Origin of the sequence: Enterobacter cloacae complex sp. S1, assembly GCF_014930525.1 — a bacterium.
Lineage (GTDB): Bacteria > Pseudomonadota > Gammaproteobacteria > Enterobacterales > Enterobacteriaceae > Enterobacter > Enterobacter hormaechei_C.
The window spans coordinates 160,333-217,274 of record NZ_JADBRE010000005.1 but is presented as its reverse complement, the minus strand read 5'-3'; the positions used below and the strand labels follow the sequence as shown (position 1 = coordinate 217,274).

57 protein-coding genes (1 of these 57 running past the window's edge) are annotated in these 56,942 nt (G+C 54.9%); 26 read left to right on the top strand and 31 right to left on the bottom strand.

The genetic code is table 11. The annotated features are described in order from the left end of the window. The 8 genes from rffA to trxA all read right to left on the bottom strand — a co-directional run. Positions 1–767, bottom strand: the 5' portion of a protein-coding gene (rffA, locus tag IM290_RS06215) for a dTDP-4-amino-4,6-dideoxygalactose transaminase (RefSeq protein ID WP_015570019.1). Its footprint begins 364 nt before the window's first position; the window shows 767 of its 1,131 coding nt (coding positions 1–767); it begins with the start codon at positions 765–767; the stop codon falls past the left edge of the window. Positions 768–771: 4 nt separating this feature from the next. Next, positions 772–1,449: a dTDP-4-amino-4,6-dideoxy-D-galactose acyltransferase gene (rffC, locus tag IM290_RS06210; protein WP_193041785.1), complete on the bottom strand. Its 678-nt coding sequence runs from the start codon at positions 1,447–1,449 to the stop codon at positions 772–774. After that, positions 1,446–2,708 (bottom strand): UDP-N-acetyl-D-mannosamine dehydrogenase, encoded by a 1,263-nt coding sequence (wecC, locus tag IM290_RS06205; RefSeq protein ID WP_193041784.1) that lies wholly within the window; start codon positions 2,706–2,708, stop codon positions 1,446–1,448. Before wecC ends, rffC begins: the two co-directional genes overlap by 4 nt. Continuing rightward, complete coding sequence (wecB, locus tag IM290_RS06200; RefSeq protein ID WP_193041783.1) at positions 2,705–3,835, bottom strand: non-hydrolyzing UDP-N-acetylglucosamine 2-epimerase; 1,131 nt, start codon at positions 3,833–3,835, stop codon at positions 2,705–2,707. The genes wecC and wecB overlap by 4 nt, the downstream gene beginning before the upstream one ends. A gap of 56 nt (positions 3,836–3,891) precedes the next feature. Beyond that, a complete protein-coding gene (gene wzzE, locus IM290_RS06195; RefSeq protein WP_017693953.1) occupies positions 3,892–4,938 on the bottom strand; it encodes an ECA polysaccharide chain length modulation protein in 1,047 nt (348 codons plus the stop codon). A 13-nt stretch (positions 4,939–4,951) separates the two neighbouring features. Beyond that, the gene (wecA, locus tag IM290_RS06190) at positions 4,952–6,055 is read right to left on the bottom strand and encodes a UDP-N-acetylglucosamine--undecaprenyl-phosphate N-acetylglucosaminephosphotransferase (protein ID WP_001050933.1); all 1,104 of its coding nucleotides are present in this window, start codon (positions 6,053–6,055) and stop codon (positions 4,952–4,954) included. 242 nt (positions 6,056–6,297) lie between these two features. Then, on the bottom strand, positions 6,298–7,557 hold the full coding sequence (rho, locus tag IM290_RS06185; RefSeq protein ID WP_001054528.1) for a transcription termination factor Rho: 1,260 nt from the start codon (positions 7,555–7,557) through the stop codon (positions 6,298–6,300). Between the two features lie 341 nt (positions 7,558–7,898). Next, on the bottom strand, positions 7,899–8,228 hold the full coding sequence (gene trxA, locus IM290_RS06180; protein WP_006812392.1) for a thioredoxin TrxA: 330 nt from the start codon (positions 8,226–8,228) through the stop codon (positions 7,899–7,901). A 144-nt stretch (positions 8,229–8,372) separates the two neighbouring features. Between trxA and rhlB the strand changes: the two genes are divergently transcribed. Continuing rightward, entirely contained in the window at positions 8,373–9,641 is a 1,269-nt protein-coding gene (rhlB, locus tag IM290_RS06175) for an ATP-dependent RNA helicase RhlB (RefSeq protein ID WP_006812393.1), read from the top strand. A gap of 5 nt (positions 9,642–9,646) precedes the next feature. Next, entirely contained in the window at positions 9,647–11,131 is a 1,485-nt protein-coding gene (gene gppA, locus IM290_RS06170; RefSeq protein ID WP_017383602.1) for a guanosine-5'-triphosphate,3'-diphosphate diphosphatase, read from the top strand. Between the two features lie 51 nt (positions 11,132–11,182). Here gppA and rep read toward each other — a convergent pair whose 3' ends face one another. Beyond that, positions 11,183–13,207: a DNA helicase Rep gene (gene rep / locus IM290_RS06165; protein ID WP_015570023.1), complete on the bottom strand. Its 2,025-nt coding sequence runs from the start codon at positions 13,205–13,207 to the stop codon at positions 11,183–11,185. An 85-nt stretch (positions 13,208–13,292) separates the two neighbouring features. Between rep and ppiC the strand changes: the two genes are divergently transcribed. Next, positions 13,293–13,574, top strand: a complete 282-nt coding sequence (ppiC, locus tag IM290_RS06160) for a peptidylprolyl isomerase PpiC (RefSeq protein ID WP_006812396.1) — start codon at positions 13,293–13,295, stop codon at positions 13,572–13,574. A 54-nt stretch (positions 13,575–13,628) separates the two neighbouring features. On the opposite strand, the gene cysE is transcribed toward ppiC, so the two are convergent. The 5 genes from cysE to IM290_RS06135 all read right to left on the bottom strand — a co-directional run bounded on the left by cysE (position 13,629) and on the right by IM290_RS06135 (position 16,738). After that, on the bottom strand, positions 13,629–14,450 hold the full coding sequence (gene cysE / locus IM290_RS06155) for a serine O-acetyltransferase (protein WP_022646641.1): 822 nt from the start codon (positions 14,448–14,450) through the stop codon (positions 13,629–13,631). Between the two features lie 75 nt (positions 14,451–14,525). Next, positions 14,526–15,545, bottom strand: a complete 1,020-nt coding sequence (gpsA, locus tag IM290_RS06150) for an NAD(P)H-dependent glycerol-3-phosphate dehydrogenase (RefSeq protein ID WP_193041782.1) — start codon at positions 15,543–15,545, stop codon at positions 14,526–14,528. Continuing rightward, positions 15,545–16,012: a protein-export chaperone SecB gene (gene secB, locus IM290_RS06145; RefSeq protein ID WP_014168079.1), complete on the bottom strand. Its 468-nt coding sequence runs from the start codon at positions 16,010–16,012 to the stop codon at positions 15,545–15,547. Before secB ends, gpsA begins: the two co-directional genes overlap by 1 nt. A 31-nt stretch (positions 16,013–16,043) precedes the next feature. Then, positions 16,044–16,295, bottom strand: a complete 252-nt coding sequence (grxC, locus tag IM290_RS06140) for a glutaredoxin 3 (RefSeq protein ID WP_003860837.1) — start codon at positions 16,293–16,295, stop codon at positions 16,044–16,046. An 11-nt stretch (positions 16,296–16,306) separates the two neighbouring features. Beyond that, a complete protein-coding gene (locus IM290_RS06135; protein WP_032646787.1) occupies positions 16,307–16,738 on the bottom strand; it encodes a rhodanese-like domain-containing protein in 432 nt (143 codons plus the stop codon). Positions 16,739–16,986: 248 nt separating this feature from the next. Here IM290_RS06135 and gpmM point away from each other — a divergent pair, with 248 nt between their 5' ends. From gpmM to IM290_RS06120, 3 genes are read left to right on the top strand one after another with little or no spacing between them, the layout of a single operon-like run. Continuing rightward, positions 16,987–18,531 (top strand): 2,3-bisphosphoglycerate-independent phosphoglycerate mutase, encoded by a 1,545-nt coding sequence (gpmM, locus tag IM290_RS06130; RefSeq protein WP_032646785.1) that lies wholly within the window; start codon positions 16,987–16,989, stop codon positions 18,529–18,531. A gap of 33 nt (positions 18,532–18,564) precedes the next feature. After that, complete coding sequence (gene envC, locus IM290_RS06125; protein WP_026094345.1) at positions 18,565–19,824, top strand: murein hydrolase activator EnvC; 1,260 nt, start codon at positions 18,565–18,567, stop codon at positions 19,822–19,824. A gap of 3 nt (positions 19,825–19,827) precedes the next feature. Further along, positions 19,828–20,760, top strand: coding sequence for a divergent polysaccharide deacetylase family protein (locus tag IM290_RS06120; protein WP_017693955.1), 933 nt, complete (start codon positions 19,828–19,830; stop codon positions 20,758–20,760). Between the two features lie 11 nt (positions 20,761–20,771). Here IM290_RS06120 and IM290_RS06115 read toward each other — a convergent pair whose 3' ends face one another. Then, a complete protein-coding gene (locus IM290_RS06115) occupies positions 20,772–21,572 on the bottom strand; it encodes a glycosyltransferase family 2 protein (protein WP_023295721.1) in 801 nt (266 codons plus the stop codon). A gap of 206 nt (positions 21,573–21,778) precedes the next feature. Here IM290_RS06115 and IM290_RS06110 point away from each other — a divergent pair, with 206 nt between their 5' ends. Together IM290_RS06110 and IM290_RS06105 are read left to right on the top strand one after the other, a co-directional pair. Then, entirely contained in the window at positions 21,779–22,984 is a 1,206-nt protein-coding gene (locus tag IM290_RS06110; protein WP_060460064.1) for a glycosyltransferase, read from the top strand. A gap of 15 nt (positions 22,985–22,999) precedes the next feature. Continuing rightward, positions 23,000–23,914, top strand: coding sequence for a hypothetical protein (locus tag IM290_RS06105; protein WP_047057000.1), 915 nt, complete (start codon positions 23,000–23,002; stop codon positions 23,912–23,914). 28 nt (positions 23,915–23,942) lie between these two features. On the opposite strand, the gene tdh is transcribed toward IM290_RS06105, so the two are convergent. Beyond that, the gene (gene tdh / locus IM290_RS06100; protein WP_017383610.1) at positions 23,943–24,971 is read right to left on the bottom strand and encodes an L-threonine 3-dehydrogenase; all 1,029 of its coding nucleotides are present in this window, start codon (positions 24,969–24,971) and stop codon (positions 23,943–23,945) included. A gap of 9 nt (positions 24,972–24,980) precedes the next feature. Next, positions 24,981–26,177 (bottom strand): glycine C-acetyltransferase, encoded by a 1,197-nt coding sequence (gene kbl / locus IM290_RS06095; protein ID WP_148386207.1) that lies wholly within the window; start codon positions 26,175–26,177, stop codon positions 24,981–24,983. Positions 26,178–26,390: 213 nt separating this feature from the next. On the opposite strand from kbl, the gene rfaD reads away from it, so the two are divergent. Genes rfaD through IM290_RS06065 form a run of 6 tightly spaced genes read left to right on the top strand, consistent with a single transcriptional unit; the run spans position 26,391 to position 32,576 of the window. Next, on the top strand, positions 26,391–27,323 hold the full coding sequence (gene rfaD, locus IM290_RS06090; protein ID WP_003860858.1) for an ADP-glyceromanno-heptose 6-epimerase: 933 nt from the start codon (positions 26,391–26,393) through the stop codon (positions 27,321–27,323). Positions 27,324–27,325: 2 nt separating this feature from the next. Further along, a complete protein-coding gene (gene rfaF, locus IM290_RS06085) occupies positions 27,326–28,372 on the top strand; it encodes an ADP-heptose--LPS heptosyltransferase RfaF (RefSeq protein WP_193042189.1) in 1,047 nt (348 codons plus the stop codon). Positions 28,373–28,375: 3 nt separating this feature from the next. Continuing rightward, positions 28,376–29,359, top strand: coding sequence for a lipopolysaccharide heptosyltransferase RfaC (gene rfaC / locus IM290_RS06080; RefSeq protein WP_032668862.1), 984 nt, complete (start codon positions 28,376–28,378; stop codon positions 29,357–29,359). A gap of 3 nt (positions 29,360–29,362) precedes the next feature. Continuing rightward, the gene (locus IM290_RS06075; protein WP_193042190.1) at positions 29,363–30,472 is read left to right on the top strand and encodes a glycosyltransferase family 9 protein; all 1,110 of its coding nucleotides are present in this window, start codon (positions 29,363–29,365) and stop codon (positions 30,470–30,472) included. 5 nt (positions 30,473–30,477) lie between these two features. Beyond that, positions 30,478–31,377, top strand: a complete 900-nt coding sequence (locus tag IM290_RS06070; RefSeq protein WP_193042191.1) for a glycosyltransferase family 2 protein — start codon at positions 30,478–30,480, stop codon at positions 31,375–31,377. Further along, a complete protein-coding gene (locus IM290_RS06065) occupies positions 31,365–32,576 on the top strand; it encodes an O-antigen ligase (protein WP_015570034.1) in 1,212 nt (403 codons plus the stop codon). The genes IM290_RS06070 and IM290_RS06065 overlap by 13 nt, the downstream gene beginning before the upstream one ends. Positions 32,577–32,602: 26 nt before the next feature. On the opposite strand, the gene IM290_RS06060 is transcribed toward IM290_RS06065, so the two are convergent. Beyond that, positions 32,603–33,556 (bottom strand): polysaccharide deacetylase family protein, encoded by a 954-nt coding sequence (locus IM290_RS06060; RefSeq protein ID WP_023302886.1) that lies wholly within the window; start codon positions 33,554–33,556, stop codon positions 32,603–32,605. A gap of 150 nt (positions 33,557–33,706) precedes the next feature. Here IM290_RS06060 and rfaQ point away from each other — a divergent pair, with 150 nt between their 5' ends. From rfaQ to coaD, 7 genes are all read left to right on the top strand, one after another. Continuing rightward, entirely contained in the window at positions 33,707–34,777 is a 1,071-nt protein-coding gene (rfaQ, locus tag IM290_RS06055) for a putative lipopolysaccharide heptosyltransferase III (RefSeq protein WP_193042192.1), read from the top strand. Continuing rightward, the gene (locus IM290_RS06050) at positions 34,774–35,901 is read left to right on the top strand and encodes a glycosyltransferase family 4 protein (RefSeq protein WP_015570036.1); all 1,128 of its coding nucleotides are present in this window, start codon (positions 34,774–34,776) and stop codon (positions 35,899–35,901) included. The genes rfaQ and IM290_RS06050 overlap by 4 nt, the downstream gene beginning before the upstream one ends. Positions 35,902–35,903: 2 nt before the next feature. Beyond that, positions 35,904–37,004 carry a glycosyltransferase gene (locus IM290_RS06045; protein WP_193042193.1) on the top strand — a complete coding sequence of 367 codons (1,101 nt, stop codon included), beginning with the start codon at positions 35,904–35,906 and terminating at the stop codon, positions 37,002–37,004. Positions 37,005–37,015: 11 nt separating this feature from the next. Further along, positions 37,016–38,005, top strand: coding sequence for a glycosyltransferase (locus IM290_RS06040; protein WP_015570038.1), 990 nt, complete (start codon positions 37,016–37,018; stop codon positions 38,003–38,005). Between the two features lie 66 nt (positions 38,006–38,071). Then, on the top strand, positions 38,072–39,346 hold the full coding sequence (gene waaA, locus IM290_RS06035; RefSeq protein ID WP_003860874.1) for a lipid IV(A) 3-deoxy-D-manno-octulosonic acid transferase: 1,275 nt from the start codon (positions 38,072–38,074) through the stop codon (positions 39,344–39,346). Continuing rightward, positions 39,346–40,116: a glycosyltransferase family 2 protein gene (locus IM290_RS06030; RefSeq protein WP_193042194.1), complete on the top strand. Its 771-nt coding sequence runs from the start codon at positions 39,346–39,348 to the stop codon at positions 40,114–40,116. The genes waaA and IM290_RS06030 overlap by 1 nt, the downstream gene beginning before the upstream one ends. 3 nt (positions 40,117–40,119) lie before the next feature. After that, positions 40,120–40,599 carry a pantetheine-phosphate adenylyltransferase gene (coaD, locus tag IM290_RS06025; protein ID WP_015570040.1) on the top strand — a complete coding sequence of 160 codons (480 nt, stop codon included), beginning with the start codon at positions 40,120–40,122 and terminating at the stop codon, positions 40,597–40,599. A gap of 2 nt (positions 40,600–40,601) precedes the next feature. Here the strand turns inward: coaD and mutM are convergent, their stop codons facing one another. From mutM to radC, 4 genes are all read right to left on the bottom strand, one after another. After that, the gene (gene mutM / locus IM290_RS06020) at positions 40,602–41,411 is read right to left on the bottom strand and encodes a bifunctional DNA-formamidopyrimidine glycosylase/DNA-(apurinic or apyrimidinic site) lyase (RefSeq protein ID WP_003860879.1); all 810 of its coding nucleotides are present in this window, start codon (positions 41,409–41,411) and stop codon (positions 40,602–40,604) included. Between the two features lie 72 nt (positions 41,412–41,483). After that, positions 41,484–41,651 carry a 50S ribosomal protein L33 gene (gene rpmG, locus IM290_RS06015; protein WP_003024094.1) on the bottom strand — a complete coding sequence of 56 codons (168 nt, stop codon included), beginning with the start codon at positions 41,649–41,651 and terminating at the stop codon, positions 41,484–41,486. A gap of 22 nt (positions 41,652–41,673) precedes the next feature. Next, a complete protein-coding gene (rpmB, locus tag IM290_RS06010; RefSeq protein WP_002436699.1) occupies positions 41,674–41,910 on the bottom strand; it encodes a 50S ribosomal protein L28 in 237 nt (78 codons plus the stop codon). A gap of 217 nt (positions 41,911–42,127) precedes the next feature. Continuing rightward, positions 42,128–42,793 (bottom strand): DNA repair protein RadC, encoded by a 666-nt coding sequence (gene radC, locus IM290_RS06005; protein WP_006812419.1) that lies wholly within the window; start codon positions 42,791–42,793, stop codon positions 42,128–42,130. A gap of 173 nt (positions 42,794–42,966) precedes the next feature. Here radC and coaBC point away from each other — a divergent pair, with 173 nt between their 5' ends. From coaBC to slmA, 3 genes are all read left to right on the top strand, one after another. Next, positions 42,967–44,178, top strand: a complete 1,212-nt coding sequence (gene coaBC / locus IM290_RS06000) for a bifunctional phosphopantothenoylcysteine decarboxylase/phosphopantothenate--cysteine ligase CoaBC (RefSeq protein WP_168728665.1) — start codon at positions 42,967–42,969, stop codon at positions 44,176–44,178. Then, complete coding sequence (dut, locus tag IM290_RS05995) at positions 44,156–44,614, top strand: dUTP diphosphatase (RefSeq protein ID WP_045350353.1); 459 nt, start codon at positions 44,156–44,158, stop codon at positions 44,612–44,614. Before coaBC ends, dut begins: the two co-directional genes overlap by 23 nt. A 121-nt stretch (positions 44,615–44,735) precedes the next feature. Beyond that, entirely contained in the window at positions 44,736–45,332 is a 597-nt protein-coding gene (gene slmA / locus IM290_RS05990; protein ID WP_003860901.1) for a nucleoid occlusion factor SlmA, read from the top strand. An 82-nt stretch (positions 45,333–45,414) separates the two neighbouring features. Here slmA and pyrE read toward each other — a convergent pair whose 3' ends face one another. Together pyrE and rph are read right to left on the bottom strand one after the other, a co-directional pair. Beyond that, complete coding sequence (pyrE, locus tag IM290_RS05985) at positions 45,415–46,056, bottom strand: orotate phosphoribosyltransferase (protein ID WP_015570043.1); 642 nt, start codon at positions 46,054–46,056, stop codon at positions 45,415–45,417. Positions 46,057–46,122: 66 nt separating this feature from the next. Then, positions 46,123–46,839 (bottom strand): ribonuclease PH, encoded by a 717-nt coding sequence (gene rph, locus IM290_RS05980; RefSeq protein ID WP_015570044.1) that lies wholly within the window; start codon positions 46,837–46,839, stop codon positions 46,123–46,125. A 125-nt stretch (positions 46,840–46,964) separates the two neighbouring features. Between rph and IM290_RS05975 the strand changes: the two genes are divergently transcribed. Both IM290_RS05975 and IM290_RS05970 read left to right on the top strand, forming a co-directional pair. Continuing rightward, complete coding sequence (locus IM290_RS05975) at positions 46,965–47,828, top strand: YicC/YloC family endoribonuclease (protein ID WP_003860907.1); 864 nt, start codon at positions 46,965–46,967, stop codon at positions 47,826–47,828. 208 nt (positions 47,829–48,036) lie between these two features. Further along, positions 48,037–48,654, top strand: coding sequence for a trimeric intracellular cation channel family protein (locus IM290_RS05970; protein WP_193042195.1), 618 nt, complete (start codon positions 48,037–48,039; stop codon positions 48,652–48,654). Positions 48,655–48,680: 26 nt separating this feature from the next. On the opposite strand, the gene etk is transcribed toward IM290_RS05970, so the two are convergent. From etk to IM290_RS05935, 7 genes are all read right to left on the bottom strand, one after another. After that, positions 48,681–50,858 carry a tyrosine-protein kinase gene (gene etk, locus IM290_RS05965; RefSeq protein WP_045348435.1) on the bottom strand — a complete coding sequence of 726 codons (2,178 nt, stop codon included), beginning with the start codon at positions 50,856–50,858 and terminating at the stop codon, positions 48,681–48,683. A gap of 22 nt (positions 50,859–50,880) precedes the next feature. Further along, positions 50,881–51,324: a protein-tyrosine-phosphatase gene (locus tag IM290_RS05960; RefSeq protein ID WP_015570047.1), complete on the bottom strand. Its 444-nt coding sequence runs from the start codon at positions 51,322–51,324 to the stop codon at positions 50,881–50,883. Continuing rightward, positions 51,312–52,445: a polysaccharide export protein gene (locus IM290_RS05955; protein WP_032646765.1), complete on the bottom strand. Its 1,134-nt coding sequence runs from the start codon at positions 52,443–52,445 to the stop codon at positions 51,312–51,314. The genes IM290_RS05960 and IM290_RS05955 overlap by 13 nt, the downstream gene beginning before the upstream one ends. Positions 52,446–52,488: 43 nt before the next feature. Beyond that, complete coding sequence (locus tag IM290_RS05950) at positions 52,489–54,582, bottom strand: YjbH domain-containing protein (protein WP_193042196.1); 2,094 nt, start codon at positions 54,580–54,582, stop codon at positions 52,489–52,491. Continuing rightward, positions 54,582–55,319, bottom strand: coding sequence for a capsule biosynthesis GfcC family protein (locus tag IM290_RS05945; protein WP_226876027.1), 738 nt, complete (start codon positions 55,317–55,319; stop codon positions 54,582–54,584). Before IM290_RS05945 ends, IM290_RS05950 begins: the two co-directional genes overlap by 1 nt. Next, the gene (locus IM290_RS05940; protein ID WP_193042197.1) at positions 55,316–55,960 is read right to left on the bottom strand and encodes a YjbF family lipoprotein; all 645 of its coding nucleotides are present in this window, start codon (positions 55,958–55,960) and stop codon (positions 55,316–55,318) included. The genes IM290_RS05945 and IM290_RS05940 overlap by 4 nt, the downstream gene beginning before the upstream one ends. A 115-nt stretch (positions 55,961–56,075) precedes the next feature. Next, positions 56,076–56,372, bottom strand: coding sequence for a hypothetical protein (locus IM290_RS05935; protein WP_017383628.1), 297 nt, complete (start codon positions 56,370–56,372; stop codon positions 56,076–56,078). Between the last annotated feature and the right edge of the window lie 570 nt (positions 56,373–56,942).

Sequence of the window (56,942 nt, the reverse complement as noted above, 5' to 3'; positions counted from 1 at the left end):
TGCAGATTGATTCGCTCTGCCGCTTCCAGCTGCGCCCAGAGATACGCGGCCTGCAAATCCGCCATCAGGTAGCTTGAGCCGATATCGCGCCAGGTGTACTTATCCACCTGACCGCGGAAGAACTGGCTGCGGTTGGTCCCTTTTTCACGGATCACTTCCGCACGCTCCACCAGGGCACGATCGTTAATCAGCGTCGCGCCGCCTTCGCCGCCTGCGGTGTAGTTTTTGGTTTCGTGGAAGCTAAAGCAGCCAATATGACCAATGGTGCCCAGCGCGCGCCCTTTGTAGGTGGACATCACGCCCTGCGCGGCGTCTTCCACCACAAACAGGTTGTGCTTTTTAGCGATGGCCATGATGGTGTCCATCTCACAGGCCACGCCCGCGTAATGCACCGGCACAATCGCCCGCGTTTTATCGGTGACCGCCGCTTCAATCAGCGTTTCGTCGATGTTCATAGTATCCGGACGGATATCCACAAACACGATTTTCGCCCCGCGCAGGACAAACGCGTTCGCCGTGGAGACGAAGGTGTAGCTCGGCATGATCACTTCATCGCCGGGCTGGATATCCAGCAACAGCGCCGCCATCTCAAGCGATGCGGTACAGGACGGCGTCAGCAGTACCTTGGCACTGTGAAAACGTTGCTCCATCCACTGCTGGCAGCGGCGGGTAAAACCGCCATCGCCACAGAGCTTGCCGCTGCCCATAGCAGACTGCATGTAATCAAGTTCAGTGCCCACAACGGGAGGCGCGTTAAATGGAATCATCTTGTCACCTGTATAACCAGTAGGCGGTGGCGTCGATGCCGGCACCACTCGCAATATAACGTTTAAGCGCAGCGGTGTTGCCCATCTGGGTTGCGACCCGCAGCGTCGATACCTGTTGTTGCTCCGCCCAGTGCAGCGCCGCCTGCATGAGTTTCTCGCCCATGCCGCGCCCGGCTAACAAACCGATGCGCGCCTCGTGCTCGTTGAGCCTGCGAAGCGAAACAAAACCCTGAATCTGCCCCCCGGCAGTACGGAACACCAGACAGACGTGGTCAAACGTGCCTTTGACCGCATTCTCTATCCACTGGGCATAAAAGCGGCCGCTGTCATCGGGCGCATACCAGGGCGCCCGGAAACGGCTCTGAGCGAAGGCCAGCGCCGCCATCTTGCGCAGCGCGGGGATATCCTGCTCCGTTGCAATTTCCGCGCCCGGTGAGGCGTGGAGAGCCACGGTAACAGAGAGATCAACCTCACCCTCGACCAGCCGGAATCCGTGCTGCTGGAGGGCGTCCAGCAGATCGGCGCGGTCCGCCGGGATCTTAGCCTGTACGCGCTGCCAGGCGCTGAAGTCTGCTTCCTGCAACGCAGGGGCTTTGTCGTGCAGACGCACTATCGCTGAGGGACGCGCAAAGAATGCGCTTTCCCACTCAAGGGACTCCAGCACGCCGTTGAGGATACTCAACGCCACACGCCTTTGGTATCAACAACATACTGCTGACGTACGGCATCACCGGAAACCGCTTTGAACGCATTGTGATCCACCAGCAGCACCAGCACATCCGCCGTCGCCAGCGCGTCATCCAGGGCGGTAAGGGTGCAGTGACCGGCAAGTTTTGCCGGCAGCGCATGAATATTCGGCTCAACCACCAGCGTTTCACCGCTGTGCCAGGCAGCGATCATTTCGGCAATTTCCATCGCCGGGCTTTCGCGCAGATCGTCAATATTCGGTTTGAATGCCAGACCAAAGCAGGCAATTTTCAGCTCACTGGCGCGTTTGCCGCTGTCGGCCAGGCAATCCGCGACCGTGGCTTTGACCTGGTTGATAACCCAGTGCGGTTTGTGGTCGTTTACTTCGCGCGCGGTGCGAATCAGGCGTGCCTGTTCCGGGTTCTGCGCCACGATAAACCACGGATCGACCGCGATGCAGTGCCCACCCACGCCCGGCCCCGGCTGAAGGATGTTCACGCGGGGGTGACGGTTGGCAAGACGAATAAGTTCCCAGACGTTAATCCCCTGATCGGCGCAAATCAACGACAGTTCATTCGCAAACGCGATGTTAACGTCGCGGAAGCTATTTTCGGTCAGTTTGCACATCTCGGCGGTGCGGGAGTTGGTCACCACACATTCGCCTTCAAGGAAAATTTTATACAGCTCGCTGGCGCGCGCGGAGCAGACTGGCGTCATGCCGCCAATCACGCGGTCGTTTTTAATCAGTTCCACCATCACCTGGCCTGGCAGTACGCGCTCAGGACAGTAGGCGATATTGATATCGGCCTGGTCGCCCGCCTGCTGCGGGAAGCTGAGATCGGGACGCGCCTCGGCCAGCCACTGCGCCATCTGCTCGGTAGCCCCAACAGGTGAAGTGGACTCAAGAATAACCAGCGCCCCTTTCTTCAGCACAGGCGCAATGGATTTTGCCGCCGCCTCGACGTAAACCATGTCAGGCTCATGATCGCCTTTAAAGGGCGTTGGAACCGCAATCAGGTACGCATCGGCTTCTACCGGCGTGGTGCTGGCGCGCAGGAAGCCACCGTCCACCGCCATTTTCACCACACGATCGAGATCGGGCTCCACGATATGAATTTCGCCACGGTTGATGGTTTCCACCGCGTGCGCGTTGATATCTACGCCAACGACCTGCTTTTGACGAGAGGCAAAGGCCGCCGCAGTAGGCAGCCCGATATAGCCAAGACCAACAACAGAGATGGTAGAAAAACTCATAGCGTTACCCGATTGTGTTTAAGTGCGTGCAAAATACGACCACAAGCCTGCCCATCACCGTACGGATTGTGGGCCCGGCTCATCGCCTGATACTCTTCATCGTCATGCAGTAAGCGCGTGACCTCTTCGACAATACGACGCGGATCCGTTCCCACCAGACGCACGGTACCGGCAGTAACCGCTTCCGGGCGTTCGGTGGTTTCACGCATCACCAGTACCGGCTTACCGAGTGAAGGCGCCTCTTCCTGAATGCCGCCAGAATCGGTCAGGATCAGCCAGGCGTGGTTCATCAGCCAGACAAATGGCAAATAGTCCTGCGGCTCGATCAGGAGCACGTTTTCCACGTGGCCCAGGATACGGTTGACCGGTTCGCTGACGTTCGGGTTGAGGTGCACCGGATAGACAATCTGCACATCCTCGTTCTGCGCGGCGATTTCAGCCAGCGCGTGGCAAATTTGCTCAAAGCCACGGCCAAAGCTTTCGCGGCGGTGGCCCGTCACCAGAATCGTTTTCTTGCCGTTGTTCAGGAACGGATAGCGCGCAGCAAGTTCTGCCTGAAGCTCGCTGTTAGCCAGCACGCGGTCACGCACCCAAATCAGCGCATCAATGACCGTATTGCCGGTGACGAAGATCTTGTTGTCGCTGATATTTTCGCGCAGCAGGTTCTGACGTGAGTTCTCGGTTGGCGCAAAATGGTACATCGCCAGGTGACCGGTGAGCGTACGGTTGGCCTCTTCCGGCCACGGGGAATAGAGATTGCCGGTACGCAGACCCGCTTCAATATGACCAACGGGGATACGCTGATAGAACGCGGCCAGGCTGGTCGCCACGGTGGTGGTGGTGTCGCCGTGCACCAGCACCACATCCGGCTTGAACGACTCCAGAATAGGCTTTAATTCTTGCAGAATACGGCAGGTGATTTCCGTCAGTCCCTGTCCCGGTTTCATTATATTGAGATCGTAATCCGGGACGATAGAAAAGAGGGTTAAGACCTGATCGAGCATCTCACGGTGCTGGGCAGTCACGCACACTTTCGCTTCAATATCAGGATCTCTGGCTAGCGCATGAACCAGAGGCGCCATCTTGATGGCCTCCGGCCTGGTGCCAAATACGGTTAGTACTTTCACATCGATTCTCTTCGATTAGACGATGAAGGCCGCAGCCTTCATCGTAGACGGCGTTCTTAGTTTGTGCGGCGACGCAATAACGCTACGCCAGCGCCAGTCAGTGCGCCCACAATCCCCCACATGATCATCAGGAATGCGCGACGCGGACTATCGCGTTTTACAGGCTCTTCAGGCGTTCTTAAATAACGATAGGTCTGAAAACGCGGGTCCAGCGTTGGACCGACGTTGAGCGTATTGAGCATGGCGCGGTTTTGGTCGTAATCAAGGTCAAAGTCAGGGCCAACGGCCTGGATATTTTCCAGACGTGCCTGAAGCATTGGGCGACCAAGAAGGAACATTTCTGAATCCGGGAGTTCGTCAGCCGGAACATCCGTTTCGCTACGGGAAATATTGTGCTGTTCCGCAATCTTCAGCGCCTGCTCAATATTATGTACGCGACGGGCGAAGATAGCCTTAGCGACCTCTTCCTGACGTTTGACCTGCGCTTTCATCTGAATAGTACGCGCAGCCCAGGCGCCTTTCAGCTCGTCATTCAGATGACTGGCCGCGCGCTGGCTGGCAAAAGCAACGTACTGACGCAACAGGTTATTGGCGTCCGGCGCCGTTTCCGCAATCAGCTTCACGCTGTCGCTAACGTTACGGAGCACATCGCCAGGCATAAACTGAATGTTATTAATCAGGTCATCCAGCAGCGCGGCATCCGCTTTGCTGTTACCGACCATGCGCTGCTTGTAGTAGTCCGTCTGGGACCAGAAATCGCGACGTGTATCCCACGACGCCAGCTGCATCACAAACTCTTTGTAGGATTCATCCATCACCGAAGCCTGATCCGGGGTCGCCAGATTGGCCTTGATATCAAGATTACGCAGGAATTGCTGCTGGGAGTAGTAGCCTCCAAGCATATTCACCGTTGGTCGGTCTGTGATCGCCGTGGCGCTCCACTCTTGTTTTGCAAAGAAGGTGTAGGCAAGCGCTAACAGCGCGAACCCCAGGGCAATCCCCACAATCCACAGTTTGCCCTGCCATAACACGCGAAACAAACCACGAATATCCAGCTCGTTCTCAGTGCCCACTGATTTCGCTCCCGCCAACGGTTGAGTCATCATAGTCCCGGTTTTACTTAGTTAATGTTGTGTTTTTGCCACTGTTCCGACGCATCCTGCGTTTTAAACGTTTAATAAAACGCGCGACTTTCCATGCACGCTTGATGCAGTAACCGTACATGAAAAATGCTAGCAAGAATAATACCAACATTACCCATTCAGGAATGAAATGTGCGTATTCCGCGGCTACGCCAATCGCAGCCAGAATAGCAGCCGCAAGCGTAATCAACACAAATGCCTGACGAGACGTGAAGCCGGCGCGCATAATCAGGTGATGAATATGCTGCCGATCGGGAGAAAACGGGCTCATCCCTTTACGCAGACGGCGGTACATTATAGCGACCATGTCCATCAGCGGGATGGCGATAATCCAGAGAGCCGTTACCGGGCTGATAGGGTGCGTTTTACCCTGCGTGGTTTCCAGCAGGACCCAGATAACCGTAAAGCCAATCAGGGTACTGCCCGCATCGCCCATAAAGACTTTATAGCGACGCCCTAACACACCCAGATTCAGGCAGATGTAAGGCAGGATGGCGGCAATCATGGCAAAGCACCACATTGACAGGCTGTACTGGCCGTCAAACCATAAGATGATGCCGATAGCGCCAAACGAAACAGAGGACAGCCCACCAAGCAGACCGTCTATACCGTCAACCATGTTAAAGGCGTTGATAGCCGCCCACACGGCAAACAACGTCAGGAAGAAGCCAAATGGCCCAAGCACCAGCTCCCAGGGACCAAACACGTAGCCCAGGCTTCTTAGATAGAGGCCGCCTACCACCATCATAATGATGCCAATGGCCGCCTGTACCGTCGCGCGGAACTTCACGCTGATATCAAAACGATCATCAAGGGCGCCGACCAGTACCAGCACACCGGCACATGCCAGGTAGAGTGCGGCATGGGGGATATAGTAATCCGCGATCCCGAATGTGAAACAGATGCCTGCGTATACCGAAATGCCGCCCACCAGTGGAATAAGCCCCTGATGACGTTTACGGAAGTTCGGTTTGTCCACTAACCCAATTCTTTTTGCTACCTTGCGCGCAATGAACAAAAAACAGGTTGTGAATAAAAAAATACTGATCAGCTCAGTTACAGCAGTGAGTAGATTCACAATGGATTGCTCTCAACAAATGTTAGTCCCGGAAGTATAACCATGAAGCCTCTGCCTCAGAAGGATTAAAGATGGCTCATCACAACTCCCTTTGTATGTTTTTCAATCAATTATTTCTTTGACTGTGCAAACCTTCTTATTGTCGCACCGACAGGTCTAAATTGGGAGTGTGTGGTAATAGCGTATAGTCCATAAATAAAAAACGCCACGTAAAAACGTGGCGTTTACTGGGATTATTTGCGTTACGAGCGTTTCATCATGTCGAAGAAATCGTCGTTCGTTTTGGTCATCGCCAGTTTGTTAATGAGGAATTCCATTGCGTCGATTTCGCCCATTGGATGGATGATTTTGCGCAGGATCCACATTTTCTGAAGCTCTTCCTGAGTGGTAAGCAGCTCTTCTTTACGGGTACCGGAACGGTTGTAGTCGATCGCCGGGAAGACGCGTTTTTCTGCGATTTTACGAGAAAGGTGCAGTTCCATGTTGCCTGTACCTTTAAACTCTTCGTAGATAACTTCGTCCATTTTGGAGCCGGTATCGATCAGCGCCGTCGCGATAATGGTCAGGCTACCGCCCTCTTCCACGTTACGCGCCGCACCGAAGAAACGCTTCGGACGATGCAGGGCGTTAGCATCCACACCACCGGTCAGTACTTTACCGGAAGCCGGCACCACGGTGTTGTAGGCACGCGCCAGACGGGTAATGGAGTCGAGCAGGATGATCACGTCTTTCTTGTGCTCAACCAGGCGTTTCGCCTTCTCGATGACCATTTCCGCAACCTGAACGTGGCGAGAAGCAGGCTCGTCGAAGGTAGACGCAACCACTTCCCCTTTCACCAGACGCTGCATCTCGGTTACTTCTTCCGGACGTTCGTCAATCAGCAGCACCATCAGCACACAGTCTGGATGGTTGTAAGCAATGCTCTGCGCGATGTTTTGCAGCAGCATGGTTTTACCGGCTTTTGGCGGCGCCACAATCAGACCACGCTGGCCACGACCAATTGGCGATGCCAGATCCAGCACACGAGCGGTTAAGTCTTCAGTAGACCCGTTACCACGCTCCATGCGCAGACGAGAGTTAGCGTGCAGCGGCGTTAAGTTCTCGAACAGGATCTTATTGCGGGAGTTTTCCGGTTTGTCGTAGTTAACTTCGTTAACCTTCAACAGCGCAAAGTAGCGTTCACCCTCTTTTGGAGGACGAATCTTACCTGAAATGGTGTCACCAGTGCGGAGGTTGAAACGGCGGATTTGGCTAGGGGATACGTAGATGTCGTCAGGGCCGGCGAGGTAGGAGCTGTCTGCGGAGCGGAGGAAACCAAATCCGTCTTGCAGTATCTCCAGCACACCGTCGCCAAAGATATCTTCGCCACTCTTAGCGTGCTGCTTCAGGATGGCGAAAATGATGTCCTGCTTGCGCATACGAGCCTGGTTTTCCAGTCCCATATTTTCGCCGAGAGTGATCAGCTCAGAAACCGGCGTATTCTTTAATTCGGTAAGATTCATAATGGTGTGGGTTCTTAAACTCGGGGTGATTCTCGAACTTAATGTTGTGAATGGTATGGCAGGGTCATCCATGCCTGTTTAGCGGCCATCACCTCATGTCTGTTCGCTGTCTGGTCACAGGGAAAGAACGCAGAACTGAAACGACAAGACGGATTGAGTGACAAGCCCGGAATCTAGCAACTTCACGCACTGTTTAAGTTAACAACGGGAAGTATCGGGTAAAACAAGATTCAAACAACAAGATATGTTTAAAACGTAGTCATAGCTAACTTAGCACGACTAAAGCCGGGCGTCCAGAGCTCGCCGTTAATTAGGCGTTCTGGACGCTCAGCTGAGAAACCTTACGCCAGGTTAGCGTCCAGGAACTCTTTCAGTTGACCTTTGGACAGTGCGCCCACTTTGGTCGCCGCCACGTCACCGTTCTTGAACAGCAGCAGGGTCGGGATGCCACGGATACCGTATTTTGGCGCGGTGCCCGGGTTCTGGTCGATGTTCAGCTTGGCAACGGTCAGTTTGCCCTGATATTCGTCAGCGATTTCATCCAGAATCGGAGCGATCATTTTGCAAGGACCACACCATTCAGCCCAGAAATCAACGAGGATCAGCCCGTCAGCTTTAAGTACGTCCGTGTCAAAACTGTCGTCAGTCAGGTGAATAATTTTATCGCTCATATATAACTCCACAGGAATAAGCCTGGTACGTTGGTTTTGTCTCCACCAACGACGTGTTGATGTCGCATTAACCAACTAAAGGTTGACTTTATTTCACCGGATACGCTTTCGTAAAGCAATAGTAAGCTGATATTCTACCACACTATGAGCAAAACACATTTAACAGAACAGAAGTTTTCCGACTTCGCCCTGCACCCAAAGGTGATCGAAGCCCTTGAAACTAAAGGGTTTCATAACTGCACGCCCATTCAGGCTCTCGCCCTGCCGCTGACGCTGGCCGGTCGCGACGTTGCAGGGCAGGCGCAAACCGGTACTGGCAAAACGATGGCGTTTTTAACGTCAACGTTTCATTATTTACTTTCTCACCCGGCGATTGCAGACCGCAAAGTTAACCAGCCGCGCGCGCTAATTATGGCCCCGACGCGAGAACTGGCGGTACAGATCCACGCAGACGCTGAGCCCCTGGCGCAAGCCACCGGCCTGAAACTTGGCCTGGCCTATGGCGGCGACGGCTACGATAAACAGCTGAAAGTGCTGGAAAGCGGCGTCGATATCCTGATTGGGACCACCGGCCGTCTTATCGACTACGCCAAACAGAACCATATCAACCTCGGCGCAATCCAGGTCGTGGTGCTGGATGAAGCAGACCGCATGTACGATCTGGGCTTCATTAAAGACATCCGCTGGCTGTTCCGCCGTATGCCTGCGGCAAACCAGCGTCTGAACATGCTGTTCTCCGCTACCCTGTCATACCGCGTACGTGAACTCGCATTCGAGCAGATGAACAATGCGGAATATGTGGAAGTAGAACCGGAGCAGAAAACCGGGCACCGCATTAAAGAAGAGCTCTTCTATCCTTCTAATGAAGAGAAAATGCGCCTGCTGCAAACCCTGATCGAAGAAGAGTGGCCGGATCGCGCGATTATCTTCGCGAACACCAAACACCGCTGTGAAGATATCTGGGGTCACCTGGCGGCAGATGGGCACCGTGTGGGCCTGCTGACCGGCGACGTGGCGCAGAAAAAACGCCTGCGCATTCTCGACGAATTTACTCGTGGCGACCTTGATATTCTGGTCGCGACCGACGTGGCGGCCCGTGGCCTGCACATTCCAGCCGTGACGCACGTCTTTAACTATGACCTGCCAGATGACTGTGAAGACTATGTACACCGTATCGGACGTACCGGTCGTGCCGGCGCAAGCGGTCACTCCATCAGCCTTGCGTGTGAAGAGTATGCGCTGAATCTTCCGGCCATTGAGACCTACATCGGTCACTCTATTCCACAGAGCAAATACAATCCGGACGCGCTGTTGAGCGAACTGCCGCCACCTAAGCGCCTTACCCGTCCACGCTCCGGCAATGGTCCGCGTCGTTCCGGCGGTGCACCGCGTAATCGTCGTCGTTCAGGTTAAAAAATATGCTCAGCTCCACCTCGCTTTATGCGGCAATTGATCTCGGTTCGAATAGTTTTCATATGCTGGTTGTGCGCGAGGTGGCGGGAAGCATACAAACGCTGACGCGCATTAAGCGCAAGGTCCGCCTCGCGGCGGGCCTGAGCAGCGATAATCACCTCTCCCCGGAAGCCATGGAACGTGGCTGGCAGTGTCTGCGTCTGTTTGCAGAACGTTTGCAGGATATCCCGCTCAGTCAAATTCGCGTTGTTGCCACGGCGACCCTTCGTCTGGCGGTTAACGCTGGCGATTTCATTGCCAGAGCACAGGAAATTCTGGGCTGTCCGGTGCAGGTCATCAGCGGTGAAGAAGAAGCGCGTCTGATTTATCAGGGTGTGGCGCATACGACCGGCGGCGACGATCGTCGTCTGGTGGTCGATATCGGTGGCGCCAGTACCGAACTGGTCACGGGCACAGGCGCGCAGGCGACGTCGCTCTTCAGCCTGTCGATGGGCTGTGTGACCTGGCTGGAACGCTACTTTACCGATCGAAACCTTGCCAAAGAGAATTTTGACGAGGCGGAAAACGCGGCGCGTGCGGTCCTGCGCCCGGTTATGGACGAACTGCGCTATCACGGCTGGAAAGTGTGTGTCGGCGCGTCCGGAACCGTTCAGGCGTTGCAGGAAATCATGATGGCACAGGGAATGGACGAGCGGATCACGCTTGCCAAACTCCAGCAGCTTAAACAGCGCGCCATCCAGTGTGGTCGTCTGGAAGAGCTTGAAATAGAAGGGCTGACGCTCGAACGCGCGCTGGTTTTCCCCAGTGGGCTCGCCATTCTGATCGCCATTTTTACTGAACTGAATATCCAGTGTATGACCCTGGCAGGCGGTGCGCTGCGCGAAGGTCTGGTCTACGGAATGCTGCACCAGTCGGTCGATCAGGACATCCGTAGCCGTACGCTGCGTAACGTTCAGCGCCGCTTTATTGTTGATATCGACCAGGCACACAGAGTGAGTCAACTGGCGTCACTGTTTGCCGATCAGGTGAAAAAAAGCTGGGATATTGAACCGTTAAGCCGCGATCTGCTGCTAAGCGCCTGTGCGCTACATGAAATTGGTCTTAGCGTGGAGTACAAGCAGGCACCGCTGCACGCGGCCTGGCTGGTGCGTAATCTCGATTTACCGGGCTATACGCCCGCCCAGAAGAAGCTGCTGGCCACCCTGCTGCTAAATCAGACTAACGCCGTCGATCTCTCTTCCCTTCACCAGCAGAACGCTGTACCGCCGCGCGTGGCGGAGCATCTGTGTCGTCTGCTTCGCCTGGCGATCCTGTTTGCCAGCCGGCGTCGTGATGATTTGCTGCCAGCCATTACGCTGGCGGCAGACGATGAGAAACTGACGCTGACGCTACCGGAAAACTGGCTTGAGGATCATCCGCTTGGGGCGGAACTGATTGAGCAGGAGTACCAGTGGCAGAGCTATGTGCACTGGGCGCTTGATGTGAAGTGACCCTTTGAAGCGTGCCGGGTGGCGGCTTCGCCTTACCCGGCCTGCAAATAGTTATCCCTTCTCTTTGGCTTTTGCCAGCATCGCGCGAATGTTTGCCACGTTTGCCTGCCCTTTGTGCATACGCTCTTCAGCGGTAATGACTTTACGCTCCTGCTCCCAGATAAGATCGTCCTGAGGCAACTCCAGCAGAAAACGGCTCGGCTCCGGGCGCACCAGCTCACCATACTGACGGCGCTCTTTGCACAGCGTAAACGTCAGCTCTTTCTGCGCACGTGTGATCCCCACGTAGGCCAGACGGCGCTCTTCGTCGACGTTATCTTCATCAATGCTGCTCTGGTGCGGCAATAAGCCCTCTTCCATTCCCACCAGATAGACATAGGGGAACTCCAGCCCTTTCGAGGCATGTAACGTCATTAGCTGAACCTGATCGGCCTCTTCTTCGCTTTCGCCGCGCTCCATCATATCGCGCAGCGTGAAGCGGGTGACCACCTGCGTCAGGGTCATGGGCTCGTCAATCTCAGATCCTTCAAGCATTTCGGTCATCCAGCTGAAGAGCTGGTTAACGTTTTTCATCCGCATCTCGGCTGCTTTCGGGCTGGCAGAGGTTTCATACAACCAGGATTCGTAATCAATGCCGTGGATCAGATCGCGTACTGCCGCCACAGGCTCGCGCTCTGCCAGACGCTGTACCTCACCCAGCCAGTGGGTAAAGCGGGTTAAGGCGTCATAGCCGCGCCCGGTCAGGGTCTGGCTCAGCCCCATATCGAAGCTGGCGGTGAACAGGCTTTTGTTGCGGGTCATCGCCCATTCACCCAGTTTTTGCAGCGTCGCAGAGCCAATCTCGCGTTTCGGCGTGTTCACGATGCGCAGGAAAGCGCTGTCGTCATCCGGGTTGGTCAGCACGCGCAGATAGGCCAGCAGATCCTTGATTTCGGGACGCGAAAAGAACGACGTACCGCCGGAGATTTTGTAGGGGATGCGGTTCTGCATCAGCATCTTTTCAAAGACGCGCGACTGGTGGTTTCCGCGATAGAGGATCGCGTAATCCTTGTATTCAGTTTTGTTGACGAAGTGATGGGCAATCAGCTCGCCCGTTACGCGCTCCGCTTCGTGCTCCTCGTTGTTGGCGCTGAGCACTTTCAGCTCGGTGCCGTAACCCAGTTCGGAGAACAGGCGCTTCTCAAAGACGTGCGGGTTATTGGCAATCAGGATGTTCGCCGCCTTCAGGATACGCCCGGAAGAACGGTAGTTCTGCTCCAGTTTAATCACCTGCAACGCCGGGAAGTCTTTGCTCAGTAGCACCAGGTTTTGCGGACGCGCGCCACGCCATGAGTAAATCGACTGATCGTCATCGCCTACGACGGTAAAGCGCGCACGCTGCCCTACCAGCAGCTTCACCAGCTCGTACTGGCTGGTGTTGGTATCCTGGTATTCATCCACCAGCAGGTAACGAATTTTGTTCTGCCAGCGCTCGCGTACCTCTTCATTCCGCTGAAGCAGCAGCGTCGGCAGCAGGATCAGATCGTCGAAATCCAGGACGTTACAGGCTTTCATATGCGCGTCGTACAGTCCGTAGCAGTGGGCAAAGATGCGGTCGCGCTCGCCTTTGGCGCTTGCCGCTGCCTGGGCCGGCGTCATCAGATCGTTTTTCCAGTTCGAGATCGTCGAGATCAGCTGTTGCAACAGCACTTTGTCATCTTCGATCAGCCCTTCCGTCAGCTCTTTAAGCAGCGCCACCTGGTCGGTGTCATCGAAGAGAGAAAAGTTGGACTTCATGCCCAACGCCGCGTATTCGCGCTTGATAATATCCAGACCCAGCGTGTGGAAGGTGGAGATCATCAGCCCGCGCGCCTCTTTACGGCCCAGCGTCTGGCCGACGCGCTCTTTCATCTCACGCGCCGCTTTGTTGGTAAAGGTGACCGCCGCGATATGGCGCGCCTGGTATCCACAACCCCGAATTAAGTGGGCGATTTTGTTGGTGATCACGCGTGTTTTACCGGATCCCGCTCCCGCCAGCACCAGGCAGGGTCCGGTGACGAATTCGACAGCTTGTTGTTGTCCGGGGTTTAAACGCATAAATGATCACTCAATGAAAGTCGGGAGAGGAGGAAAAACGCGTGGTAGTATACCGACCGTAAACTAGTCGACTCAAGGCACGATCATGGCAAAAACAGCAGCAGCACTGCATATCCTTGTTAAAGAAGAGAAACTGGCACAGGATCTGCTCGAACAGATTAAAAACGGCGCCGACTTCGGCAAACTGGCGAAGAAACACTCGATTTGCCCGTCAGGCAAACGCGGTGGTGACTTAGGCGAGTTCCGCCAGGGCCAGATGGTCCCGGCGTTTGATAAAGTGGTCTTCTCCTGCCCGGTGCTGGAGCCAACCGGCCCACTGCATACGCAGTTCGGCTATCACATTATCAAAGTGTTATACCGCAACTAATCAAAAGCCCGGTGCATTGACTCACCGGGCTTTTTTATTTAGGTGTTCCGACGTTCAGATACCGTCGCCGTATTCGAAGGTGTGATGGATACCGTTGAAGTGCTGATCCATATCCATCGACGGCTTATCGCTGTCTGGCTTACCGACGATGCGCGCCGGGACGCCAGCGGCGGTGGTGTGCGGCGGTACAGGCTGGAGCACAACCGACCCCGCGCCAATCTTCGCGCCGCGTCCGACTTCAATATTGCCGAGGATTTTAGCACCCGCGCCGATCATCACCCCTTCACGAATTTTCGGATGGCGATCGCCGCTGGTTTTACCGGTACCGCCCAGCGTAACGGATTGCAGGATCGACACGTCATCTTCGATCACCGCCGTTTCACCAACAACAATGCCGGTGGCGTGATCGAGCATGATCCCGCGGCCAATTTTCGCCGCCGGGTGAATATCGACCTGGAAGGTCACGGACACCTGGTTTTGCAGGAAGATGGCCAGCGCGCGGCGTCCCTCATTCCATAACCAGTGGCCGATGCGGTACGCCTGTAAAGCATGGAAACCTTTGAGATACAGTAGCGGCGTGGAGTATTTATCCACCGCCGGGTCACGCGTGCGCACGGCCTGGATGTCGCAGGCGGCAGAAGCAATCATCTCCGGATCTGCGGCGTAGGCCTCTTCTACCACCTCACGAATGGCAATAGCAGGCATGATAGGGGAAGCCAGTTTATTGGCGAGCATATAGCTCAGGGCGCTGCCGAGATTTTCGTGCTTAAGTAGCGTCGCGTGATAGAAACTGGCCAGCATGGGCTCACAGTCGGCCAACGCTCGGGCTTCGGCTTTAATATTATTCCAGACGATATCCAGTTCTTCACACGGCATTGCTTGCTCCAGACGATAGTTAATGACCAGCCAGTTCTGCGCTGGCTGGGTCATTCAGGTGACGATACTTCCCGGCTAATTGCTGCTGCGCTCGTCCTTGCGCGCACGACCTAATAAGGTCAATGCTGCCTCGCGCGCATTTTTTCCGCAATACAATACCTGATAAATTTCCTCGGTTATTGGCATTTCGACACCGAAACGGTGCGCCAGTTCGCGAACTTCCTTGGTATTGCGATAGCCTTCAACCACCTGACCAATCTTCTCCTGCGCGCTTTTTACATCGCTGCCCTGTCCGAGCATCATGCCAAAGCGGCGGTTACGCGACTGGTTATCGGTGCAGGTCAGCACCAGGTCGCCCAGCCCTGCCATTCCCATAAAGGTGGCCGGATCGGCACCCAGCGCTTCGCCCAGGCGGGACATTTCGGTCAGGCCACGAGTGATCAGCGCAGTACGCGCATTCGCGCCGAAACCGATGCCGTCAGACATCCCGGCCCCGATGGCAATGACGTTCTTCACCGCGCCGCCCAGCTGCACGCCGATAAAATCGGGGTTGCTGTACACGCGGAAGCTTTTGCCGCAGTGCAGCAGTTGCTGAAGATCGTCGGAAAATGCCTGGTCGGTGGACGCCAGCGAAATCGCCGTCGGCAAGCCCGCAGCCAGCTCTTTGGCAAACGTCGGCCCGGAGATCACCGCCAGCGGGATCGCTGTTCCCAGCGCTTCGCGGGCAACGTCCTGCAACAGACGTCCGGTTTCCGCTTCCAGCCCCTTCGTCGCCCACACAATACGCGCATCCGCAGGCATCAGCGGCTTAATCTGACGCAGGACTTCGCCAAACACATGGCTTGGCACCACAATCAAAATATTGCGGCTGGCCGCCAGCGCGGTCGCGAGGTCGCTTTCCAGATACAGGGAGTCAGGGAACGGAACGTCCGGGAGAAACGCCACATTGCAGCGGTCGTGTTGCAACGTCGCGATATGTTTTGGATCGTGGCCCCACAGGACCACGTCGTGACCATTTCTTGCCAGGGTGATGGCAAGAGCGGTGCCGTAAGAGCCGGCACCGATCACAGTCATTGACGCATTAACAGTGCTCATCAGGCATCCTGATGTTGTTCGGTACCTTCGCCAGCCTGCTGCTGTAGATAGTTCATGAACAGCGCATCAAAGTTTACTGGCGCAAGGTTCAGTTGCGGGAATGTACCGCGAGAAACCAGGCTGGTGATGCATTCACGGGCATACGGGAACAGGATGTTCGGGCAGTATGCACCCAGGCAATGCGCCATCTGGTTGCCTTCGATGCCGCCGATGGAGAAGATACCGCCCTGCTGAACTTCGCACAGGAATGCGGTTTCTTCGCCCAGAGAGGCGGTCACGGTGACACGCAGTACGACTTCATACACATCATCCGCCAGTTGGGTGGATGCGGTATCCAGATCAAGTTTAACCTCTGGCTGCCAGTCTTTCTGGAAAACGTGCGGCGCATTTGGCGCTTCGAAAGAGACATCCTTGGTGTAGATGCGCTGGATCTGGAAAGTCATCTCGGTGTTGTTTTGTTCTGACATGGAAAAACCCTTTTTAATTGTCCTAAAGTCTCTAGCTCAGCAGCGGATCGAGTCCGCCACGAGCGTCGAGCGCATACAAGTCATCACAGCCGCCAATGTGCTGCGCATCAATAAAAATCTGTGGAACCGTTGTGCGACCACTGCGTTGGATCATCTCTTCGCGTTTAATCGCGTCACCATCGATCGGCAGTTCCTTGAACGTTACGCCTTTGCTGGACAGCAGCGCTTTCGCTCGGTGGCAGAACGGGCACGTTGCTTTGGTGTAGATCTCAATATTGGCCATCACTTAACTCCTTATTTACCGCGCACTAAAGGAAGATTCTCCCCGCTCCAGCCGGAGATGCCTTCTTTCAGCACCATTACGTTTTCAAAGCCTGCTTTATGCAGTGCGCTGGCAGATTCCTGCGCCTGCATGCCAGTGCCGTCAACAACAATAATCGGCTGGGCTTTATGCTTCTCCAGCTCACCAATGTTGTTCGCTTTAATTTCCGCGGGCAGCAGGTTGATAGCACCTGCGATGTGGCCCTTGCGGAAATCGTCGCGCTGACGCAGATCGACAACCACGGCGTCCTCTTTGTTGATCAGACGTGTCGCTTCACCGCGGGTGATCACCTTAATTTTAGACGTCAGTCCCTTAAATGTGGTGAACAGTACAGCGACCAGCAGGCCAATCCACGCGATGCTCAGAACCGGGTGGCGGCTAACGAATTGCATAATTTCTTGCATGGGGGGTAACAACTCCCGACTAAGTGATTAAAAAAACCAGGACAGGAGTATACCTGTGCGCTGTGGCAAATACAGCCAGCGACATAAAGCTAATCTATTTTCTGCGGCATGCCACGTAAAAAAAGCCTCAAAATGGCCTGAGAACTGCCTTGCCCCCGCGCTTTCTTTGATCTTCTGCGGCTATTTTATCGATTCAGCTGTAGTAAAATTACGCAAATTTTTTGTCTCTTGAGCATGAGGTTGTCGCAATGTCGGTTTCTAAAAAACCTATGGTACTGGTGATTCTGGATGGCTATGGCTACCGTGAAGATCAACAGGATAACGCCATTTTCAACGCCAAAACCCCGGTTATGGATGCGCTATGGGCAAAACGTCCCCACACCCTGATTGATGCGTCTGGCCTGGAAGTGGGTCTGCCGGATCGTCAGATGGGCAACTCTGAAGTGGGTCACGTTAACCTGGGTGCGGGCCGTATCGTTTATCAGGACCTGACGCGCCTGGACGTTGAAATCAAAGAACGTACATTCTTTGCCAACCCAACGCTCACCGGAGCGGTTGATAAAGCCGTTGCCGCAGGCAAGGCCGTTCACATTATGGGTCTGCTCTCTGCGGGCGGCGTTCACAGCCACGAAGACCACATCATGGCGATGGTAGAACTGGCCGCCGAGCGCGGTGCGGAAAAAATCTATCTGCACGCCTTCCTGGATGGTCGCGATACGCCGCCACGCAGCGCAAAAGGTTCTCTTGAAGCGTTTGAAGATAAATTTGCCGCACTGGGCAAAGGCCGCGTGGCGTCCATCGTTGGCCGTTACTATGCCATGGACCGTGACAACCGCTGGGACCGCGTTGAGCAAGCCTATGATCTGCTGACCCTGGCAAAAGGCGAGTTCCAGTTCCCGACCGCCGTTGAAGGCCTGGAAGCGGCTTACGCGCGTGATGAAAACGACGAATTTGTGAAGGCAACCGTGATCCGCGCTGAAGGCCAGGCCGATGCCGCCATGGAAGATGGCGATGCGCTGATCTTCATGAACTTCCGTGCTGACCGCGCGCGCGAAATCACCCGCGCCTTCGTCAACAGCGATTTCGACGGTTTCGCCCGTAAGAAAGTGGCGAAGATCGATTTCATCCAGTTGACCGAGTATGCAGCGGATATCAAAGCCCCATGCGCGTATCCACCCGCTTCCCTGGAAAATACTTTCGGCGAGTGGATGGCGAAAAACGATAAAACGCAGCTGCGCATCTCCGAAACTGAGAAGTATGCGCACGTGACCTTCTTCTTTAACGGCGGCGTAGAAGAGCCGTTTAAAGGCGAAGACCGCATCCTGATTAACTCGCCGAAAGTCGCCACTTACGATCTCCAGCCAGAAATGAGCTCTGCGGAGCTGACCGAAAAACTGGTGGCCGCGATCGAAAGCGGTAAATACGACACCATCATCTGTAACTATCCGAATGGCGACATGGTGGGCCACACCGGCGTGATGGAAGCAGCCGTTAAAGCGGTTGAAGCGCTGGACCACTGCGTTGAGCAGGTCGCGAAAGCGGTTGAATCCGTGGGCGGCCAGCTGCTGATCACCGCTGACCACGGTAACGCAGAACAGATGCGTGATCCGGCAACCGGTCAGGCGCATACCGCCCATACCAACCTGCCTGTTCCACTGATTTATGTAGGTGATAAATCAGTGAAAGCTGTGGAAGGCGGCAAGCTTTCCGACATCGCGCCAACCATGTTGTCGCTGATGGGTATGGAAATCCCTGAAGAGATGACTGGCAAGCCGCTGTTCATCGTGGAATAATCGCTCCCCATGAGGGGAAAGGCGATTTTTTCAATCACATGGGTCGTGAAGCCGCTTCGGTTATCAGTCAGACCTCTGCTTTGCGCCAGCGCACTCAGCGCTGGCGTATTGCTGTGCGCCGCATCCGCCCACGCGGATGACCGCGATCAGCTTAAATCCATTCAGGCCGATATCGCCGCCAAAGAGCGTGCGGTACGTCAGCAGCAACAGCAGCGCGCCACCCTGCTCGCCCAGCTTAAAAAGCAGGAAGAGGCCATTTCCGCCGCCGCGCGTAAGCTGCGTGAAACACAAAACACCCTTGCCCAGCTCAATAAGCAAATCGATGAAATGAACGCGTCGATTGCGAAACTGGAGCGTCAGCGCGATGCCCAGGAGCGGAACCTTGCTGCACAGCTTGATGCTGCTTTCCGTCAGGGTGAGCACACAGGCCTTCAGCTGATCCTCAGCGGTGAAGAGAGCCAGCGAGGTCAGCGTTTACAGGCCTATTTCGGCTATCTTAACCAGGCGCGTCAGGAGACCATTGCGCAGCTGAAACAGACGCGCGAAGAAGTCACCACGCAAAAAGCCGAGCTGGAAGAAAAGCAGAGCCAGCAGCAAACGCTGCTCTACGATCAGCAGGCGCAGCAGGAGAAGCTTGAGCAGGCACGCAATGAGCGTAAGAAGACGCTCGCCGGGCTGGAGTCCTCTATCCAGGCAGGACAAAGCCAGCTGAGCGAAATGCGCGCCAACGAATCCAGACTGCGTAACAGCATTGCCCGGGCAGAAGCCGCGGCCAAAGCGCGCGCCGAAAAAGAAGCGCGCGAAGCGCAGGCGGTGCGTAATAAGCAGCAGGAAGCCTCCCGGAAAGGCACCACCTACAAACCGACTGAAAATGAACGTTCCCTGATGTCGCGTACCGGCGGCCTCGGCTCCCCGCGTGGTCAGGCTTACTGGCCCGTTCGCGGTACGATCCTGCATCGCTATGGCGAACAGTTGCAGGGTGAGCTACGTTGGAAGGGGATCGTTATCGGTGCGTCTGAAGGTAGCGAAGTGAAAGCCATCGCCGATGGCCGCGTGATCCTGGCCGACTGGCTACAGGGTTATGGGCTCGTGGTGGTGGTTGAACACGGTAAAGGCGACATGAGTCTTTACGGCTACAATCAGAGCGCGCTGGTCAGCGTTGGCACCCAGGTGCGCGCGGGTCAACCCATTGCCCTTGTGGGCAGCAGTGGCGGTCAGGGCCGCCCGTCACTCTATTTCGAAATTCGTCGTCAGGGTCAGGCGGTCAATCCACAGCCGTGGTTGGGAAGATAGGTTTTGCTTCAATTTCGTCGAATTGTTGTTTCCGTAGTCAGCGCACTGGCGCTGGCTGCACCGGTTTATGCAGGCAAACTCGCGATTGTGATTGATGACTTCGGTTATCGACCACACTATGAAAATCAGGTGCTGGCGATGCCGCCAGCCATCTCTGTCGCCGTCCTGCCTAATGCGCCTCACGCGCATGAAATGGCGACCAAAGCGCACAATGGCGGCCATCAGGTCCTCATCCATCTGCCGATGGCCCCCCTCAGCAAGCAGCCGCTGGAAAAAGATACCCTGCGCCCGGACATGAGCAGCGACGAGATCGATCGCATCATCCGCGATGCGTACAATAAAGTGCCGTATGCCGTGGGTCTGAATAACCATATGGGCAGCGCGATGACCTCCAGCCTGTACGGTATGCTGAAAGTGATGCAGGCGCTGGAGCGTTACAATCTCTATTTCCTCGACAGCATGACCATCGGCAACAGCCAGGCGATGCGTGCCGCTCAGGGGACGGGTGTAAAAGTCATCAAGCGCAAAGTATTCCTGGACGACTCCCAGAACGAAGCGGATATCCGCGTGCAGTTCAACCGCGCGGTACAGCTGGCGCGCCGTAACGGTTCGGCGATTGCCATTGGGCATCCGCATCCGTCTACCGTTCGCGTTTTGCAGCAAATGTTGCCGGGCTTACCCGCCGATATTACGCTGGTGCGTCCGAGCGATCTGCTCAATGAACCTCAGGTGGATACTTCTCGTCCGGGTAGCGCGCAACCACCCGCAACGCAGCCGCGTAATCCATTCCGCGGCGTGAAGAACTGCACGCTGAAACAGCCGCCTGAACCGGTCTATGCAACCCGCTTCTTCTCGGTGATTGGCGAAAGCATCAGCAGCAGTACACTGGTTAAATACGTCCAGCAACAGTGGCAGGGTTGGGGAAAAAAAGCCTGATCGGCTAACGCCTATTCTGCCAGATAAGAGTCCGACTGCTCTTTTGCAACGGACTCTCTCTTTTCCCGATCCTGATACCAGGCTTTGAAATACTTCAAAAAACTGTACGCCGTGGCATAAAACCCTGTCACCACACCTACTTTGCCCTGACGCCACGCACCGCTAAACAGATACCATTTGAAAAATGCGCCAATAGCGCTGATCGCGCCGCGACCAAGAGAGGGACGTATCGTCTGATATTGAACCAGGCGAGTGGTATATCCGTTTAATTTATTAAAAAGTTCATGCAGCGAATAAAACGTATCATGTCTGACATAACCTGGAATACGTTCAGAACGGAGAAAACCTTCAACCTGATCGTCTACTGGCCGGTTATTAAATCGCGACTGCGTACGGTTAAAAAGACGCACCGGATAATCCGGTGATGAGACGGGATAAATCGTTCGGACATTTTCTCCCAAAACAAACCAGTGACGACATATCCGCCACGCCATATCCGGTTCGGGTTCATCGCCCATTTTTAATTTTAAAATAGCATCAACGGTTTCTTGATCGAGTATTTCGTCACTGTCCATGCACAGCACCCAGTCGTTGTGCGCATGGGATACGGCATGGTTCATCTGCTCGCCGTGCCAGCTATATTTTTTGAATATAGGCGACAATCCATAACTCTGGCAAATATATATCGTCGAGTCTGTACTTCCGGAATCCACTATAACGAATTCATCTGCTATTTTTAAAAGAGGAGGAATAACATCGTGCAACGTTCTTTCGGAGTTAAACGTTAATAAGCAGACCGTTATTTTAAACATATTTTCACTCTCTCAATAACAACATAAAATTTTTGCACTCATACTATCGAATTGAGAAGAGGCGATTAAAGTCTTAAATCGCACTTTTAAAATAAGCGCGTTTAAAATGTTTTCTTGTAAAAAGACAAAGAAATACAAAAAATCTATTTTATTTCAGTAAATTCTTTATAATGCGGTCAGATGAAGGGTAGCATACGGATTCAGACATGCCGCAAAAACGTAAAATCCTCCTCCTGGACACGGGCAAAGAATGGGGGGGAGGTACCAACAGTATGCTTGAGCTTCTGAAGCGAATCAACCGCGACAAATTCGACATTACCTGTTGTTTTTACAGTGATTATAGTCGTGCTGAAGGTCAAACGATTGGCCAGGTGCTCAATAGCATTGGGATCCCGCTACTCGTTATCCCTCAACGTAAGCAACCGGCATGGGCAAAACTACTGAAAGAAGCGGGACGTGGTCTGCTGTTTTTTTCGCGTTCAGCGCGCAAAGCATTTACGCGGCATATCGATACCCTGTGGCGCATTCGCCCCAACGTCAGCAAGATCGAGACCATTTTCAGGGAAGGTGGATTCGATACGCTGTATATGAACAACCAGCCAGGCTCTAACGAAGAAGGGTATCTGGCGGGCGCAAACCTGCATGCGCGGATAATCCAGCACTGCCGGATTGAACCGGTGCTGACCCCGCCGCTGGTGAAGTTGGTCAATACCCATGCCACAAAAATTATCGCCGTCTCGCACGGCGTTGAACGCGTGTTGCTTCAGCATGGCGTCCGGCCAGCGCTGTGTACCACGGTCAACAATGCTATCGACATCCACCAGCCTTTGCCCGACCGACGCGCGATGCGCCAGCGCCTGAACATTGATGACGACACGTTTGTGTTCGGCAGCATTGGCTCGCTAATCCCTCGCAAAGCCAACCACCATACGCTGGAGGCGCTGGCACAGTTCAGCCAGAGGCACCCGCAGGCAAAATGGAAGATGGTGCTGGTCGGTGAAGGGGCGGAGCGCGGCGCACTGGCGGCACAGGCTGACGCGCTGGGTATTGCTGAGCACGTCATTTTTACCGGTTTCCAGAACACGCCTTTTGACTATCTCGCCACCTTTGACGCATTTATTCTGGCCTCGAAGAGCGAAGGCCTGCCGCGCGTCGTGCTGGAGGCGATGCTGCTGAATATTCCCGTGATTGGTTCAAAGGTGACCGGCACGGCAGAATTGATCGATCATGAGTCGACCGGCCTGCTGTTTCCCTGGAGCGACGTGTCGCAACTTGCTCAACATCTGGATAATATCTGGCAGGATCCTGCTCTGCGCGCCCGGCTCGCCGCTGCCGCACACCAGAATGTCTGCAACATGTATGCCATTGAAAGCTATGTTAACGGTGTCGAGGCCGTTCTTGGCGCGCAATAACCAAACGAGAAGAACATGTTTAAATTCCTGAATGCTCGCTACCGCCACATTACCGGGCGTCATAACATTCCTTACGCTTCCCTTCCGGTCACGCGCGATCTCGTTGCGGTTGATTCCATTGTGATCCCGTGTACGGGCGCGGATTTCGTCGAAGAGGCGTTATTGTCAGCGACCTTTGCAGAGCGTTATGCCACCGACGTCAGTGAGATTGTTATCGTCAGCGATCAGCCTGAATCCGCTTTCGGCGAGCTGCCGCCAAAAACCCGCGTTGTTACCCTCACGCTTCCAAAACGTGAAGAAGGATACCGCTATAAGCAGATCTACCTCAGTCGTCTGGTGAAGCTTAACGCTCCGTTGCAGGCGCGCGGTGAAGGTGTGCTGATGATCGACTCCGATCTCAACCTGCTTAAAATGCCAGAGATCAACATGGTGGATATGCACATCTACTCCAGCTTCCGTCAGGGCAAAATGATTGCCAAGCTGGACGGCGCGCCAGCGGAGAAAGTGCCAGCGTATTACAAAGAAACGGTGCGCCCGTATCTGGTCGATCACGTTAACGGCGCGTTTCTTGCCGCCACCAAAAAGACCTGGCGCCGTATCTGCCCGCTGTGGCTGACGCTGTTCCAGGATACCTGGGAGCTGATGGACGATACGCAGCCGCCGACCGATCAGCTGCCGCTCGCTGCGCTGCTGGACATGCTGGATGTAAAAACGGTTAACCTGGGCGACTGGATGAACTGGCCGGTCTCCAAGAAGATCGGCGGTCAGGAAGCCGTTGTGCCGAAAGAGGTGATTGGCGCGCACGGTGGTTTCCCGCTTTCCGAATGGCAGAAGTATCTGGAATCGCCGGATAACAAACTGCTGTTCAAAGGCCAGGATTACACCCGCAAGGTGCGTTACCTGACGGACGAAGAGAAAAAGAATCAGTAAAAAAAAGGGGCCGCTGGCCCCTTTTTAATTACTTATCCCAGCTCAGGATCACTTTCCCTGACTGGCCGGACCGCATTGCGTCAAAGCCCTGCTGGAACTCATCGATGGAGAAACGGTGAGTGATAATCGGGGACAGATCCAGACCGGACTGGATCAGCGCGGCCATCTTGTACCAGGTTTCGAACATCTCACGGCCATAGATGCCCTTAATGAACAGCCCCTTGAAGATGACTTTGTTCCAGTCAATGGACATATCTGACGGCGGAATACCCAGCATCGCGATACGGCCACCGTGGTTCATGGTGTCGAGCATGGTGCGGAACGCCGGTGGCGCGCCGGACATCTCCAGACCCACGTCAAAGCCTTCGGTCATGCCCAGCTCTTCCATCACATCGGTCAGGCTCTCTTTCGAGACATCCACCGCGCGGGTGACGCCCATTTTGCGCGCCAGCGACAGGCGGTATTCGTTCACGTCGGTGATCACCACGTTGCGCGCACCCACATGCTTCGCCACGGCTGCCGCCATAATGCCGATGGGGCCCGCGCCGGAAACCAGCACGTCTTCACCCACCAGGTCGAAGGAGAGCGCCGTGTGTACCGCGTTGCCGAACGGGTCGAAGATGGAGGCCAGATCGTCAGAGATATTGTCCGGGATTTTGAACGCGTTAAACGCCGGGATCACCAGGTATTCCGCGAAGCAGCCCGGACGGTTCACGCCCACGCCGACGGTGTTGCGGCACAGGTGGGTACGCCCACCGCGACAGTTACGGCAGTGACCGCAGGTAATGTGGCCTTCACCGGAGACGCGATCGCCAATGTTGAAGCCTTTTACTTCCTGGCCGATACCCACCACTTCGCCGACATATTCGTGACCGACAACCATCGGTACCGGAATGGTTTTCTGCGACCACTGGTCCCAGTTGTAGATGTGAACGTCAGTACCGCAGATGGCGGTTTTACGAATTTTGATCAGCAGATCGTTATGACCGACTTCCGGCTCCGGCACGTCGGTCATCCAAATCCCTTCTTCCGCTTTCAGTTTGGATAACGCTTTCATCATACGTCCTCAGGCAATGACGCCCAGCTGTTTGCCGATGCGGGTAAAGGCTTCCACCGCACGTTCAATTTGTTCAGGCGAGTGCGCCGCAGACATCTGGGTGCGGATACGCGCCTGACCTTTTGGTACCACCGGGAAGAAGAACCCGGTCACGTAAATCCCTTCTTTCTGAAGCTCACGAGCAAATTTCTGCGCGACAACCGCGTCGCCCAACATCACCGGAATGATCGCGTGATCGGCACCGGCCAGGGTGAATCCTGCGGCACTCATTTTTTCACGGAACAGGCGGGCGTTAGCCCACAGGCGGTCGCGTAGCTCAGCTCCGGATTCCACCATCTCCAGCACTTTAATGGAGGCAGCCACAATCGCCGGCGCCAGGGAGTTGGAGAACAGATACGGACGGGAGCGCTGACGCAGCCACTCAACCACCTCTTTCCGCGCAGCGGTATAGCCGCCAGACGCGCCGCCGAGCGCTTTGCCCAGCGTACCGGTGATGATATCCACGCGGCCCATTACGTCGCAGTATTCGTGGGAGCCACGACCGTTTTCGCCGACAAAACCGACCGCGTGAGAGTCATCCACCATCACCAGCGCGTCGTATTTATCCGCCAGATCGCACACGCCCTTCAGGTTGGCGATCACACCGTCCATGGAGAACACGCCGTCGGTGGCGATCAGGACGTGGCGAGCCCCTGCTTCACGGGCCTCTTTCAGGCGCGCTTCCAGCTCCACCATGTCGTTGTTGGCGTAGCGGAAACGCTTCGCTTTGCACAGGCGTACGCCGTCGATGATGGAGGCGTGGTTCAGGGCGTCGGAGATAATTGCGTCTTCGGCTCCAAGCAGGGTCTCAAACAGACCGCCGTTGGCGTCGAAGCAGGAGGAGTACAGAATCGCGTCTTCCATTCCGAGGAAGTTCGCCAGCTTTTGCTCAAGCTGCTTATGGCTGTCCTGCGTACCGCAGATAAAGCGAACGGAGGCCATACCGAAACCGTGGGTGTCCATGCCCTTTTTCGCCGCGGCAATCAGCTCAGGGTGATTCGCAAGACCCAGGTAGTTGTTCGCACAAAAGTTGATCACGTGGCTGCCGTCGGCAACGGTGATGTCCGCCTGCTGGGCAGACGTGATAATACGCTCTTCTTTGAACAACCCTTCCGCACGTGCGGTGTCGAGGTCGCTGTTTAACTGTTTGTAAAAATCACCACGCATTGCAATTCTCCAGACTCGGCAAATTTTGGCACATATTACCCAAACCTATAGTTCATGACGAGATGACGCAGTATCTCTTCTCGTTTTTGCAGCATAAATCACGCGTACCCCTGCTGCATATCGGTGAATGGCTGAAGCCTGAGCATTGTGATGATATGATAAAGAGATTAGCGTTCGGGATATTCCCCGACTCATACTTCAAAGGTTACAGTTATGATCATCGTTACTGGCGGCGCGGGCTTTATCGGCAGCAATATTGTTAAGGCCCTCAATGACAAAGGCATCACCGACATTCTGGTGGTGGACAACCTGAAAGACGGCACCAAGTTCGTGAACCTGGTGGATCTGAACATCGCTGACTACATGGATAAAGAAGACTTCCTTATCCAGATTATGGCGGGTGAAGAGTTCGGCGAGATCGAAGCTATCTTCCATGAAGGTGCCTGCTCCTCCACCACCGAGTGGGACGGCAAGTACATGATGGATAACAACTATCAGTACTCCAAAGAGCTCCTGCACTACTGCCTGGAGCGTGAAATTCCGTTCCTGTACGCCTCTTCCGCGGCAACTTACGGTGGGCGCACTTCAGATTTCATCGAATCCCGCGAATATGAGCAGCCGCTGAACGTTTACGGTTACTCCAAGTTCCTGTTTGATGAGTACGTACGTCAGATCCTGCCAGAAGCGAACTCGCAGATTGTTGGCTTCCGCTACTTCAACGTCTACGGGCCGCGCGAAGGCCACAAAGGCAGCATGGCGAGCGTGGCGTTCCACCTGAACACCCAGTTAAATAACGGCGAAAGCCCGAAACTGTTCGAAGGCAGCGACGGCTTCAAGCGTGACTTCGTCTACGTGGGCGATGTGGCGGCAGTAAACCTGTGGTTCCTGGAAAATGGCGTGTCCGGCATTTTCAACCTGGGCACCGGCCGCGCGGAATCCTTCCAGGCGGTGGCAGACGCGACGCTGGCGTACCATAAGAAAGGCAGCATCGAATACATTCCGTTCCCGGATAAGCTGAAAGGCCGCTACCAGGCATTCACCCAGGCGGACCTGACTAACCTGCGTGCCGCAGGCTACGACAAGCCGTTCAAGACCGTTGCCGAAGGCGTAACGGAATATATGGCCTGGCTGAACCGCGACGCATAAGTATGAAAATTCTGGTGATCGGCCCGTCATGGGTGGGCGACATGATGATGTCGCAAAGTCTCTATCGCACGCTCAAGGCGCGTTATCCCCAGGCGATAATCGACGTGATGGCACCCGCATGGTGCCGTCCGCTGTTATCGCGTATGCCGGAAGTGAACGAGGCGATCCCGATGCCGCTCGGACACGGGGCGCTGGAAATCGGTGAACGCCGCAAACTCGGCCACAGCCTGCGCGAGAAACGCTATGACCGCGCGTACGTGCTGCCTAACTCCTTCAAATCCGCCCTTGTGCCCTTCTTTGCGGGCATCCCGCACCGTACCGGCTGGCGCGGTGAAATGCGTTACGGCCTGCTGAACGACGCCCGGGTGCTGGATAAAGAGGCCTGGCCGCTGATGGTGGAGCGCTACGTGGCGCTGGCCTACGACAAAGGCGTGATGCGCAGCGCGAAAGATCTGCCGCAGCCGCTGCTGTGGCCGCAGCTCCAGGTAAGCGATGGGGAGAAATCCCACACCTGCAACGCATTTGGCATTTCGTCCGAACGCCCGATGATTGGGTTCTGCCCTGGCGCAGAATTCGGTCCGGCAAAACGCTGGCCGCACTATCACTATGCAGAGCTGGCGAAACAGCTTATCGATGAAGGCTATCAGATTGTGCTGTTTGGCTCGGCGAAAGATCATGAGGCGGGCAATGAAATTCTCGCCACGCTGAGCACCGAGCAACAGGCATGGTGCCGCAACCTGGCCGGGGAAACGCAGCTCGAGCAGGCGGTTATCCTGATTGCCGCCTGTAAGGCCGTGGTCAGTAACGACTCTGGCCTGATGCACGTCGCCGCCGCGCTGGACCGCCCGCTGGTCGCGCTGTATGGCCCAAGCAGCCCGGACTTCACGCCGCCGCTCTCGCACAAGGCGCGCGTGATCCGTTTGATCACCGGCTACCACAAGTTGCGCAAAGGCGATGCCGCAGAAGGTTACCATCAGAGCCTGATCGACATTACCCCGCAGCGTGTTCTCGAAGAACTCAACGCACTGCTGTTGAGCGAAGAAGGATAACGGATGCGGGTATTGATCGTTAAAACCTCCTCAATGGGTGATGTTCTGCATACGCTGCCGTCGCTGACGGACGCCATGCGGGCCATTCCCGGCATCCGTTTTGACTGGGTGGTGGAAGAAGGCTTCGCGCAGATCCCCACCTGGCATGAAGCGGTTGATCGCGTGATCCCGGTGGCCATTCGCCGCTGGCGCAAAGCGTGGTTCTCTGCCCCGATTAAAGCCGAACGCAAAGCCTTCCGCGAGGCGGTGCAGGCGCAACGTTACGATGCCATCATCGACGCGCAGGGGCTGGTCAAAAGCGCCGCGCTGGTGACGCGTCTGGCGCACGGCGTAAAGCACGGCATGGACTGGCAAACCGCCCGCGAACCGCTGGCAAGCCTGTTCTATAACCGTCGCCACCATATTGCGAAGCAGCAGCACGCCGTGGAACGTACCCGCGAGCTGTTCGCTAAGAGTCTCGGCTATGCAAAACCCGACCTCCAGGGTGACTACGCCATCGCACAGCATTTTCTGCGCGAAACGGACAAGGATATCGCGCCCTATCTGGTTTTCCTGCATGCCACAACGCGCGACGATAAGCACTGGCCGGAAACGCACTGGAGAAGGCTGATTGAACTAATGCAACCTTGCGGTATCCATATTAAACTCCCGTGGGGCGCTGAACATGAGCGACAGCGAGCGGAACGTCTGGCAGCGGGTTTTTCCCACGTCGAGGTGTTACCCAAACTCACGCTGGCGCAGGTTGCCGCACAGCTGGCGGGCGCTAACGCCGTCGTTTCTGTGGATACAGGGTTAAGCCATTTAACCGCCGCACTGGATCGTCCTAATATCACGATTTTCGGCCCGACCGATCCGGGGTTGATCGGGGGTTACGGTAAAAACCAGCATCAGATGGTCAGCCCTACGCAGCAAACGAAGGATATTAGCGCAGATGCTATTTTTTCATTTTTACAGGGCAGCCATCGGCTTTCCAACAGGGATATTTAACCCATGAGTTATGTATTTCTGCTGATTTTACTCTTTCCGGTGAAACTCATCCGGAAGCTGTTTCGAAAGGACACGGGCAAGAATCTTGTCATTCAGACAGCCAAAATCGGTGACTTTATTAATGCGACGCCTCTTCTGGCATATCTGCAAAAAAGCGATGTGTTGATCAGTCGCAGCGTTGGCGCACTGGCGAAGCATGATGAGACTATTGAGCAGATCTATTTTATTGAGCAGCATAAGCGCAACCTGTGGCGTAAACTGTGCTTCGCGTGCAGGATCATGAACCGCTACGACAACGTCTACCTGCTACAGCCCAACAGCGTGAACCTCTTTTTTGCCGCCGTCTGCAATGCCAAAAACAAACAATTTTTAAGCATTTACACGCGCAGGTGGTATCACGGGATTTTCTATCTCGCGGCCGACGGTACCGTTGAGCATGGCAAAAAAACGCTTTCGGTGACGAACTACCTGAAACTGGCCGACCGCTCGCTCACGTGGCAAGACTCTCCCAAGCACGCCACAAAGCCACTCTTCAAGCCGACGACCTGGCCGGCCATTCTTGATAAACCTGACGTTATCCGCATCGGCATCAGTATTGCGGCGGGCAATAAAGCCAAAACCGTCCCTCCGGTTATCTGGAAGCGGATTGTTGATCAACTCGCTGATTTACCCTGCGAGTTTTATGTCTTCGGCGCGCCAAACGAACAGTCGTGGATGGACGATATCACCCGTCTTTACGGTGAAATCCCCAATTTTATCAATCTTATTGGCAAAATTTCGCTGGAAGAGCTTCCCTGGGCCATTTCTAAGATGGACTGCTATATCGCGTCTGACTCGGGGAATGTCTACATCGCAGACGCCGTCGGCGTGCCGGTGGTCCTGCTGTTTGGACCGTGTTGTCACTATGAACAGCGTCCGCTTGGCAATGTGATGCTGATCGGGAATGACGATAACATTTGTTCTTATGTGTTTGAAACGCGCTATTACTTCCCGCAAGAACGGGAAGCGCTATTCTCTGTCACTGACTCCGCGTTACACGATCTTCAGCAGTTTATCCGTACATTACCAAAAGCCCGCTCACTGGCTAGCGCTACCGACGCTCAAGGAAACTAATTTTTATGGCTTTTTTAAGCGTCATTATTGCTGCGCATAACGCTGAAGCTACGCTGCACGCCACGCTTTCAAGCCTGCTGGCAGCAACCGATCAGGACACTGAAATTATTATTTTCAATGACAGTTCTGAGGATGCCACGCAGGCAATAATTGAAGAGTGGTCGCCGAAATTTCCTCAGATCATAAAGCGCACCGTGAACTTTCGTAACGTAGGCCGGGTAAGAAACAGCGCTGTCGCGCTGGCATCGGGTGAGTATATTACGATGCTCGACAGTGACGATTGCTTAAAGCCGGGCAGCCTCAGGGACGCAATGGCCTACCTGAAAGCGCAACGTCCGGATATGTTACTGACACGTTTGCTTGAGATTCGCGATCCCCGGAGAATGACTTCAGACTGGCAGGGATTTAATCCTGTGCCATTGTCACAACATGAAGCAATTGCTCGTTTCTTACGTCATAAAGACTTTCAGGCACATCTCATTGGCCAGTTTATTCATCGTAGTCTTTACGAGAAAAATCCCATACCTCCGATGTTATGTTATGAGGATTTCGCTGTCTTCCCGGGAATGTTGATGCAATCGAGTAAAATAGCCTATCAGCGCCAGGGGCATTATTATTACATCAAGCGTCGCGACAGTTTGTCGAGCAGTCTGGACGCCAGCAAAATTTCAACGCTTGTCGAATGCACGTTACAGATGGAAAGAACATTTCCGTCACGCTACAAACATCTCGTCAATTGCCACTGGTTTGATATTTACAGCAACCATCGGTCCTGTCTGACAGACCAACAATTGCAGCTCGTGAAACAACGCGTAAAGACCATGTATACATTGTCTTTTTTCATGTCCACCGATGTTCGTTTTAGCTACAAAAAAAGGGTTATTGAGGCGTTATGGAAAAAATAAAACCACGGCTATATCAACTGACGATCGCTTTAAGCCTCATCTCCTTGATACTGGCTTTAGTCAGTTCTGGGAAGCAAAGAGAATTTTTCTATATCGCTATTTACGTCAGTATTATTGGCCTGGCTTTCGAATATAAAAAAATCACTCTGCGACCTTTTACTATAGCACTGCCCATTCTGCTGATTGGGTTACTTAACCTCGGCTGGTACTTACTCTATGAGTATCATAACGAGGGCCTCAACCTTTACAGCGACTACCTCGGTGCCAGCAAAAAGTTAATTTTAGCGAGTGTCCTGATTTTCTATATCGACCGCTTTAAGTTTTATATCGATAAGGATACCTTCAGGAAATTCTTCTTCTTCGCAACGGCCTTGGGGTTTGTGCTCGCCACAGGGTATGGCTTGTGGCAGGCCTCGCAAGGTATGACTCGCGTTGAGATGGCAATTAACCGTGCCACCGTTTCAGCTTATGTTTATTCTGTCCTGTCACTGGCTTTCGTATACAGTCTTTACCTTCAACAGAACGTGAAGCTGTATGTTGTTGCGGGCTTCACTATATTAATCTCTTACTTCGTCATACTGTTGACGGGGACCCGCGCTGCGATGGGTTTATATCTGCTTCTGGCGATTGTGCTCACGCTTTATCATTTCAGAAAGATTCATCTTAAATCAGCCCTCATCTTTTTATGCATTGTTGCAGGCGTTGTAATCGTTAGCTACAAGCCATTGATTTCGCCAAAAATACAACAAACCCAACGTGAGGTTGAACGTTATCAACAAGGTTTTGACCGCACCTCACTCGGCGCACGTTTTTCGATGTGGACTATCGGGATCGAGAATGGTCTTGCCCATCCGTTAGGGCAATCGCTGGAAGAGCGTGAAGCGTGGACCCGACACTACATTAAAGACGGCCATCCTCACCTTGGCAGTGCACTCGAATACATCAAAGTCCACCTGCATAATGAATTTATTGAGAAATACTCTTTGCAGGGGATCCCCGGCGTAGCGGTAATGCTCTTTTTCTTCGTTTCGATGATTGTGTATGCCCTACGAAACAGAAACGCACTGCTGCTGACGTCGATGCTTCTTTTGCTTTTGTATGGACTGACGGATGTCATACTGCTCAGTTCAGAAGCCTTAATCTTCTTTATGATTTTGTTTGCGTTAAGTACACCTTTCTCACAAACAAAACAGCAATAACAAATATGCCCGCCTGGCGGGCATAACTATTTTTTGTACTGGTAAAACTCCGCCAGCGTCATCCCCACGGTCTTATCTGATAACCAGGTAAAGAGCTGCTCCAGATCCTGATACAGCCCCTCAATCGCGGCCTCGTCTTTAAAAGTAGGGCTCCCGCCAGGCATAAATTCCGACGAATGCAGCATGAATTCCACGTAGTCATTCCCCTGAGCCAGGCACTGCTGCGCAACCTTAATCATCTCAGCCGCATTTCCTCCGGACGGGCGTAACCAGTTAACTGACGGAGAACGGTATTTACCGCGCAGACGATCATAACCCTGCTTCAGGGAATTCAGCCATGCCGGGTGTTTATACTGGATGCTCATCGGCACTTCGAGGAGAGGGCTGTTTCCCGGCCGGGAAATGTCGTCTACGTCCAAAAAGTAGGCACGATCGGGAAAATGCTGGTAATTCGTTCCGCCATTACCCTGCGGGGCACCTTTCGCGTTGCGCCAGTTCACGCGCGGCGTAACGGAACAATCTACCTGATACCCCAGCTCAATCAGCAACTGGGCGTAACGACTGTCGAATGCCCAGCGCCCGGCGCGATGGCTGAGCATTTTTGTCTGGAAAGTCTCTTCCAGTAAGCGGGTCATGAACAGCACTTTCTCACGCATGACCTCGTCTGAAAACTCAATCAGATAAGGCTGCCAACGCCAGTCATCACCGGTCAGATCGTGCTCCGGAGGGCTATTCCAGGCATGGAGATGCATTCCCACCTCACCCTGGCCGCGGGCTATGACCTCTTTCGCGAACTCAATGAATACCGGTTCGACTGCCATCTCGTAGTTGGTCAGCCAGACGGGCTTAAAGCCGAAGCGTTCACAAAGCGCCTGAAACCGCGCCAGGTAGCGCGCGTTTTCCGTTTTGATCACCCGGTGGTTCTGCCAGAGATTATCCCCTTCGGTATCGATCGTGATGATAAACGCTGGTTTTTTCATAATGAGCCCGCAAGACAAAATAGTTAGCGCTATGTTACGCACGCCCGAAAGCAGGAGTAAACCCTTCCAGGGAAATTCCTGACATTATGGAGAAAGAGTGCAAGTCGTTACCAGGTCTATTAGAATTGCCAATAGTACAACGCCGATAAGATGATGATGAATAACTTACCTGACACGCCTGATTTGCGCATTTTACTGATCAAACTTCGCCATCATGGTGACATGTTACTCACCACCCCCGTCATCAATTCATTACGCCAGAAATGGCCTGAAGCCCAAATCGACGTGCTTCTCTATGAAGAGACGCGAGACATGCTCGCCGCGCATCCGGCAATCGGGACTATCTATGGTATCGATCGTAAATGGAAGCAGTTGGGGACGCTGAAGCACCTGCAAAAAGAGTGGCAGTTGCTTCGTACTTTACGCGCTCAGCATTATCATCTGGTGATCAATCTTGCCGATCAGTGGCGCAGCGCGATTGTTACCCGCTTCACCGGCGCACCGGTTCGGCTCGGGTTCGCTTTTAACAAGCGCAATAATGCCTTCTGGCGTTTTTGTCACAGTGAACTGGTCTCGGTCGCCAGCCATCAGTCGCTGCACACCGTTGAACAAAATCTCTCCATATTGTCAGCGCTGCCGGTAATGGCCAACCCTACCGTGACCATGGCTTACAGCGCGGATGACTGGCGCCATGCTCACCAAAAGCTGACGCAAAAGGGCGTGGGAGACCGCTACATCGTTATTCAACCCACTTCACGCTGGTTCTTTAAGTGCTGGGACGAAGGCAAAATGGCGCAAACTATCGCCGCGTTGCAGCAGGACGGCCACACTATCGTCCTTACGGCGGGACCGGATAAGAAAGAGCTGGCGATGATTGACCGCATTCTTGCCGCCTCCCCGCAGACGGGTGTTGTATCGCTGGCAGGGCAGTTAACCCTGCGCCAGCTGGCCTCGCTAATCGATCACGCGATCCTGTTCATTGGCGTTGACTCCGTACCCATGCACATGGCCGCCGCCCTTCAGACGCCCTGCGTGGCGCTGTTTGGCCCGTCAAAATTGACGTTCTGGTCGCCATGGCAGGTTAACGGAGAGGTCATCTGGGCAGGTAACTACGGCCCGCTTCCCAACCCTGACGCCATTGATACAAAAACGACGGAACGTTATCTCGACGCCATCCCCGTTGATGCTGTCGTCTCCGCCGCAAGGAGATACCTGCAATGAAGCTTCATCGTCTGGCCATTGTGCGCCAAAAATATCGTCCGGATGGGGGAGCAGAACGTTTTGTCTCCAGGGCACTTACCGCGCTGAGCAATCAAAATCTTGAGCTCAACGTCATCACCCGCGAGTGGCAGGGCGAAAAGCAGGACGACTGGCATATTCATATTTGCGATCCCCGAAAGTGGGGCCGCATCAGCCGTGAGCGCGGCTTTGCACACGCCGCACGCGCGCTGTGGCAGCAACAGCAGTTTGATATTGTCCAGAGCCACGAACGTATTCCGGGCTGCGATATTTACCGCGCCGGGGATGGTGTACATCGACGCTGGCTGCTACAGCGTACGCGTATTCTTCCCGCCTGGCGCGCGAAGCTGCTTATGCACGATCGCTATCACCGCTACGTGATGCACGCAGAACGTGAAATGTACCAGGCTCCCGAGTTGAAAGCCGTTATCTGTAATGCGGAGATGATCAAGCGCGAAATCGTCGAAGACTTTGATATTGACGCAAAAAAGATACATGTGATTTATAATTCAATAGATTCCAGCCGCTTCGTTCCGGCAGAAGAGAGGCAACGCGCTGTACTGCGTCAGCAATTTGGCTTACCCGCTGATGCCGTCATTTTCTGCTTCGTGGGTTCAGGGTTTGAACGCAAGGGGCTGGCAAGCGCTATTCGGGCTATAGCAGGAACCTCGGCGTGGCTGGTTGTGGTCGGTCAGGATAAAGCGGAAAGCCGTTATCGCGACCTCGCCCGTTCATTAGGCTGTGAGGGGCAAATCCGTTTCCTGGGGATGCAAAAAGAGACGCTGCCATTTTATCAGCTTTCTGATGGTTTACTGCTGCCGACGCTGTATGATCCTTTCCCTAACGTCATACTTGAAGCAATGGCCTGTGGATTGCCCGTCATTACGTCAGAGAGTTGCGGTGGTTCAGAATTTATTGAGCAAGGCCAGAACGGGTTTTACTGTGATGCACTTGATATCCACACATTGAAGGAGGCCGTCATGTCCATCCCTTCACTGGAAAAAAATAACAATATGGGGCTTGCGGCGCGTGAACGCGTCAGAGAAGCAACCCCTGAAAAACTATCAAGTCAGCTTATTTCGCTTTATCAAAAATTACTGGATTAATAATGCGCATCCTAATGATTATTGATGGTTTACCCGGTGGAGGAGCCGAAAAAACGGTTCTCACCCTCTCCAGCGGACTGACAGAACTGGGGCATCAGGTCACCCTTTTCTCCTTACGGAAGGTGTGCGACTACGCCATTCCGGAAGGCATCGATTTTCAGGTTGTGCAGGATACCTGTAAAAAACCCTGGCGGAAGCTGACCGAGATCCCGCGTCGCGCCCGTTTGCTGGATCGCGCCATCGAGCAGGCAGAACGCAGCGGTAAATTTGATGTCGTCTTCTCACATCTGCATAAAACCGACCGTATCGTGGCGCACAGCCGCGTGCTGGATCGGGATAAGGTCTGGTTCTGCGTACACGGGATGTTCTCCTTCTCCTATTTGCGCCATCGCAGCGGGCTTTCTCGCTGGTTTAAGCATTATAAAATCCGTCATACCTATGAAAACCGCAACGTGGTGGCGGTATCCGGCGCCGTGCTGCACGATCTGTCTGAAGTACTCGCGATCCCCCTGCGGCGCAAAGCGGTTATCCATAACCCCTTTGATATCCCTGAAATTCAGCGTCTGGCGGAAGCGCCCTTTGAGATGCAGGGGCAGGATTACATTATCCATGTTGGCCGTTTTCATGAACACAAACGTCACGACAGGCTGCTGCGGGCGTTTGCGCTGAGCAAGATCGACGCATCGCTGGTGTTGATGGGCAAAGGTTCTGACGCGAAAATAAATCAGCTCAAACAGCTTGCCGCTAAGCTGGGAATTGAAAACAAGATCGTCTTCCGCCCGTTCGAAACCAACCCCTACCCGTGGATCAAAGAGGCACGCCTTTTAGTGTTAAGTTCCGACTGCGAAGGTTTTGGTAATGTACTGGTAGAGTCCATTATCTGTCAGACCCCACCGGTGAGTACAAACTGCCCTGGCGGCCCTGCTGAGATCCTTACTGGCCCCCTGGCGCGTGGTCTGACAGCGTTAACCGACGAATCACTGGCGAAAACACTGGCAGAACTGTATGCCTCTCCGCCGGTTGTTGATCGCGAAACGATCGCATCGTTCGGTATCAACGCCATTTGCCAGCAATACATTGCTTTGGTCGACAACCAAAAATAATCAGGTTTCATATGCAAAATTCAGCGCCTTTATTAAGCGTGGTGGTGGCCGTTTATAACGGTGAAGCTTTTCTCGATCAGTTCTTTACCTGCCTTGTAAATCAACACATCGACAGTATGGAAGTCATCATCGTGAATGACGGTTCCACTGACCGCTCGATGCAGATTGTCGAAAAATGGCGCGAAAAGCTGCCACAGATGCAGGTTATTGAACAACCTAATCAGGGCGTGTCCATCGCGCGTAATACTGGCCTGGCCGTTGCGACCGGGCAGTATCTCTCTTTCCCGGATATTGATGATGTCTTCAAACCCGGCATGTACCAGCGTCTGCTGGATATGGCCGTCACGCAGAACCTGGATGTCGCCACCTGCAATGGCAACTACGTCTGGGAAAATAACAAAAAACCGTCTCGCCCTATCTTCCCTGAAGATAAGCTAGCCTCAACGGGCGTCATGAATGGCGCGGCATGGTTAAAAAAGGCGCTGGATTCACGTAAGTTCCTGCATGTGACCTGGCTGAATATCTATCGTCACGATTTTATTCGTCAGCACGGCTTCCGTTTCGAGCCTGGCCTGCGCCATCAGGATATCCCGTGGACGACTGAGGTGCTGCTTGCCGCGGAACGCGTTCAGTACACCAGCGAACGCTTTTACGACTACTACATTCACTCCGCCTCGGTATCGCACACCCCGGATAATGACGACACGCTGATTCGCTCTGCGCGCCATTATATGAAGATCCTGAAGATGCTTGATGCCATTAACCAGCGCTACCCGGATAAAGTGAAAAATATCCCGGCCTGTTACTGGCAAATCGCTAAAGAGGGTCTGGGAATTATTCATACCTTCGACAACATGAAGGATGAGGCGAAGAAATCAATGATAATCAAAGAGTTCTTCGACACCGGGATCTGGAAGCTCATCTGGAAAAGTGCCAAAAGCCCGCGTTTGCGCTGGCGCCTGGGCCGACGCTACTTCCGTTTAAAACGGTATCTGGCATAAGAGATAGCTTTAGCACGCTTAAATGCTTAGAATTTCCCGGCCGAAACTAAAAAAACGGATAATCGCTTGGAATTGTTGTATACCGCCCTGCTCTACATCATTCAGCCACTGGTGTGGCTGCGACTGTTGCTTCGTAGCCGTAAAGCGCCTGCGTACCGTAAACGCTGGGCCGAACGTTATGGCTACTGCCGCAATAAAGTGGCGCCGGACGGTATTCTGCTGCATTCCGTGTCAGTCGGGGAAACGCTGGCCGCCATTCCACTGGTGCGTGCCCTGCGCCACCGTTATCCGTCACTGCCCATCACCGTCACCACGATGACGCCAACCGGCTCAGAGCGCGTGATGTCTGCCTTCGGTAAAGACGTGCATCACGTCTACCTGCCGTACGATCTCCCCTGCGCCATGAACCGTTTCCTGAATACCGTGCGCCCTAAACTGGTGATCGTCATGGAAACCGAGCTCTGGCCGAATATGATTTCCGCCCTGCATGCCCGTAAAATTCCTTTGGTTATCGCCAACGCGCGTCTGTCGGAACGCTCGGCGAAAGGGTACGGCAAGCTGGGTAAATTTATGCGTCGCCTGCTCAGCAAAATCACGCTGATCGCCGCGCAGAACGAAGAAGATGCCGCGCGCTTTATCGCCCTCGGCCTGAAGCGCAACCAGCTTGCGGTCACGGGTAGCCTGAAGTTCGATATTTCCGTCACCCCTGAACTCGCCGCCCGTGCGGTAACACTGCGTCGTCAGTGGGCGCCGCGTCGCCAGGTCTGGATTGCCACCAGCACCCATGACGGCGAAGAAGCCATTATTCTTCAGGCTCACCGCCAGCTGCTGGAAAAATTCCCTGATTTACTGCTGATTCTGGTTCCTCGCCATCCTGAGCGTTTTAAAGATGCCCGCGAGATGGTGCAAAAAGGCGGTTTCAGCTTCACCCTGCGCAGCAGCGGCGAAATCCCCTCTGGCAGCACGCAGGTGGTGATTGGCGATACGATGGGCGAACTGATGCTGCTGTACGGGATCGCCGATCTTGCATTCGTTGGCGGAAGCCTGGTGGAGCGCGGTGGTCATAACCCGCTGGAGCCAGCAGCCCACGCCATCCCCGTGCTGATGGGACCACACACGTTTAACTTCAAAGATATCTGCGCGAAATTGCAGCAAGCCGATGGCTTAATCACCGTGACCGACGCGGATTCGGTGGTCAAAGAGGTCTCTACCCTTCTGACTGACGAAGATTACCGCCTGTGGTACGGTCGTCACGCCGTTGAAGTCCTGCATCAGAACCAGGGCGCACTGACCCGTCTGCTGCAACTTCTGCAACCTTACCTGCCGCAGCGGAGCCACTAATGTCAACGCGTCTGTCGGTCGTGATGATCGCCAAAAACGCCGCCGACCTGCTTCCGGATTGCCTGGCCTCTGTTGCCTGGGCTGACGAAATCGTCATTCTCGACTCCGGAAGTACGGACAACACGGCGGACGTTGCCCGTGCAGCCGGGGCAAAAGTCTTTACCGACACCGACTGGCAGGGCTACGGTATTCAGCGCCAGCGTGCGCAGGGTTACGCCACGGGCGATTACGTGTTGATGATCGACACCGATGAGCGCGTCACCCCGGAACTCCGACAGGCCATTCAAACGGTGCTTACCGCGCCACAGCCCGGCGCGGTCTACAGTATCGCGCGTCGTAACTATTTCCTGGGCCGCTTTATGCGCCACAGCGGCTGGTACCCCGACCGCGTGATGCGCCTCTATGCGCGCGAGCGTTATCAGTACAACGACAACCTGGTCCATGAATCTCTGGCCTGCGATGGCGCTCAGGTCATCCCCCTGACGGGCGATCTGCTTCATCTGACCTGCCGCGATTTCGCCAGCTTCCAGCGGAAACAGCTGAACTATGCCACCGCCTGGGCACAGGAGCGGCATACGCGCGGCAAGAAGGCCACGCTGACCGGCATCTTCACCCACACGCTGGGCGCGTTTCTGAAAACGCTGCTGCTGCGTGGCGGCGTGCTGGACGGCAAACAGGGCTGGTTACTGGCCGTAGTGAATGCCCAGTATACTTTCAACAAATACACCGAGCTGTGGGCGCTGAACCGCGGCTACTCAGAGAAAACGTGAGCCATGAGCACAAAAGCGATTTATCCGGGTACCTTCGATCCGATCACTAACGGTCATCTTGATATCATCACCCGTGCGGCGTGTATGTTCGACAAGGTGATTCTGGCCATTGCCGCCAGCCCGAGCAAAAAGCCGATGTTCGACCTGAACGAACGCGTGCAGCTTGCCACCGATGCGATTTCGCATCTGTCGAATGTTGAGGTCGTCGGTTTCAGCGACTTGATGGCAAACTTTGCCCGTGACCGGCAGGCCAATATCCTGATCCGCGGTCTTCGCGCGGTAGCAGACTTCGAATATGAGATGCAGCTGGCACACATGAACCGCCATCTGATGCCGGAGCTGGAGAGCGTATTCCTGATGCCCTCCAAAGAGTGGTCCTTCATCTCTTCTTCGCTGGTGAAAGAGGTGGCGCGCCATCACGGGGACGTTACCCACTTCCTGCCGGTTAACGTCCACCAGGCGTTGATGGAAAAGCTAAAGTAACCCTACTTCTGGCACTGACGGCAGTAAAACGTGGCGCGCTGAGCGTGCTTCGTGGCAATAATCGGCGTCCCGCAGGCTCTGCACGGCTCACCCTTACGGCCATAAACCTGCAACTCCTGCGCAAAATAGCCCGGCTTCCCGTCGCTTTGCAGGAAATCCTTCAGCGTCGTCCCGCCCTGCTCAATTGAGCGCAGCAGTACCGCTTTAATTACTCTGACCAGCAGCTCGCACTCCTGCGCCGACAGCGAGGAGGCCAGCCGATCGGGATGGATCCCGGCGGCAAACAACGATTCGCTGGCATAGATATTTCCCACGCCCACCACCAGCTTGTTATCCATCAGCCAGGGTTTAATCGGGGTTTTCTTTTTCGCGCACTTCTCTTTGAGATAATCCGCGTTAAACGCCTCTGACAGCGGCTCAGGTCCGAGATGCGCCAGCACGTTGTGTCCTTCCAGCTCTTTGGTCCACAGCCATGCGCCAAAGCGACGCGGGTCGGTGTAACGCAGCACTTTGCCGTTACTCATCACCAGATCAACGTGGTCGTGCTTTTCCGCAGGCAACTCTTCGGTGAGGATGCGCAGGCTTCCCGACATGCCCAGATGGATAATGATCCAGCCGTCAGGCAGCTCCAGCAGCAGGTATTTCGCGCGGCGCTGCACGCTCAGGACGGGTTTGTCGCTTAACGCGTGGATCTCATCGGACACCGGCCAGCGCAGACGCCCGTTGCGAACGACAGCATGAAGAATAGTCGCGCCAACCAGATGGGGCTCAATGCCGCGGCGGCTGGTCTCTACCTCTGGTAATTCAGGCATGGTTCCTCCGTTGAGATGCAGAATGCAAAAAACCCCGCAGTTGCGGGGTTTTTCAATACAAGTAGACTAAAATTATTTGATTTTAGCTTCTTTGTACAGTACGTGCTGGCGTACAACTGGATCGAATTTTTTCAGTTCCAGTTTTTCCGGCTTAGTACGTTTGTTCTTCGTGGTGGTGTAGAAGTGACCTGTACCAGCAGAAGAAACCAGCTTGATTTTCTCGCGAATACCTTTAGCCATGATTTATTTCCTCTTTAAGTACTTAGTACTTTTCGCCACGGGCACGCAGTTCGGACAGAACTGTATCGATGCCTTTCTTATCGATTACACGCATACCTTTAGCAGATACGCGCAGGGTGACAAAACGCTTCTCGCTCTCAACCCAGAAACGGTGAGAGTGCAGGTTCGGCAGGAAACGGCGTTTAGTCGCGTTCAGTGCGTGGGAACGGTTGTTACCGGTCACCGGACGCTTGCCAGTAACTTGGCAGACTCGGGACATGTCTATTCTCCAAAAATCAAATTAGCTCGAGCTTCGTATGGGGTATCGGCGCCTCGTCAGGCTTTACAGCCCGGTCATCGCATAGTTCTATTGAACTCTCGATTGCCAGGCCCAAATGCCAAACCCGAGATTCTCAAAGGTGGCGTAGTATACGCTGACTCGGCGGTGTGCTCAAGTCCCGAACAGACAAAGATCCCGATGGATCGCGAGAAAAGGCCTAAATCCAGCCACGTTCGGCAAAAGAAATGTACTCTCCGCGGCCAATTATCAGATGGTCCAGCACACGAATGTCCATGAATTGACAGCATTTGATAATACGTTCGGTAATTGCTTTGTCAGCTCTGCTTGGTTCTGCACAGCCAGAGGGGTGATTATGCGCGAGGATCACGCCGGCTGCATTCACTTTTATCGCTTCCCGCACAATTTCACGCGGATGCACCTCAACGTGGCTCAATGTTCCCGAAAAAAGGCGGGTATGTTTCAGTACCCGGTTTTTGTTATCGAGAAAGATCACCATAAAGATCTCCCGCTCCAGATCGGAGAGCTGGCTTTGCAGAAATTCGCGGGTCATGTCGGGGGTGAGGATCGGGTCTTCTTCCTCCATACGCACGTTGTAAAATCGCCGGGCCAGCTCGGCAATGCCCCGTAACTGGGCATATTTCGCCACGCCAATGCCCTCAACGTGCGTAAACGCCTCCAGCTCAGCGGTCAGCAATCCATACAGTGAACCGAAATGGTCTATCAGTTCTTTCGCCAGCGTAAATACCGTTTTCCCCGGCGTGCCTGTGCGTAAAAAGAGCGCCAGCAGCTCGTCGTCCTTTAACAACGTGACGCCATGACGCAGCATTTTTTCACGCGGTAGCAGCAGTTCAGTCTCTTCCATGCCCGGCCTCCTTCTGTTTGCCATTATGCTGCCACAGGTAAATTCGGGGTTCGACGCTGGCGTTTCGTTCTTGCGTAACGCCTCGCAAAGTGAATTAAGGACATCATCACCCCGTTTTAGGGATTGTGATAAAATGCCCGCTCTCTGGTGAAACCCAACAGGAAAGAATCATGATGAGCCTGGCCGGTAAAAAAATCGTTCTTGGCGTCAGCGGCGGTATTGCTGCCTATAAAACGCCAGACCTGGTGCGCCGTTTGCGCGAGCGCGGGGCCGACGTACGGGTCGCGATCACCGAAGGCGGCAAAGCCTTTATCACCCCGCTGAGCCTGCAAGCCGTCTCGGGATACCCGGTATCAGACAGCCTGCTCGACCCGGCAGCCGAAGCCGCAATGGGCCACATTGAGCTGGGGAAATGGGCCGATCTGGTTATCCTTGCCCCCGCCACGGCAGATTTAATTGCCCGCGTGGCAGCCGGTATGGCGAACGATCTGGTAACGACCATTTGCCTCGCCACGCCTGCGCCCGTCGCGGTTGTGCCCGCAATGAACCAGCAGATGTACCGCAACGCCGCTACCCAGCATAATCTGGACACGCTGGCCTCGCGCGGCCTGCTGATTTGGGGACCGGACAGTGGCAGCCAGGCCTGCGGCGACGTTGGGCCAGGGCGTATGCTCGACCCATTGACGATTGTTGATATGGCTGCCGCCCATTTCTCGCCTGTCAACGATCTGCAACATCTCAACATCATGATTACCGCGGGCCCCACGCGCGAGCCGCTGGATCCGGTGCGTTACATCACCAACCACAGCTCAGGCAAAATGGGCTTTGCGATTGCTGCCGCGGCAGCCAAACGCGGCGCGAACGTCACGCTGGTGAGCGGCCCGGTGTCGCTTACCACCCCTGCGTTTGTGCAGCGTATTGATGTAACGACCGCGCTGGAAATGGAAGCCGCCGTACAGGCACATGCTCAACAGCAGCATATTTTTATCGGCTGTGCGGCCGTCGCTGATTACCGCGCCGAAACCATTGCCGACGCCAAAATTAAAAAGCAAGGTGATGAATTAACAATAAAAATGGTGAAGAACCCGGATATCGTTGCCGGTGTCGCCGCATTGAAAACTCATCGACCTTACGTTGTTGGGTTTGCCGCAGAAACGAATAATGTGGAAGAATATGCCCGGCAAAAACGTACCCGCAAAAACCTCGATTTGATTTGCGCGAACGACGTATCGCTGTCCACGCAAGGATTTAACAGCGACAGCAACGCATTGCACCTTTTCTGGCAGGATGGAGATAAAGTCTTACCGCTTGAGCGCAAAGAACTCCTGGGCCAACACTTACTGGACGAGATCGTTACCCGTTATGATGAAAAAAATCGACGTTAAGATTCTGGACCCGCGCGTTGGCGAGCAATTTCCGCTGCCAACGTATGCCACCTCCGGCTCTGCCGGTCTTGACCTGCGCGCCTGTCTTGATGACGCCGTAGAACTGGCGCCGGGTGCAACGACCCTGATCCCGACCGGGCTGGCGATTCACATTGCTGACCCGTCACTGGCAGCGGTGATCCTGCCGCGCTCTGGCCTGGGCCACAAGCATGGCGTCGTGCTGGGTAATCTGGTCGGCCTGATCGATTCTGACTATCAGGGTCAGCTGATGGTATCCGTCTGGAACCGTGGCCAGGACAACTTCACCATTGAGCCGGGCGAGCGTATCGCGCAGATGGTGTTTGTACCGGTGGTGCAGGCAGAATTTAACCTGGTGGCAGACTTCGACGCTACCGACCGTGGCGAAGGCGGCTTCGGCCATTCCGGGCGCAAATAACCGCCCGACAAACACGCATCTCACAGCGCCATAATGCAATAACAAACCGCAAACGTCAGTTTGCGGGTCGCTGTGTGGTTGCCAGCCTGACAAGTGCTTATTTTCAGGGGTATTTTGTAACATGGCAGAAAAACAAACCGCGAAAAGGAATCGTCGCGAAGAAATACTTCAATCTCTGGCTCTGATGCTTGAATCCAGCGACGGCAGTCAACGCATCACCACCGCAAAACTGGCGGCCTCTGTGGGCGTGTCAGAGGCGGCGCTGTATCGTCATTTCCCGAGCAAAACCCGGATGTTTGACAGCCTGATCGAGTTTATCGAAGACAGCCTGATCACGCGCATCAACCTGATTCTGAAGGATGAAAAAGACACCAGCACGCGTCTGCGTCTGATTGTGCTGCTGATTCTGGGGTTTGGTGAACGTAACCCGGGTCTGACCCGTATTCTGACCGGCCACGCGCTTATGTTTGAACAGGATCGTCTGCAAGGCCGTATAAACCAGCTTTTTGAGCGTATCGAAGCCCAGCTGCGTCAGGTTCTGCGCGAGAAGAAAATGCGGGAAGGCGAGGGATATAATACGGATGAGACCCTGCTGGCAAGCCAGATCCTGGCTTTTTGCGAAGGGATGCTCTCCCGGTTTGTGCGCAGCGAGTTTAAATATCGACCAACGGACGATTTTGACGCCCGCTGGCCGTTAGTGGCTGCTCAGTTACAGTAACGCCATCGCCGGATGGCGGCTTCGCCTTATCCGGCCTACGAACGGGTAGGCCCGGTAAGCGTAGCGCCGCCGGGCAATTGAATTATACGCCAAACTCTTCGCGGTATTGACGCACCGCCGCCAGATGATCAGCCATCTCAGGCTTCTCTTCCAGATACGCAATCAGGTCTTTCAGCGTGATAATCGACGTGACCTTGCAGCCATAATCGCGCTCCACTTCCTGAATAGCAGAGATGTCGCCGCGCCCGCGCTCCTGACGATCGAGCGAAATCAGCACACCCGCAAGCGTTGCGCCGTTAGCCTGGATAATCTCCATCGATTCACGGATCGCGGTACCTGCGGTGATCACGTCATCCACCAGCATCACGCGCCCCTGCAACGCACTGCCTACCAGATTGCCGCCTTCACCGTGGGTTTTGGCCTCTTTACGGTTAAAGCAGTACGGTACGTCGCGGTCATGGTGTTCCGCCAGCGCCACCGCCGTGGTGGTTGCGATTGGAATGCCTTTGTACGCGGGGCCAAACAGCAGGTCGAAATCAATCCCGGAATCCACCAGCGCTTCGGCATAGAAGCGGCCTAACAGTGCCAGGTCGCGCCCGGTATTAAACAGCCCGGCGTTGAAGAAATACGGGCTTTTACGCCCGGATTTCAGCGTGAACTCGCCAAACTTAAGTACCTGCTTGTTAAGCGCAAACTCAATAAACTGGCGCTGATACGATTTCATGGATTTGCTCCTTTGTCTTTTCAGTCTTACAGGCAAAAAAAAGGCGACTCATTGGTCGCCTTAAAATCAATTTTCTAACGCCGCTTTCTGCGTCGCTACAATAGATTCGATTCCCCCTCGGGCCAACGCCAGCAAGGTGAGCAGTTCTTCGTGAGTGAATGGCTCGCCTTCTGCCGTACCCTGCACTTCAATGATGCGACCATCTTCGGTCATCACCACGTTCATGTCGGTTTCTGCGGCAGAATCTTCAACGTATTCCAGATCGCAAAGCGCCTCGCCGTTAACGATACCAACGGAGACAGCAGCAACCATCCCTTTCATTGGGTTGGTTTTCAGCTTACCGGCGGCAACCAGCTTGTTCAGGGCATCTGCCAGCGCCACACAGGCACCGGTAATAGAGGCCGTACGCGTGCCACCATCGGCCTGGATCACATCGCAGTCCAGCGTGATGGTGAACTCACCCAGTGTTTTCAGGTCAACCGCGGCGCGGAGCGCACGCGCGATCAGGCGCTGGATCTCCATAGTACGACCGCCCTGCTTACCTTTTGCCGCTTCACGGGCATTACGGGTATGGGTTGCGCGCGGCAACATACCGTATTCGGCGGTGATCCACCCCTGGCCCTGACCTTTCAGGAAGCGAGGCACGCCCTCTTCAATGGACGCGGTGCAAAGCACCTTGGTGTCACCAAACTCAACCAGCACGGAGCCTTCAGCGTGTTTTGTATAGTTACGGGTCAGGGTGACGGGACGCACCTGGTTGGCACTACGACCTGCTGGACGCATGATGGATTCTCCGGCTTGAAACGAATGTGGCTGCGCATTATACGGATAAAGGACGCTTATTCCTATCCTGAGAAGCCCCTGAAAGCTATAATCCCCCCATCTCTCCTTTAAAAACGGGAATGTCTATGATCCGCAGTATGACCGCCTACGCCCGGCGTGAAATCAAGGGTAGCTGGGGTAGCGCTACCTGGGAAATGCGCTCGGTAAACCAGCGCTATCTGGAAACGTATTTCCGTATGCCGGAACAGTTCCGCAGCCTGGAGCCTGTGGTGCGTGAGCGTATCCGTACGCGTCTGACCCGCGGGAAAGTGGAATGTAATTTGCGTTTTGAGCCCGATGCCAGTGCACAGGGCGAACTGATCCTGAACGAAAAGCTGGCAAAACAGCTGGTTAATGCGGCGAACTGGGTCAAAATGCAGAGCGATGAAGGCGAGATCAACCCGGTTGATATTCTGCGCTGGCCTGGCGTGATGGCCGCCGGAGAGCAGGATCTGGACGCGATTACCGCTGAAATCCTGGCTGCACTCGACGGCACGCTGGACGACTTTATCGTTGCCCGCGAAACCGAAGGCCAGGCGCTGAAAGCGATGATTGAGCAACGCCTTGAAGGCGTGAGCGCCGAAGTCGCTAAAGTGCGCGCTCATATGCCAGAAGTGCTGCAATGGCAGCGTGAGCGTCTTGTCGCCAAACTGGAAGAGGCGGAAGTTCAGCTGGAAAACAACCGTCTGGAACAAGAGCTGGTGCTGATGGCGCAGCGTGTGGACGTGGCTGAAGAGCTGGATCGTCTGGAAGCGCACGTTAAAGAGACTTACAACATTCTGAAGAAGAAAGAAGCGGTAGGCCGCCGTCTCGACTTTATGATGCAGGAGTTCAACCGCGAGTCGAACACGCTGGCGTCTAAGTCTATCAATGCAGAGGTAACCAATTCAGCGATTGAGCTGAAGGTCCTGATTGAGCAGATGCGCGAGCAGATCCAGAATATCGAGTAATTCCTTTCAGGGTGGTGTTTCCTCGCACATCACCCATTACTTTTTCTAATCCTTATTTAGCCTTACTTTCTTTTCCTCCCGCCTTATCACAAGCCCGCCAGGCATGCGTTGATAAATTTCTGTATGGCAAACCCCCTCGCCTTAGAAAATCTCAATCGTGATCTTCCGCACAAATCGCTAATCTCCTCCTCTTCATTCCGGAGGGTTTATGCTGCTTCACATTCTCTATCTTATTGGCATTACCGCAGAAGCCATGACCGGCGCGCTCGCTGCCGGACGTCGCCGTATGGACACCTTCGGCGTGATTATCATTGCCACAGCCACTGCGCTCGGCGGCGGGTCCGTGCGCGATATCCTGCTTGGCCATTATCCGCTCGGCTGGGTAAAAAACCCTGAGTACGTCATTATCGTGGCAACGGCAGCCGTGCTAACCACGATTGTGGCCCCGGTGATGCCTCATCTGCGCCGCGTGTTCCTGGTGCTGGATGCGCTTGGGCTGATTGTTTTTTCCATCATTGGCGCACAAATCGCTCTCGATATGGGTGAAGGCCCGGTTATCGCCACCATTGCTGCCGTGATCACGGGCGTGTTTGGCGGGGTGCTGCGGGATATGTTCTGCAAACGTATCCCGCTGGTTTTCCAGAAGGAACTGTATGCCGGCATCTCCTTTGCCGCGGCAGTGCTTTATATCGCCTTGCAGCACTATGTCACCAGCCACGATGTGGTGGTTATCTCCACCCTGCTGTTTGGCTTCACCGCGCGTATGCTGGCATTGCGCCTTAAGCTGGGCCTTCCCGTTTTTCATTACAAACACAATGCGCATTAATGTCAGAACGGGCAGGCGCCGGATAATCAATTACTCGAATAGTTGTAACCGTAGTGATGATAGCCGTAGCCGTAAGCGTTGCTTGCCCGCTTAACGACGCCGTTGAGAATCACCCCTTTGGTATTGACGCCACTCTGCTCCAGACGCTGTACACAGACCAGCATCTCCTTCACGCTGTTCATCCCGAAGCGGGCGACCAGCAGCGTGGTGCCTGCGCGACGACCGACAACAGCCGCGTCGGTGACCGCCAGGATCGGTGGCGTATCGATAATCACCAGATCGTAGCGTTCATTCGCCCAGTCCAGCAGCTGCTGGAAACGCGTATGCATCAGAAGCTCCGCCGGATTAGGGGGGATCTGCCCGCGCACGATGGTATCGAACCCGCCTTTATCGAAGGTCTGAACGCCCTGGGTATACTCCGCCTTACCGGACAACATCTCCGATAAGCCGCAGGTATTGTCGAGCTTAAACAGATCATGGGCATACCCGCGACGCATATCCGCATCAATATAGAGCACTTTCTGGCCCGCCTGCGCCACGACGGCCGCCAGGGTACTGCTGACAAAGGTTTTACCGCTGTCAGGCGTGGCGCCAGAGATCATCAGTATATTGTTCGCTGACTCCATCATCGCAAAATGCAGACTGGTGCGCAGGCCGCGAATCGCCTCCACGGAGAGATCGACCGGGTTATCCGCCGCCAGGAAGGGGATATGTTTGGTCTTATGGCGCAGCCCTGAGGACATAAAGTCTTTTTTGCGCAAACGCATCTTTTTAGCCAGCCATTCCGACAGCGGTACGGTGGCATAGACGTTAATCCCATGCTCCTCCAGCTGCTCCGGCGTTTCAATGCCCATACGCAGCATACTGCGCGCCAGGATCCAGCCCACAGAGACGAACAGACCCAGGAGAACCCCCAGAACGACGACCAGCGCTTTTTTCGGCTTGACTGGCTGCGGCCGGGTCACGGCCGGATCGATAATGCGGACGTTACCAATTGCGCTCGACCGGGCGATGCTCAGCTCCTGTTCGCGGTTAAGCAGCTGCTGGTAGATAACGCGTCCCGACTCCACATCACGGCTCAGGCGCAACACCTCCTGCTGGGTTGACGGCATGGACGATACCCGTTTATTCAGGCGGTTTTTTTCCTGCTCCAGCGTCTGGCGTTTCTCAATCAGCGCCCGGTAGGTGGGGTGATCTTTTTTGTAGAGCTGCGAAATTTCCGCTTCCCGGAAGGTCAGTTCATTGAGCTGATTGTCCGCATTTACAATCTGCTCCAGCACCGCTTTTGCCTCCAGGTTCAGGTCAACGGAGTCATTTTGCTGGCGATAGCGGTTGAGCTTCTCCTCGGCCTGGTCCAGCTCGCTGCGCACCTGCGGAAGCTGCTGCTTCAAAAATTGCAGGCTTTTCGCATCCTGCGCCGCCTGGCGAGCCACGTTCTGTTGTAAGTAGTTGTCGGCGATGCAGTTAAGCACGCGCGCCATCTCATCGGGATCTTCCCCCGTGATGGTCAGGCCAAGCATCCCACTGTCCTTGCTGCGCTCGCTCACGGAAAAACGCAGCTGTAGCGCGTCAATGGCCTCCAGCTCGCTCAGCTGTGTAATCGTAAATTGCGTACCCGGCTTCGCCTGGATAGCGGCAATGGTAATGGCGATATTCGCCGCGCTCAGCGGCTGTCCCACTACGCCCTGTAACGTCACGTTATCGCCTTCCAGCTGATAGTGGCCCTTCTCGCCGACGGTCAGCGTCAGCTTTTGCGCCCGGCCCGCGACAGGGGGAAGATTGAGCATACGGATATCGACGATGCCAGGCTGTTGGCCGATGAGCCGCGCCCAGCCGCGTCCGACAAGGGGAAAATAGTTTTCACTTACCTGCGTGCGCAGGTTCAGGTCATCAATCGTTTTACCGAGGATCATGCGCGACTGGAGAAGCTGAAGCTCCGGCGCCGACTCTGGCGAGGAGTCAGGGATGAACTCGCTAAGGTTACTGAGTAGCGCGTTGCCCTGTTTCTGCTCCACCTGTATCAGCGCATCGGCCTGATAAACCGGTGTGGCAAAGAGCGCATAAAGCAGTGCCGCCAGCGTGAACAGCGCGGTAAGGATGAGAATAAATTTTCGGTGGTCGAGCAGCTCACCCAACAGGCGCACCAGATCGATCTCGTTATTCGCGGCAGACGCATCATGGGCGTGAAGGTTATTTGTTGACATAAAACGTAACTATCCCGTGTGATTAACTGAGCCGTTTCGCCCATTCCAGACTGGCCTGCTCCAGCAGCCCATAAACATATTCAAATGCGTCCCGGTTTTTACGGTAGGGGTCCGGGATCTCTTTTCTGCCCGTCCAGTGACCAAAGAGCATCATTTTGCCGCGCGCCTCCGGTGCGATAGCCGTGACCTGCTCGATATGTTCCAGCTCCATCGCCAGAATCAGATCGTAGTCGCGCACCATGGCGGGGGTGAGCCTGCGCGCCACGTGGCCCTCAAGCAGGGTGCCGCGTTCGGCGGCGATCTCTGTCGCCTGTGAATCGGCGGTGCGCCCTTCCAGGCCACACGTTCCCGCTGAATCGACCCGGGCGGCGGGAAGCAGCCGGCGCAGCAGCCGTTCCCCAATGGGAGAGCGGCAGATATTGCCGGTACAGATCACCAGGATGGCGTTAAACGTTAGTTTGGCCATGTTCTGATATATCTCCCTGTTTCAGTCAGGTCATGTACGCCGGTAATGGTCGGCACAAGCTGAGAGATCACGCGGTTCCAGCGCACCAGCGGCGCGGTGGTGACATAGACGATGTCGTAAGGCTCAAGCTGAAATTCGGTGCTCAACACCATCGCGGTGGCATCCCGGGCGTTAAGCTGGTAGACGTTGGCGATTTTGCCGTTCTGCTTGCCCTGCAACGGACGAATCACAAAGATCCCTGTGGCGTCGGCCATATCCTGATTTACGCCCTGCGCATTACCCAGCGCTTCCGCCAGCGTCATGCCGCTACGGTCCATCTTCAGGGTGCTCTGTTTACCCACCTCGCCCATGACAAACACTTTCAGGTCGTCATTACGGGGAATGAAGAGAATATCGCCCGGATAGAGGAGTTTGTTCTGGGTGAGATCGCCGCGCTGCATCAGCGCGTAGAGGGAAATGTGCGTGTCCTGGCCGTTATGGGTCAGCACCACGTGGCGCCAGTCCGCCTCCGACGTCAGGCCGCCTGCCGCATTGATCGCATCCATTATGGTCAGCGGAATGTTGGTGATGGGCTGCTGGCCCGACTTGGCCACTTCGCCCGTCACGTAGGCTTTTTGCGAGCGGAACGCCGCGACGCTGACATCCACCTGCGGGCTCTCAATCACCGAGTCCAGCCGGGCGGCGATCTCATCGCGCACCTGGGCCAGCGTTTTGCCGACGACGCGGATTTTGCCGATATAGGGGTAGAAGATCGTGCCATCGGCATTCACCCAGTTGCCCGTATCGCTGGCGCTACGGTACTGACCTGCGGGGGTGGTCAGCTCCGGGTGGTCCCAGACGGTAACCATCAGCACGTCGCCGACGCCGATGCGATATTGGTAGTTCTGAAGCTGGCGATCCAGTTCAGGATTCGCGCGGGAGTCGACTTTGCCAGGCAGCAACTGCTCCACCAGCCCCGGCGTGAGCGGATAGACGTTGACCATCTTATTCAGATCGTAATTGCTGTCAGGCAGATCGATAATATCTTTGCCCTGGGTGCTAAGTCCCTGGCCCGGTACGATAGTACAACCGCTTAACGCCATCATAGCCAACGCAAGCACGGAAAATTTAACGTTTTTCATTCAGGAAAATCATCTGGTTAAGTAATGCCTGTTTCATCCGGTACTACTGCCCTACCGGGGTTTCGCGTTCTGACGTCATGTCATAGAGCTGATATTTACGGCCTAACATCTGGCCGCCATCACGCGTGAGAGGCGTCCACGAGACCACCGCCCGGTTGCGATTTGGGCCGATCGTCATCAGATCAAGCGGGATCGAGATGTAGAAGCCTTTGCTAAAGCCACCTTCGCCATAATCCTCTTTCGAGACGTTGGTCAGCGCCGCCCAGACGCCTACCGTCACGCCGCTGTCGAATCGCTTCGCGACGTCGAGGGTGGCGCCTTTATCCTTCGCCAGGTACTGCCCGACGCTCAGCTTCATCAGCACGCTGTTGAGCTTCGCCGGGTTCCAGTAGGCGGTGATAAATCCGGTTGGCGCGCTGTAGTCGGTGAAGCGCATCATGTCGTCCCAGTCGCGCTGCTTGACGTAGTTCGCATCCACGCCCAGCGCCCAGTCGCTATCAAGCGGGCGCCAGAGCGCCTCTGCTCCCACGCCGCCGTACATGGTTTCGAGGTAGCCGCCATAAATCTGGGCATAGAAGCCGTGCCCCAGCGCATCGACATAGTTGGCCTGTAAGTTGTTGATGTAGACGTCATTGCTGACATAATCGCGAATATGGGTTCTGACGCGCGGCAGGCTGGAGTCAGCGGGAAGCAGCGAGGATTTGAACTTGTCGTAGTTGTTATAGAGGTTGGCGAACACGCCGCCGTCGAGCAGCAGACGATCGGTCAGCCAGTAGCTGGCGCTGGCCATCACCCCCACCTGGAACATATAGAAATCTTCCGGACCGCCCAGCGACTGCGCCAGCGTCGGTTTGACGCTGTAGCTGAAGCGATCGGCGCGAATACGGTAGCCGCGCCCGAACGCTGTGGTATCCACAGGCTCGACGCGCTGCTGCCTGAGCGCCTCCTCCTGGCCGAGCGGCTGTCCCGCCAGCTGTTTGCGCAGGCTGGCGACGTCGGTTTGCGTCGTGACCAGCGGCAGATGGTCACGCCGCTGGGTGATAGCGATCGTGTCGACCCCGTCGGGCAGGTTATTGATCAGAATACGGTTGGCGCGATCCACCGCTTCGCGCGGATCGCGATAGCGATACTGTTCGCCGGTCATGTATAAGGTATTGCCGTGCTGAAGGATCTCCGGCGCATCGAAGCCTGCGTTGTACTTAAGCGCGGTGAGCTGGTTTGCCGCCGAGGTATAGTCCAGCGTCTCGCCTGCCGGTGCCGGTTGCCAGGCCGGTTTCGGGTTATCACGCAGCGCGGGGCGCAGATCGTTAAAATTGGTCCGCAGGGTGAAGCCAAACATCAGCGTATTGCCGCGCTCGTAGCTGAGGTTGAGATCGGCCCAGTCTGCAACGCGATAGACTGCCCCCACGTTGATATGGCTCGACTGCTTAATGGAGCCGGCAAAATCATCGGCATAATTGTTGCCGTCATACTCGAGCTTCAGGCGCAGGGGCTGCCAGGGCGTCTGATACTGGAGGCCGCCAAACAGCGACGCCGGACCACGAAACATATCGCTAAAGCTGATATCCCCGGCATCATGTGATTCGCCGCGGGTGCAATACTTATTGTTGTCGTGGCACAGCGGGTTACCCACGTTGTCGCTATTACCGGGATATCCCCAGGCTATTCCAAAGGTAAAATCGACCGGTCCGGCCATTTTGCTGGCAACCAGATATTCACCGTCGAACAGGCCGGTGCCCGCAATATCGCGCTTGCCGAGCGCCACCTGCGGCAGGCTATAGTCCTCTTCCCACAGACGAACCTTAAAATCGAACGACTTATCCTTATAGCTTTGATCGCCGCTGAAATCCTCGTCGCTGCTGTATTTGCGGGTGCGGACGTCGGTATAACGAATCGTCCCTTCCAGCCACGGAAAGAGCACGACCGAAGAGGAGTAAAAACGATACTGGTTGTTATCGCGGTAGTTGACGCTGAATTCCCCTTCCCGACCAAAGCGCGCGTCGGGCATTTGCATCAGGCCGGTGCCGCCAAAGTCGGACTGTGAAGGTCCGGTCGGATCGGGCCAGGTACGCAGCTCCGCGTGGCAGGCAGAAGAGATAGCCAGAGCAAGGCCGCTCAGTAAAAAAAGTTTGTTCATCAGTCAGGTATCCGCCGCGTCAGGAGCGCAACGATTTGCTCATTCAGATCGGTAAAATCGTCCGGCACCGCCCGGGGATCAAACCCCACCCACAGAACAGCGCCCGGCTCTGCTTCAATATGGCGTGCGTTCCAGTACGCCACCGGCGCAACAACCCTACTGCCGTCAGGATCGATAACGGTCACGTTATTCCTGTCGGCGCCAGCCAGCCGCAGCTGCCCCTGTAAGTAATCCCTGATGCTTGCGCCCGGTCGCCAGGCCAGTTTCCCCGGTGTGGCGACCGCCCCCATCAGCGTGACGGTGCGGGGCGCAGGCGAGAGCCACAGATCGTAACGGCCCTCAAGGGAACGATCGCCGCGGGCGTCGGTACGCACGGCGTCTGGATCGAGGCTGACAAACTGCCGCCCGACGATCCGCAGGGAGCGGATCTGTGCAGCGACAGCGCGAATGGTCGCGATCTGCTCGTCATCGGCACGATTCTGCCAGGCTGAAAGCGACGCCAGCACCTGCTGTTGCGTCTGTTGCGCGCGCCGCGTGGCGGAAGGGGTTGCGATGACAGCGCCCTGCCACCAGACGTTTTCCAGCTGCGGCTGGGTGACCAGCCGGGAGAGCGTATCGGCCTGTCCAGCAGACCACGTTTTGCCCGGCTGATGCACGGTAACGACGCTTGCGCATAAGGCGGACAGGCTGAAGAGAGAGAGCCCTACGCCAGGTAACCATTTTCTGAGTCTGTTCATGGGGCGGGCTTCAACATCGTCATGGCGAGAGGGAATACGCCCGCGCCGAGCATCTGTTCGCTCTGGCGTACCTGGCCGGTGGCGGAATCGATCCAGAAGGTGTTATGCCAGCGACGATCGAGGCCGTCGGCCTGCACCGTCTCCTGCCAGACCTGACAACGTAGCGTGTTTCCGGCAAGGGTCAGGTTTTCCGTCCCGCTCAGGGAGAAGCGCGAGGTCAGGTGTGCGGAGCGATACCGCCCCTCTTCCTGCCAGCGCACATCGTGCGACCACTGGCTGCCGTCGCGGAGCTGCGGCGTGTGGCGCAGCGGATCGTGCTCAAGGTTGGTTACCTCAAGCAGGTTATAAGGAAGTTTGAGCGTGTGGATAAGGCGACCGTTATGCGTGACGATCATCGCATTATCCTGCGATAACCATTTACTGTTTCCCTGTTCGATGTATCCGAGAACCACCAGGATCCTCGGGCCATTATCCAGACGCAGGTACATGGTTGAGTATGGGAGCACCTGAATCTGCTCGTCCGTTACCGTCACATCCTGGCGCCCGTCCAGGCTGGCGTTAAAGGTCTCAATAATGCTCTGCTGGCTCGGCGTACATCCCTGGATCAGCAGAGTCATGATGAGCAGAATAAACAGTCTCACCAGAAATCCTTGATTAAATAACATTGAAATCAATTAAATACCCGGCTTTGATATCGCCACCGGGTCAAGTCGTTGCGCTGTTCAGCGCAAAGCTATATCGCCTTGCGCACCAGCCTTAGCGGGTAACTGTCGTCGTGGAAGTACCATTGCCTGAGTCATCGCCACTGTCGCTTGCCGCGACAACGGCTAACGTCGCTACGCCGGCAATCGCAGCGGTGGTGACAACAGCGGTTGTCCCAATCGCGCCTGCCGCCAGTCCCCCCGTAGTGCCAGCGGTAGTTCCCACCGTTGCTCCGGTTGTTGTACCGGTTGTTGCTGCGCTGGTGCTACCTGCTTCGGTGGTAGCGCCTATAGCAGGCAGGGCAGTCGCCAGCGTGAGTGCCGTCAGCACTGTACAAAGCGTCCTTTTCATTTTTGCTCCTCATTCAAATGAAGGAAAATATGAGCACCTGGAAACCAGGTCCCGGTTAACGGGCATAAAGCCCGGGGCTGAATTCCGGCCCGACAGGGACGGAAAATCATCCATGTAAAAGCCCTGGGCTCTGAACACCAGCGCATATAAACCGCCAGGATATATTTCGGTACCCTTAATTGCTTCAATTGGAGTTCAGATAGTTAACTCCCTCACGGGGTGCAAAAAGAAAGGAAAACGCAGAAGTGATGCGAAATGCACCCCAGCGGTAACTACCTTAAAAATTTTGGATAAGATAATTCTTATAATAATTTGACGCAATGATTTCCGGCAGAATAAATATGACTAATTGTTAACCAGAAAACACTCAACATATTATTAATAAAATAGTTAAACAGCTGAAATTAAAAGCAAAAATATGAACAATACTCAGGCTGCATTGCCTATAACTCCTTCATTCCCGGCTATTGCTCTCGATTAATAGTGATTGAGATCAATTAAGCCGTTCTCTCAAAGAAAATAAAAACGCAAGCAGAGCAAATTCTGAAATTGGGTTCAGGGATAATATTT

Excerpts from the sequence above, each read along its gene's own strand:
- IM290_RS06110 (WP_060460064.1), top strand. The coding sequence starts at position 21,779 with ATGCCGCAAAAACGTAAAATCCTCCTCCTGGACACGGGCAAAGAATGG.
- gpsA (WP_193041782.1), bottom strand. The coding sequence starts at position 15,545 with ATGAGCACTGTTAATGCGTCAATGACTGTGATCGGTGCCGGCTCTTAC.
- rfaF (WP_193042189.1), top strand. The coding sequence starts at position 27,326 with ATGAAAATTCTGGTGATCGGCCCGTCATGGGTGGGCGACATGATGATG.
- IM290_RS05955 (WP_032646765.1), bottom strand. The coding sequence starts at position 52,445 with ATGAAAAACGTTAAATTTTCCGTGCTTGCGTTGGCTATGATGGCGTTA.
- IM290_RS05945 (WP_226876027.1), bottom strand. The coding sequence starts at position 55,319 with ATGAACAGACTCAGAAAATGGTTACCTGGCGTAGGGCTCTCTCTCTTC.
- rhlB (WP_006812393.1), top strand. The coding sequence starts at position 8,373 with ATGAGCAAAACACATTTAACAGAACAGAAGTTTTCCGACTTCGCCCTG.
- pyrE (WP_015570043.1), bottom strand. The coding sequence starts at position 46,056 with ATGAAATCGTATCAGCGCCAGTTTATTGAGTTTGCGCTTAACAAGCAG.
- radC (WP_006812419.1), bottom strand. The coding sequence starts at position 42,793 with ATGGAAGAGACTGAACTGCTGCTACCGCGTGAAAAAATGCTGCGTCAT.
- wzzE (WP_017693953.1), bottom strand. The coding sequence starts at position 4,938 with ATGACTCAACCGTTGGCGGGAGCGAAATCAGTGGGCACTGAGAACGAG.
- IM290_RS06030 (WP_193042194.1), top strand. The coding sequence starts at position 39,346 with ATGTCAACGCGTCTGTCGGTCGTGATGATCGCCAAAAACGCCGCCGAC.
- IM290_RS06135 (WP_032646787.1), bottom strand. The coding sequence starts at position 16,738 with ATGCAAGAAATTATGCAATTCGTTAGCCGCCACCCGGTTCTGAGCATC.
- slmA (WP_003860901.1), top strand. The coding sequence starts at position 44,736 with ATGGCAGAAAAACAAACCGCGAAAAGGAATCGTCGCGAAGAAATACTT.
- IM290_RS06070 (WP_193042191.1), top strand. The coding sequence starts at position 30,478 with ATGGCTTTTTTAAGCGTCATTATTGCTGCGCATAACGCTGAAGCTACG.
- IM290_RS06075 (WP_193042190.1), top strand. The coding sequence starts at position 29,363 with ATGAGTTATGTATTTCTGCTGATTTTACTCTTTCCGGTGAAACTCATC.
- IM290_RS05960 (WP_015570047.1), bottom strand. The coding sequence starts at position 51,324 with ATGGCCAAACTAACGTTTAACGCCATCCTGGTGATCTGTACCGGCAAT.
- kbl (WP_148386207.1), bottom strand. The coding sequence starts at position 26,177 with ATGCGTGGTGATTTTTACAAACAGTTAAACAGCGACCTCGACACCGCA.
- IM290_RS05975 (WP_003860907.1), top strand. The coding sequence starts at position 46,965 with ATGATCCGCAGTATGACCGCCTACGCCCGGCGTGAAATCAAGGGTAGC.
- IM290_RS06050 (WP_015570036.1), top strand. The coding sequence starts at position 34,774 with ATGAAGCTTCATCGTCTGGCCATTGTGCGCCAAAAATATCGTCCGGAT.
- mutM (WP_003860879.1), bottom strand. The coding sequence starts at position 41,411 with ATGCCTGAATTACCAGAGGTAGAGACCAGCCGCCGCGGCATTGAGCCC.
- rfaD (WP_003860858.1), top strand. The coding sequence starts at position 26,391 with ATGATCATCGTTACTGGCGGCGCGGGCTTTATCGGCAGCAATATTGTT.
- IM290_RS06105 (WP_047057000.1), top strand. The coding sequence starts at position 23,000 with ATGTTTAAATTCCTGAATGCTCGCTACCGCCACATTACCGGGCGTCAT.
- trxA (WP_006812392.1), bottom strand. The coding sequence starts at position 8,228 with ATGAGCGATAAAATTATTCACCTGACTGACGACAGTTTTGACACGGAC.
- grxC (WP_003860837.1), bottom strand. The coding sequence starts at position 16,295 with ATGGCCAATATTGAGATCTACACCAAAGCAACGTGCCCGTTCTGCCAC.
- gppA (WP_017383602.1), top strand. The coding sequence starts at position 9,647 with ATGCTCAGCTCCACCTCGCTTTATGCGGCAATTGATCTCGGTTCGAAT.
- rfaQ (WP_193042192.1), top strand. The coding sequence starts at position 33,707 with ATGATGATGAATAACTTACCTGACACGCCTGATTTGCGCATTTTACTG.
- rph (WP_015570044.1), bottom strand. The coding sequence starts at position 46,839 with ATGCGTCCAGCAGGTCGTAGTGCCAACCAGGTGCGTCCCGTCACCCTG.
- ppiC (WP_006812396.1), top strand. The coding sequence starts at position 13,293 with ATGGCAAAAACAGCAGCAGCACTGCATATCCTTGTTAAAGAAGAGAAA.
- wecC (WP_193041784.1), bottom strand. The coding sequence starts at position 2,708 with ATGAGTTTTTCTACCATCTCTGTTGTTGGTCTTGGCTATATCGGGCTG.
- IM290_RS06115 (WP_023295721.1), bottom strand. The coding sequence starts at position 21,572 with ATGTTTAAAATAACGGTCTGCTTATTAACGTTTAACTCCGAAAGAACG.
- tdh (WP_017383610.1), bottom strand. The coding sequence starts at position 24,971 with ATGAAAGCGTTATCCAAACTGAAAGCGGAAGAAGGGATTTGGATGACC.
- IM290_RS05935 (WP_017383628.1), bottom strand. The coding sequence starts at position 56,372 with ATGAAAAGGACGCTTTGTACAGTGCTGACGGCACTCACGCTGGCGACT.
- IM290_RS06060 (WP_023302886.1), bottom strand. The coding sequence starts at position 33,556 with ATGAAAAAACCAGCGTTTATCATCACGATCGATACCGAAGGGGATAAT.
- rep (WP_015570023.1), bottom strand. The coding sequence starts at position 13,207 with ATGCGTTTAAACCCCGGACAACAACAAGCTGTCGAATTCGTCACCGGA.
- secB (WP_014168079.1), bottom strand. The coding sequence starts at position 16,012 with ATGTCAGAACAAAACAACACCGAGATGACTTTCCAGATCCAGCGCATC.
- rfaC (WP_032668862.1), top strand. The coding sequence starts at position 28,376 with ATGCGGGTATTGATCGTTAAAACCTCCTCAATGGGTGATGTTCTGCAT.
- coaBC (WP_168728665.1), top strand. The coding sequence starts at position 42,967 with ATGAGCCTGGCCGGTAAAAAAATCGTTCTTGGCGTCAGCGGCGGTATT.
- cysE (WP_022646641.1), bottom strand. The coding sequence starts at position 14,450 with ATGCCGTGTGAAGAACTGGATATCGTCTGGAATAATATTAAAGCCGAA.
- dut (WP_045350353.1), top strand. The coding sequence starts at position 44,156 with ATGATGAAAAAAATCGACGTTAAGATTCTGGACCCGCGCGTTGGCGAG.
- IM290_RS06045 (WP_193042193.1), top strand. The coding sequence starts at position 35,904 with ATGCGCATCCTAATGATTATTGATGGTTTACCCGGTGGAGGAGCCGAA.
- IM290_RS06040 (WP_015570038.1), top strand. The coding sequence starts at position 37,016 with ATGCAAAATTCAGCGCCTTTATTAAGCGTGGTGGTGGCCGTTTATAAC.
- coaD (WP_015570040.1), top strand. The coding sequence starts at position 40,120 with ATGAGCACAAAAGCGATTTATCCGGGTACCTTCGATCCGATCACTAAC.
- IM290_RS06065 (WP_015570034.1), top strand. The coding sequence starts at position 31,365 with ATGGAAAAAATAAAACCACGGCTATATCAACTGACGATCGCTTTAAGC.
- gpmM (WP_032646785.1), top strand. The coding sequence starts at position 16,987 with ATGTCGGTTTCTAAAAAACCTATGGTACTGGTGATTCTGGATGGCTAT.
- IM290_RS05950 (WP_193042196.1), bottom strand. The coding sequence starts at position 54,582 with ATGAACAAACTTTTTTTACTGAGCGGCCTTGCTCTGGCTATCTCTTCT.
- rho (WP_001054528.1), bottom strand. The coding sequence starts at position 7,557 with ATGAATCTTACCGAATTAAAGAATACGCCGGTTTCTGAGCTGATCACT.
- etk (WP_045348435.1), bottom strand. The coding sequence starts at position 50,858 with ATGTCAACAAATAACCTTCACGCCCATGATGCGTCTGCCGCGAATAAC.
- rpmG (WP_003024094.1), bottom strand. The coding sequence starts at position 41,651 with ATGGCTAAAGGTATTCGCGAGAAAATCAAGCTGGTTTCTTCTGCTGGT.
- IM290_RS05970 (WP_193042195.1), top strand. The coding sequence starts at position 48,037 with ATGCTGCTTCACATTCTCTATCTTATTGGCATTACCGCAGAAGCCATG.
- rpmB (WP_002436699.1), bottom strand. The coding sequence starts at position 41,910 with ATGTCCCGAGTCTGCCAAGTTACTGGCAAGCGTCCGGTGACCGGTAAC.